Annotated in this window: 36 protein-coding genes, 1 pseudogene and 1 riboswitch; of the genes and pseudogenes, 26 read left to right on the top strand and 11 right to left on the bottom strand. The window is 75.1% G+C overall.

What is annotated here, in order from left to right; translation table 11 throughout:
• Positions 1–55 precede the first annotated feature (55 nt).
• The gene (locus tag VE546_RS21075) at positions 56–970 is read right to left on the bottom strand and encodes a sterol desaturase family protein (protein ID WP_324924678.1); all 915 of its coding nucleotides are present in this window, start codon (positions 968–970) and stop codon (positions 56–58) included.
• Positions 971–1,113: 143 nt separating this feature from the next.
• Between VE546_RS21075 and VE546_RS21070 the strand changes: the two genes are divergently transcribed.
• Genes VE546_RS21070 through VE546_RS21060 form a run of 3 tightly spaced genes read left to right on the top strand, consistent with a single transcriptional unit; the run spans position 1,114 to position 3,833 of the window.
• Positions 1,114–2,121 (top strand): DEDDh family exonuclease, encoded by a 1,008-nt coding sequence (locus VE546_RS21070; protein ID WP_324924676.1) that lies wholly within the window; start codon positions 1,114–1,116, stop codon positions 2,119–2,121.
• Between the two features lie 25 nt (positions 2,122–2,146).
• Positions 2,147–3,073: an SURF1 family protein gene (locus VE546_RS21065; protein WP_324924674.1), complete on the top strand. Its 927-nt coding sequence runs from the start codon at positions 2,147–2,149 to the stop codon at positions 3,071–3,073.
• Positions 3,074–3,077: 4 nt separating this feature from the next.
• Positions 3,078–3,833: an SDR family oxidoreductase gene (locus VE546_RS21060; RefSeq protein WP_324924672.1), complete on the top strand. Its 756-nt coding sequence runs from the start codon at positions 3,078–3,080 to the stop codon at positions 3,831–3,833.
• 66 nt (positions 3,834–3,899) lie between these two features.
• Here the strand turns inward: VE546_RS21060 and VE546_RS21055 are convergent, their stop codons facing one another.
• The 6 genes from VE546_RS21055 to VE546_RS21030 all read right to left on the bottom strand — a co-directional run bounded on the left by VE546_RS21055 (position 3,900) and on the right by VE546_RS21030 (position 10,618).
• Positions 3,900–4,679 (bottom strand): enoyl-CoA hydratase/isomerase family protein, encoded by a 780-nt coding sequence (locus VE546_RS21055; protein WP_324924670.1) that lies wholly within the window; start codon positions 4,677–4,679, stop codon positions 3,900–3,902.
• A gap of 100 nt (positions 4,680–4,779) precedes the next feature.
• Complete coding sequence (locus VE546_RS21050; RefSeq protein WP_324924668.1) at positions 4,780–5,001, bottom strand: helix-turn-helix domain-containing protein; 222 nt, start codon at positions 4,999–5,001, stop codon at positions 4,780–4,782.
• 361 nt (positions 5,002–5,362) lie between these two features.
• Positions 5,363–6,961 carry an ABC-F family ATP-binding cassette domain-containing protein gene (locus tag VE546_RS21045; protein ID WP_324924666.1) on the bottom strand — a complete coding sequence of 533 codons (1,599 nt, stop codon included), beginning with the start codon at positions 6,959–6,961 and terminating at the stop codon, positions 5,363–5,365.
• A gap of 206 nt (positions 6,962–7,167) precedes the next feature.
• On the bottom strand, positions 7,168–8,619 hold the full coding sequence (locus VE546_RS21040) for a hypothetical protein (protein ID WP_324924664.1): 1,452 nt from the start codon (positions 8,617–8,619) through the stop codon (positions 7,168–7,170).
• A gap of 100 nt (positions 8,620–8,719) precedes the next feature.
• On the bottom strand, positions 8,720–9,853 hold the full coding sequence (locus VE546_RS21035) for an alpha/beta hydrolase (protein WP_324924663.1): 1,134 nt from the start codon (positions 9,851–9,853) through the stop codon (positions 8,720–8,722).
• 87 nt (positions 9,854–9,940) lie between these two features.
• On the bottom strand, positions 9,941–10,618 hold the full coding sequence (locus tag VE546_RS21030) for a class II aldolase/adducin family protein (RefSeq protein WP_324924661.1): 678 nt from the start codon (positions 10,616–10,618) through the stop codon (positions 9,941–9,943).
• Between the two features lie 208 nt (positions 10,619–10,826).
• On the opposite strand from VE546_RS21030, the gene VE546_RS21025 reads away from it, so the two are divergent.
• The 17 genes from VE546_RS21025 (at position 10,827) to cobC (ending at position 32,145) form a co-directional block, all read left to right on the top strand.
• Positions 10,827–12,062 (top strand): inorganic phosphate transporter, encoded by a 1,236-nt coding sequence (locus VE546_RS21025; RefSeq protein WP_324924659.1) that lies wholly within the window; start codon positions 10,827–10,829, stop codon positions 12,060–12,062.
• Between the two features lie 72 nt (positions 12,063–12,134).
• Positions 12,135–12,350, top strand: coding sequence for a hypothetical protein (locus VE546_RS21020; protein WP_324924657.1), 216 nt, complete (start codon positions 12,135–12,137; stop codon positions 12,348–12,350).
• 194 nt (positions 12,351–12,544) lie between these two features.
• Positions 12,545–12,672, top strand: a riboswitch (cobalamin riboswitch).
• 146 nt (positions 12,673–12,818) lie between these two features.
• The gene (locus VE546_RS21015; RefSeq protein ID WP_324924655.1) at positions 12,819–13,829 is read left to right on the top strand and encodes a cobalamin biosynthesis protein; all 1,011 of its coding nucleotides are present in this window, start codon (positions 12,819–12,821) and stop codon (positions 13,827–13,829) included.
• Complete coding sequence (locus tag VE546_RS21010) at positions 13,826–15,337, top strand: cobyric acid synthase (RefSeq protein WP_324924653.1); 1,512 nt, start codon at positions 13,826–13,828, stop codon at positions 15,335–15,337. Before VE546_RS21015 ends, VE546_RS21010 begins: the two co-directional genes overlap by 4 nt.
• Before the next feature lie 125 nt (positions 15,338–15,462).
• Positions 15,463–19,149, top strand: coding sequence for a cobaltochelatase subunit CobN (cobN, locus tag VE546_RS21005; RefSeq protein WP_324924651.1), 3,687 nt, complete (start codon positions 15,463–15,465; stop codon positions 19,147–19,149).
• A complete protein-coding gene (locus VE546_RS21000; RefSeq protein WP_324924649.1) occupies positions 19,146–21,236 on the top strand; it encodes a putative cobaltochelatase in 2,091 nt (696 codons plus the stop codon). The genes cobN and VE546_RS21000 overlap by 4 nt, the downstream gene beginning before the upstream one ends.
• Positions 21,236–21,832, top strand: coding sequence for a cob(I)yrinic acid a,c-diamide adenosyltransferase (gene cobO / locus VE546_RS20995; protein WP_324924646.1), 597 nt, complete (start codon positions 21,236–21,238; stop codon positions 21,830–21,832). Before VE546_RS21000 ends, cobO begins: the two co-directional genes overlap by 1 nt.
• A 16-nt stretch (positions 21,833–21,848) precedes the next feature.
• Positions 21,849–23,261: a cobyrinate a,c-diamide synthase gene (locus VE546_RS20990; protein ID WP_324924644.1), complete on the top strand. Its 1,413-nt coding sequence runs from the start codon at positions 21,849–21,851 to the stop codon at positions 23,259–23,261.
• Positions 23,258–24,016 carry a precorrin-2 C(20)-methyltransferase gene (gene cobI, locus VE546_RS20985; RefSeq protein WP_324924642.1) on the top strand — a complete coding sequence of 253 codons (759 nt, stop codon included), beginning with the start codon at positions 23,258–23,260 and terminating at the stop codon, positions 24,014–24,016. The genes VE546_RS20990 and cobI overlap by 4 nt, the downstream gene beginning before the upstream one ends.
• A gap of 83 nt (positions 24,017–24,099) precedes the next feature.
• The gene (gene cobM / locus VE546_RS20980) at positions 24,100–24,921 is read left to right on the top strand and encodes a precorrin-4 C(11)-methyltransferase (RefSeq protein ID WP_324924682.1); all 822 of its coding nucleotides are present in this window, start codon (positions 24,100–24,102) and stop codon (positions 24,919–24,921) included.
• Positions 24,914–26,125: a cobalt-precorrin-5B (C(1))-methyltransferase gene (locus VE546_RS20975; protein WP_324924640.1), complete on the top strand. Its 1,212-nt coding sequence runs from the start codon at positions 24,914–24,916 to the stop codon at positions 26,123–26,125. Before cobM ends, VE546_RS20975 begins: the two co-directional genes overlap by 8 nt.
• Positions 26,122–27,390 (top strand): precorrin-6y C5,15-methyltransferase (decarboxylating) subunit CbiE, encoded by a 1,269-nt coding sequence (gene cbiE / locus VE546_RS20970; RefSeq protein WP_414720538.1) that lies wholly within the window; start codon positions 26,122–26,124, stop codon positions 27,388–27,390. The genes VE546_RS20975 and cbiE overlap by 4 nt, the downstream gene beginning before the upstream one ends.
• Before the next feature lie 14 nt (positions 27,391–27,404).
• Positions 27,405–29,174: a precorrin-3B C(17)-methyltransferase gene (gene cobJ / locus VE546_RS20965; protein ID WP_324924680.1), complete on the top strand. Its 1,770-nt coding sequence runs from the start codon at positions 27,405–27,407 to the stop codon at positions 29,172–29,174.
• The gene (locus VE546_RS20960; RefSeq protein WP_324924635.1) at positions 29,171–29,428 is read left to right on the top strand and encodes a DUF362 domain-containing protein; all 258 of its coding nucleotides are present in this window, start codon (positions 29,171–29,173) and stop codon (positions 29,426–29,428) included. The genes cobJ and VE546_RS20960 overlap by 4 nt, the downstream gene beginning before the upstream one ends.
• Positions 29,425–30,111: a precorrin-8X methylmutase gene (locus VE546_RS20955; protein WP_324924633.1), complete on the top strand. Its 687-nt coding sequence runs from the start codon at positions 29,425–29,427 to the stop codon at positions 30,109–30,111. The genes VE546_RS20960 and VE546_RS20955 overlap by 4 nt, the downstream gene beginning before the upstream one ends.
• The gene (locus VE546_RS20950; RefSeq protein WP_324924631.1) at positions 30,108–31,034 is read left to right on the top strand and encodes a sirohydrochlorin chelatase; all 927 of its coding nucleotides are present in this window, start codon (positions 30,108–30,110) and stop codon (positions 31,032–31,034) included. The genes VE546_RS20955 and VE546_RS20950 overlap by 4 nt, the downstream gene beginning before the upstream one ends.
• Entirely contained in the window at positions 31,018–32,145 is a 1,128-nt protein-coding gene (gene cobC / locus VE546_RS20945; RefSeq protein ID WP_324924629.1) for an Rv2231c family pyridoxal phosphate-dependent protein CobC, read from the top strand. The genes VE546_RS20950 and cobC overlap by 17 nt, the downstream gene beginning before the upstream one ends.
• A gap of 94 nt (positions 32,146–32,239) precedes the next feature.
• Here cobC and VE546_RS20940 read toward each other — a convergent pair whose 3' ends face one another.
• Positions 32,240–33,289, bottom strand: a complete 1,050-nt coding sequence (locus VE546_RS20940) for an SCO1860 family LAETG-anchored protein (protein ID WP_324924627.1) — start codon at positions 33,287–33,289, stop codon at positions 32,240–32,242.
• Positions 33,290–33,476: 187 nt separating this feature from the next.
• Positions 33,477–34,577, bottom strand: coding sequence for an amidohydrolase family protein (locus tag VE546_RS20935; RefSeq protein ID WP_324924625.1), 1,101 nt, complete (start codon positions 34,575–34,577; stop codon positions 33,477–33,479).
• A 95-nt stretch (positions 34,578–34,672) separates the two neighbouring features.
• On the opposite strand from VE546_RS20935, the gene VE546_RS20930 reads away from it, so the two are divergent.
• The 6 genes from VE546_RS20930 to thpD all read left to right on the top strand — a co-directional run bounded on the left by VE546_RS20930 (position 34,673) and on the right by thpD (position 39,890).
• The gene (locus tag VE546_RS20930) at positions 34,673–35,236 is read left to right on the top strand and encodes a SigE family RNA polymerase sigma factor (RefSeq protein WP_324924623.1); all 564 of its coding nucleotides are present in this window, start codon (positions 34,673–34,675) and stop codon (positions 35,234–35,236) included.
• Positions 35,233–36,039: a hypothetical protein gene (locus tag VE546_RS20925; RefSeq protein WP_324924621.1), complete on the top strand. Its 807-nt coding sequence runs from the start codon at positions 35,233–35,235 to the stop codon at positions 36,037–36,039. The genes VE546_RS20930 and VE546_RS20925 overlap by 4 nt, the downstream gene beginning before the upstream one ends.
• 398 nt (positions 36,040–36,437) lie before the next feature.
• The gene (ectA, locus tag VE546_RS20920; RefSeq protein ID WP_324924619.1) at positions 36,438–36,956 is read left to right on the top strand and encodes a diaminobutyrate acetyltransferase; all 519 of its coding nucleotides are present in this window, start codon (positions 36,438–36,440) and stop codon (positions 36,954–36,956) included.
• 92 nt (positions 36,957–37,048) lie between these two features.
• Complete coding sequence (ectB, locus tag VE546_RS20915; RefSeq protein ID WP_324924617.1) at positions 37,049–38,317, top strand: diaminobutyrate--2-oxoglutarate transaminase; 1,269 nt, start codon at positions 37,049–37,051, stop codon at positions 38,315–38,317.
• A 125-nt stretch (positions 38,318–38,442) separates the two neighbouring features.
• Complete coding sequence (locus tag VE546_RS20910; RefSeq protein WP_324924615.1) at positions 38,443–38,847, top strand: ectoine synthase; 405 nt, start codon at positions 38,443–38,445, stop codon at positions 38,845–38,847.
• 143 nt (positions 38,848–38,990) lie between these two features.
• Positions 38,991–39,890 carry an ectoine hydroxylase gene (thpD, locus tag VE546_RS20905; protein WP_324924613.1) on the top strand — a complete coding sequence of 300 codons (900 nt, stop codon included), beginning with the start codon at positions 38,991–38,993 and terminating at the stop codon, positions 39,888–39,890.
• 117 nt (positions 39,891–40,007) lie between these two features.
• On the opposite strand, the gene VE546_RS20900 is transcribed toward thpD, so the two are convergent.
• Together VE546_RS20900 and VE546_RS20895 are read right to left on the bottom strand one after the other, a co-directional pair.
• Positions 40,008–41,057 (bottom strand): aminotransferase class V-fold PLP-dependent enzyme, encoded by a 1,050-nt coding sequence (locus VE546_RS20900; protein WP_324924611.1) that lies wholly within the window; start codon positions 41,055–41,057, stop codon positions 40,008–40,010.
• 150 nt (positions 41,058–41,207) lie between these two features.
• Positions 41,208–41,997, bottom strand: a pseudogene (locus tag VE546_RS20895) (aldehyde dehydrogenase (NADP(+))); the annotation flags it as partial.

Below are 41,997 nucleotides of genomic sequence, written 5' to 3'. Positions count from 1 at the left end.
GGTCGGGCGTCCCGAGGCGGCCCGGGGTTCCGGGCCGCCTCGGGGTGACGTTCCGTCAGGCCGCGGAGGGGCCGGGCCCGGTGGGCCCGGCCCCTCCGCCCGCCGTCCGCGCCGCGCCGGCGGGGGCGGGCTGCCAGCCGGGCCCGCGGAAGAGGCGCCCGGCGCGCTCGCGCCAGTCGCGGGCCGCCCGCAGGTCGCGGGCGATGGCCACGTACTCGTGGGTGGCCACGCGCAGCGGGTTGTAGGTGTCGATGTTCTTGGTGAGCCCGTAGACGCACGGCTCCGCCTCCGGCGCGAAGGAGCCGAAGAGCCGGTCCCACACGATGAGGATGCCGCCGAAGTTGCGGTCCAGGTAACCGCCCTGGGAGGCGTGGTGGACCCGGTGGTGCGAGGGCGTGTTGAAGACGTGCTCCACCGGCCTCGGCAGCTTCCCGATGCGCTCGGTGTGGATCCAGAACTGGTAGACCAGGTTGGCCGAGGAGCAGAAGGCGACCGCCGCCGGGTGCACGCCGCAGGCGACGAGCGGTAGGTAGAACGGCCAGGAGGTCACGGACGTCCAGGGCTGGCGCAGCGCGGTGGTGAGGTTGAACTTCCGGCTGGAGTGGTGCACCACGTGGCAGGCCCACAGGATGCGGATCACGTGGTGTCCGCGGTGGGACCAGTAGTAGAGGAAGTCCTGGGCGAGCAGCATCAGCGGCAGCGTCCACCACTCCACGGGCACCCGCAGCGGGGTCAGTTCGTAGACCGCCGCGTAGACGGCCACGACCGGGACCTTCCACAGGGCGTCGAAGAAGAGGCTGCCCAGGCCCATGGTGACGCTGGTGGCGGCGTCCTTGGCCTCGTACCCGGCGACGGGACTGCCGGGTTCCTCGGGATGGAGGCGGTAGCTGACCATCTCCAGGACCGTCAGCAGGACGAAGGCGGGGATCGACCACAGCACGACATCGGGGAGATCAGGCACGCTCGGCATGCGAGCACCGTAGGGCCGGGAACGGGCCACGGCCAGAGTCTGTTACCGACAAGTATGCGAGATGAGCCGTCAGCAGGCCCGGTGTTCCGGAGCGACCTGCGGTGATGCGGAGGTGTCAGTGGCGCCCCGTATTCTCTGGGACCATGCTCGAAGACCAGTCGGCGGCCCACGCGCGGCCCGCAGCGCAGTCCACCACCCCGGCCTGGCCCCGTGAGTACCCGGAGGCCTACGCCGTGGTGGACGTGGAGACCACGGGGCTCGCCCGCGACGACCGCATCGTCTCGGCGGCCGTCTACCGGCTGGACGCGCGGGGGGACGTGGTGGACCACTGGTACACCCCCGTCAATCCGCAGCGCGACCCGGGACCGACCTGGATCCACGGCCTGACGAGCGAGATGCTGGCCGACGCCCCCCTCTTCCCGGAGATCGCCGAGGAGTTCGCCGAGCGGCTGCGGGGCCGGGTGCTGGTCGCGCACAACGCCGTCTTCGACTGGTCGATGATCGCCCGCGAGTACGCCCGCGCCAGGATGGTCGCCCCCGTGCGGCAGCGGCTGTGCACCATCGCCCTGTCCAAGGAGCTGGGCCTGCCCCTGGCCAACCACCGGCTGGAGACCCTCGCCGCGCACTACGGCGTCGTGCAGCGCCGGGCGCACCACGCGCTGGACGACGCCCGGGTGCTGGCCGAGGCGTTCCGGCCGAGCCTGCACCTGGCCGCCCGGGACGGCATACGGCTGCCCCTGCTGGCCTGCCAGCCGCTGACCGAGTGGAGCGACAGCATCACCTCGGGGGGCGCCTCCGCCGGGCGGGGGCCGCGCTCCTACGCGGCGAGCTGGCGTCCCTCGCGCAAGCGCCCCGCCTGCCCCTACCCCAACCCCGGGCGGTACGAGCCGGGCAAGCCCCTCGTCCAGGGCATGCGGGTGGCGATCTCCGGGGACACCTCCACCGACCGGGAGCTGCTGGAGGACCGGGCGATCGAGGCGGGGCTCCACATCACGACCAGTGTGTCGCGGCTCACCAGCCTCCTGGTCACCAACGACCCCGACTCCGGCACCTCCAAGGTCGTCAAGGCGCGCGCCTACGGCACCCCGGTGATCGACGAGGCGGCCTTCACCCAGCTCCTGCAGGACGTGGCCCCCGCTCCGGAGGAGTGACGGCCGGCGGGGTACCGTCGAGACCGTGCCGTCCTCGTACCGCTTCCTGTTGTCCCGGCAGTGGGTGATCATCACCCTCGTCGCGCTCCTGCTGATCCCGGTGATGGTCAGACTGGGCTTCTGGCAGTTCCACCGGCATGAGGACAGGGTGGCCCGCAACGAGCTGATCGCCGCGAGCCTGAGCGCCGCGCCGGTGCCCGTGGAGAGGCTGGCCGCCCCGGGCCGCGGCCCGGCCGACGACGACCGGTACCGCCCGGTGACGGCGACCGGCACCTATGACCCCCGGCACGAGACGGTCGTGCGCCAGCGGACCGCCGCCGACGGCCGGCGGATCGGCTACCACGTCCTCACCCCGCTGGTCCGCGAGGACGGCACGGCCGTGCTGGTCAACCGCGGCTGGGTCCCGGCGGGCGGGGACCTGACGAAGTTCCCCGACGTGCCGCCGGCCCCCTCCGGCGAGGTCACCGTCACCGGACGGCTGATGGCGGACGAGACGGCCGGCGGCGGCGTCCGGGAGAAGCGGGGGCTGCCGCCCCGCCAGGTGATGCTGATCGACAGCGAGCGGATGGCGCGGGAGCTGGACCGGCCGGTCCTCGGCGGCTACGTGGCGCTGGAGAAGACCTCCCCCGAGCCCTCCGGCGAGCAGCCCGAGCCCCTGCCCGAGCCGGACCACAGCGGCATCGGCCCGCATCTGGCGTACGCGTTCCAGTGGTGGCTGTTCGCCGCGGCGGTCCCCGTCGGCTGGCTGGTCCTGGTCCGCCGCGAGCGCCGGGACCGCGCGGCGGCGCGGCCCGGGCAGGAGGCGCCGGACACCGGGGGCCCGGAGACCAAGGGATCGGAGGCCGGAGGCCCGGAGACCGGGGACGCCCGGGACGCGGGCGGAGGGCACGCGGCCGGACGGCCCTCCCCCACCCCCGCCGCTCCCGGGCCTCCTGACCGCCCGGCAGACTGAGCCCATGGATCTCGGACTGCAGGACAGGGTGTACCTCGTCACCGGCGCCACCCGCGGGCTGGGCTTCGCCGCCGCCCGCGAGCTGGTCGCCGAGGGCGCGCGGGTGATCGTCACCGGCCGGACCGGGCAGGCGGCGGCCGAGGCCGCGGAACGGCTGGGCGAAGGCGCCACCGGCATCGCGGCGGACAACGCCGACCCGGCCGCCGCCGACCGCCTCGTGGCCGCCGCGCACGACCGGCACGGCCGTCTCGACGGGGTGCTGATCAGTGTGGGCGGGCCCCCGGCCGGCTCCTTCGAGTCGATCACCGACGAGCAGTGGCGGTCGTCGTTCGAGTCGGTCTTCCTCGGCGCGGTGCGGCTGGCCCGCACGGCGGCCGGGCGGCTGACGGAGGGCGGGGTGATCGGCTTCGTGCTGTCCGGCTCGGTGCACGAGCCGATCGCCGGCCTGACGGTCTCCAACGGGCTGCGGCCGGGGCTGGCGGGCTTCGCCAAGTCGCTCGCCAACGAACTGGGGCCGCGCGGCGTCCGCGTCGTCGGACTGCTGCCGGGCCGCATCGACACCGACCGGGTGCGCGAGCTGGACGCGCTCACCGGGGACGCCGAGGCCGCCCGCCGGCGCAGCGCGGCCGCGATCCCGCTGGGCCGCTACGGCGCCCCGGAGGAGTTCGGCAGGACGGCGGCCTTCCTGCTCTCCCCCGCCGCCTCGTACGTCACCGGGGTGATGCTCCCGGTGGACGGCGGCGCCCGGCACGGCTTTTAGGGGCCGCTCCGCCCGCCCGGCGTGTGCCCTCCGCACGGAGGGCACACGCCGGACCGCCGGCGCGGGTCACTCGCCGAGGCCGGCCAGGTCGCGCAGCCTGCGGGTCTGGGCCTCGCGCTCGGCCGCGCGCTGCTCGTCGTAGGTGCGCTCCACCGCGCCGCGCAGCAGCGCCTTGGTCTCGATCACCGCGTCGCGCGGGGCCGCGAGGAGCGCCGCCGTCAGGTCGGCGGTGGCCGCCTCCAGTTCGGCGCGGGGCACCACCAGGTTGGCCAGCCCGATCCGTTCGGCCTCCTCGGCGTGGACGAAGCGCCCGGTGACGCAGATCTCCAGCGCGCGGGCGTATCCGACGAGCCCGACCAGCGGATGGGTGCCGGTGAGGTCGGGGACCAGCCCGAGGCTGGTCTCGCGCATCGCGAACTGCACGTCGTCGGCGCACACCCGCAGGTCGCAGGCGAGCGCGAGCTGGAAGCCCGCGCCGATGGCGTGCCCCTGGACGGCGGCGATGCTCACCACGTCGTTCCGCCGCCACCAGGCGAAGGCCTCCTGGTAGCCGGCGATGACCTCGTCGATCTCGGTGTCCGAACCGCGCGCCAGGTCGGTGAAGGAGGGCTCGCCGGCGAAGCCCTCGGGGGTGAAGGCCTGCCGGTCCAGCCCGGCGGAGAAGGACTGTCCCTCGCCGCGCAGGACGACGACGCGCACCTCGCCGGGCAGCAGTCGTCCGGCTTCGGCCAGCGCGCGCCACATCGCGAAGGTCTGGGCGTTGCGCTTGGCCGGGCGGTCGAGCGTGACCGTGGCCACGTCGCCGTCGACGACGAGCCGTACGCCGTCCTTGTCGAGCAGGATCATGAGGGTCTCCCGGGGCTCTCCGCAGTCAAGTGACTGAAGAGTAACCACCCAGCCGGTCAGGTGGCCGACCGGGTGGCGTCCCTCGGGACGGCCCTGGGTCTCAGGTCGTCGTGGTCTTCTTGCCTCGTGTCGCACCGCCGCGACCGCGGAGGGTCACGCCGGACTCGCTGAGCATCCGGTGCACGAATCCGTAGGAACGGCCGGTCTCCTCGGCCAGCGCCCGGATGCTCGCACCGGAGTCGTACTTCTTCTTGAGATCAGCCGCGAGCTTCTCGCGCGCGGCGCCGGTCACCCGGCTGCCCTTCTTCAGAGTCTCGGCCACCCGTGCCTCCTCATGGGAAGTGCGCTCTGGACTCTCATGATCACCCCTAGCCGGTCTTCTGGCCACCCATTCGACAAGGTCCGTACGACGACCTTGGCGCCCGGGCAAGGGCCGGAAGCCACCGGAATGCAGCATTCCGCAACCGCTCCACCGGGTGCGGGACCGCACTGCGGGAGGAAGGTGCAGGTCAGAGCCGTGCGCAGGGGCCAAACCTCCGCGGCGGGAGGTCTATGCCACACCACCTGCGCTCTCGACGCCCGACCGCGCCGGGATACCAGCCGATCTCACTCAGATGACGGATCACGCGTCGGCCGAATGATCCAGAACGAATGATCCAGAACGGTGCGGTCACCGTGCGCGGTCAGGCGAGCGCGACGAGGTCCGCGTACTCCTCGCCCCACAGGTCCTCCACGCCGTCGGGCAGCAGGACGATCCGCTCCGGCTGGAGCGCGTCCACCGCACCCTCGTCGTGCGTGACCAGCACCACCGCGCCGGTGAAGGCGCGCAGCGCGCCGAGGATCTCCTCGCGGCTGGCGGGGTCGAGGTTGTTGGTCGGCTCGTCCAGCAGCAGCACGTTGGCCGAGGAGACCACCAGCGTGGCCAGCGCCAGCCTGGTCTTCTCCCCACCGGAGAGCACCCGCGCGGGCTTGTCCACGTCGTCGCCGGAGAACAGGAACGACCCCAGCGTCTTGCGGATGTCGACCATGTCCATGTCGGGTGCGGCCGAGCGCATGTTCTCCAGCACCGTGCGGTCCGGGTCCAGGGTCTCGTGCTCCTGCGCGTAGTAGCCGAGCTTGAGCCCGTGGCCGTGGACGACCCGCCCGGTGTCGGGCTTCTCCACCCCGGCCAGCAGCCGCAGCAGGGTGGTCTTGCCCGCGCCGTTGAGGCCGAGGATGACCACCCTGGAGCCCCTGTCGATGGCCAGCGAGAGGTCGGTGAAGATCTCCAGGGAGCCGTAGGACTTGGACAGCCCCTCCGCCGTCAGCGGGGTCTTGCCGCACGGCGCGGGGTCGGGGAAGCGCAGCTTGGCGACCTTGTCGGCCCGGCGCTCCTCCTCCAGCCCGGCCAGCAGCCGCTCGGCGCGCCGGGCCATGTTCTGCGCGGCGACGGCCTTGGTGGCCTTGGCGCGCATCTTGTCGGCCTGGGCGGCGAGGGCGGCGGCCTTCTTCTCGGCGTTGGCCCGCTCGCGCCTGCGCCGCTTCTCGTCCGCCTCGCGCTGGACCAGGTACTGCTTCCAGCCCATGTTGTAGATGTCGATGCAGGCGCGGTTGGCGTCCAGGTAGAAGACCTTGTTGACGACCGTCTCCACGAGGCTGACGTCGTGGGAGATGACGACGAAGCCGCCGCGGTAGGTCTTGAGGAAGTCGCGCAGCCAGACGATGGAGTCGGCGTCGAGGTGGTTGGTCGGCTCGTCCAGCAGGAGGGTGTCGGCGTCCGAGAACAGGATGCGGGCCAGCTCCACCCGGCGCCGCTGGCCGCCGGAGAGGGTGCCCAGCGGCTGGCCGAGCACGCGGTCGGGCAGCCCGAGGCTGGCGGCGATCGTGGCGGCCTCGGCCTCGGCGGCGTAGCCGCCCTTGGTGAGGAACTCCGTCTCCAGCCGCTCGTACTTCTTCATCGCCCGCTCGCGGGTGGCGCCCTTGCCGCCCGCCATCCGCTCCTCGTTCTCGCGCATCCCGCGCAGCACGGTGTCCAGGCCCCGGGCGGAGAGGATGCGGTCGCGGGCGAGGGCGTCGAGGTCGCCGGTGCGCGGGTCCTGGGGGAGGTAGCCGACCTCACCGGTGCGGGTGATGGTGCCGGCGGCGGGCGTGCCCTCCCCGGCCAGGCAGCGGGTGAGGGTGGTCTTGCCCGCGCCGTTGCGGCCGACCAGGCCGATGCGGTCGCCCTTGGCGATGCGGAAGGAAGCGGACTCCAGGAGGACCCGGGCGCCGGCGCGCAGCTCGAGTCCGGTGGCGGTGATCACGGAAGGGCTCCAAGGCAGGGTGGACGGACGTACGTCGGGGTCGGGGGCGGGGAGACGGCGTACGCCGGCCTAATGCACGAGGAGAGTCGCCATGCGTTTCAGTCTAACGGCGGCGCGCAACCGGATTTCCGACCCGCCGACCCGCCGACCCACCGACCCGCGCCGGGTCCGCGGCCCCGGCGCGGGGCCGCGGACCCCGGGGGCCGTCACGCCTCGCCGGTGTGGACCTGGAAGGCCGCCCGGCGCACGGCCTTGGCCAGCACGGGGTCGGGGTGGGCGGCGGCGAGCGCGACCAGGACCTGGACCGTACGGGGGTGGCCGGTGGCGCGGACCTCCTCCAGCAGTTCCGGGACGCTGTCCTGCACGGCCGACTCCAGGTGCTCCACCAGCAGCCGCCCGTCGCCGTGGTCGGCGACGGCCGCGGCGGTGTCCACCCACAGCCAGGTGGCCTCCTCGCGGGTCAGGACACCCGGGGCACCCCCCGTCAGGTCCGAGGGGTCGGCGCCCTCCTGCTCGGCGAGCCAGAGCAGGGCGTAGGGACGCAGGGTGGGCTCGTCGGCGGCCGCCCGTACGGCGGACTCCGCGGGAGCGCCTACGGCGCGCAGCGCCTCGAAGGCCAGGCCGCGGATGAGGGCGTCCTCGCCGCGGGCGGCGTCGAGGAGTTCGGCGACGGCCGGGCCGGTGGGCCGCGCGGCGAGCCAGGCGCGGTACTCGGCGCGGGCCTCCCCGGGGGAGAGCCGGGCGCAGCCGCGCAGCATGTCCTCGGCGGGGTGCTCGATGTTCCCGGCGGGGCTCTGGGCGGCGACGCAGATCTGTTCGAGCTTCACCCACACGGCCCAGTTGCCCAGCGGGGTGAGCACCGCCTGTCCCGGGCGGCCCTCGCCGTCCTCGGGGCAGCGGGTGAGGGCGCCGACGGAGGCGAGGCCGTCGAGCGCCCAGTCGAGCAGCGCGGGCAGGTCCAGGGCGGTGGTGTCCCCGGCGCCCTCCTCCGCCGGGGCGGCGCCGGAGGCGCCGTCGCGCTCCTCGGAGTCCTTTCCGCGCTCCGCAAGGTCCTTCCCGCGCTCCGCGAAGTCCTTTCCGCGCTCCGCGCGGAGCTCCGCGATGCGCTGCCGCAGCAGGTCGAGCAGGACCGGCACCGTCACCGGGCCGGAGGACAGGTGCATCACCGCCAGGAACTGCGGGGCCGCCACGACGACCTCGCCGACCGCCGCCGGGTCGGCGTCGGCGGGCGCCGGATGGGCGAGCGACCAGGCGTCGAAGAGGGCCACCCAGCCGCGCAGCACCGCGGAGTCGTCGCGGTCCCAGGCGCGCAGCCGCCAGCCGGGCAGGGCGGTGCCGTCGTGCAGTTCGATGAGGCCGGCCAGCCGGGCGCGGTCCCAGTGGACGGGCACCTGGTCCACCGGTATCCGCAGTTCGGCCGCCGCCCGTTCGGCCTCCGCCACCGGCGACAGCCCGGTGCCCTCCGCCCAACGGGCCAGGCGTACGGCGTCACTGAGACAGGCCCGCGCCTGCCGGGCCAGTTGGTCACGGGGAGGCACCCCCTCGGGGGGCCGGGGCGCGCTCCGCCGGCGGCGCGCGCTCACGGCTCGGCGCGCGGCGGTGAGCGGCTGACGGGAAACAAGGCGCAGCCGGGTGTCTCGCGGGGTACGGGACGTCACGGAAGCAGTGTTGTTGATGAGGGCCCGAAAGCCCAAACGTCCGTGCACAGACCTCACATGAGCACCCCGCACAAACCCCCCACAAGGTTCACACCGAACCTCACATCAGCGGGGTCAGGAAGCGCCGCAGCGCCTCCTCGTAGCCCTGCGGGTCGGCGTTCCACATGGCCGCGTGCGGGGCCTGTCGGACGACGTGCAGCGAGACCAGGTCCGGGCGCCGCTCGGCCAGTTCGCGGGACGGCTCCCACGGGGCGATGCCGTCGTCGGGGCCGTGCAGGACCAGCGCGGGCAGCTCCAGCGTCGCGGGGTCGCTCAGCTCCGCGAGGGGTTCGGGGCGCATCCGGGCGCGGCCCTGCGCGGCGCGCACGGCCAGCGGCAGCAGCGGGCGGGGGACGTGGCGGGTGGCGGCCAGGGCCCGGAGGGTCGCCCGCCAGTCGAGCACGGGCGAGTCCAGCACCAGCCCGCCGACGCGGTCGCGGACCGGGGAGCGCGCCGCGGCGCGCAGCGCCATGGTGGCCCCGGTGGACCAGCCGTACAGCACGACGCTGCGGGCGCCGTTGTCCACGGCGTGACGGATCGCCGCGTCCAGGTCGCGCCACTCGGAGTCGCCCAGGTGGGCGGTGCGGTCGGGCGGGCGGGGCGCGCCGGGGTCGCCGCGGTAGGCGAGGACGAGCACCGGGATGCCCCTCTCGTGGAGGAAGGGCAGCAGGTTCATGGGGTGCTCGCGCGTGGTGCCCAGACCGTGCACGGCGATCACCCAGACGTCACGGAGGGCGGGCAGGTACCAGGCGGGCAACGGGCCCAGTTCGCCGGGCACCGTCACGTCCCGGTACTCGAGGCCCAGGGCGTCGCGCGGGTTGCCGGTGTAGAGCTGCGGGGTCAGCCGCACCCGGTCGCCGGGGGCGAGACGGCCGCGGTCGACGCGCTCCAGGCGCCGTACGACGGTGTCGGGGGAGGAGGGGACGTCGAGCACGGGGCCGACGACGGCGTGCCGCCCGGGACCGGTGAGCGCATAGGTGCCGGGCAGCTCGGAGACGAGCGAGCGGGTCAGGGTGATCTGCCCCGCGGCGGTGGCGTGGACCGTCAGCGGCGGCCCCTGGAAACCGGCGGGCTGGGAGCGGCCGGTGGGCTGCCTGAGGGCGGCGTGGGCCGCGTACCGCCCGGCGGCGACCGCGGCCGCCCCGGCGCCGAGCATGGTGGTGGCGGCCAGGGCCGCCGTTCTGCGCAGGCTCATTCCCTCCAGGATGGCGGTGCGGCGCCGCGGGGGCCAGTGGGCCGGGTCCGGCGGGTGAGCGGGGAGGCGGCGCGGGCGGGGGCCGCGTCAGTCCCGCCCGCCGTCGTCGCGCCGGCCGTCGTCGCGCTGGCCGTAGTCGCGCAGCCGCGCGGCGACCCGGTCCAGTTCCTCGGGCGGCAGCAGTGTGGGGGTGCGGCCGGGCACGGAGGCGGCGGCGAGCCAGACCCGGCACATCCACTCCAACTGCGCGGTGTTGTCGTACGCCTGGCGGAGGCTGTCGCCGTACACGATCGTGCCGTGGTTGCGCAGCAGGCAGCCGCTGCGGTCGCGCAGGGCCGCCAGCGCGTGGGCGGCCAGTTCCTCGCTGCCGTAGGTGGCGTACGGGGCGACGCGCACCGGGCCGCCCAGGGCCGCGGTCATGTAGTGGACGGCCGGGAGCTCGTCGACGAGGGTGGAGACGGCGGTGGCGTGCACGGCGTGGGTGTGGACGACGGCCGCGGCGCCGGTGGCCCGGTAGACCGCCAGGTGCAGCGGCAGCTCGCTGGTGGGCCTCAGCTCCCCGGCCACCTGCCGCCCGTCGAGGTCGACGGCGCACAGCTCGTCCGGCCCCAGCCGGTCGTAGGCCACGCCGCTGGGGGTGACCAGCACGGTGTCGCCGACCCGCACCGAGACGTTGCCGGAGGTGCCCACGACCAGTCCGTCGGCCACCGTCCGGCGGGCCGTGTCCACCAGTTCGCGCCAGGCCTCCGCCCGGGTCCGCCCCATCCGCCCCACCTCCGGGGGCACTGTAGCGCGGGGGATACCAGCGCACGGGGGACATGGGAGCGCCGGGGACGCATTCGGGCGCGCCGGTGTGCGACCCTGCTTGCACAGGCTCCGTGAGACACCGTGAAGCCGCCCCCAGTTCACCTTGCGTTCACCCGGAGTCCCTACGTTCCCCGCGTACCTCCCCTTCGACTGATTGCCTGGGTGAATGGAAAACATCACGCTTCTCATCGGGATCGTGATCGTCACGGCCTTGGTGTTCGACTTCACGAACGGCTTCCACGACACGGCCAACGCCATGGCCACCACCATTTCCACCGGGGCACTCAAGCCCAAGACCGCGGTGGCGATGTCGGCGGTCCTCAACCTCGTCGGCGCCTTCGTATCGGTGGAGGTGGCCGCCACCATCTCCAAGGGACTGATCAACGAGGACTCCGGCATCGATCCCGCGGTGGTCTTCGCGGGACTGGTCGGTGCGATCATCTGGAACCTGCTGACCTGGCTGGCCGGACTTCCCTCCAGCTCCTCCCACGCCCTGATGGGCGGTCTCATCGGCGCGACCATCGCCTCCGTGGGCGTCGGCGCCGTCTCCATGAGCGCGGTCGTCATGAAGGTGCTGATCCCGGCCGTCGCCGCGCCCCTGGTCGCCGGGGTGGCGGCACTGCTCGCGACCCGGCTCACGTACCGGATCAGCCGCGGCACCGATGAGGGGGACGTCGCCAAGGGCTACCGCGCCGGGCAGATCGCCTCGGCCGCCCTGGTCTCCCTGGCCCACGGCACCAACGACGCGCAGAAGACGATGGGCGTCATCACCCTCGCCCTGATCTCCGGCGGTGCGCTGGGCGCCGACGCCGACCCGCCGATGTGGGTCATCGCCTCGGCGGGCATCGCCATCGCCCTGGGCACCTACCTGGGCGGCTGGCGGATCATCCGCACCATGGGCAAGGGCCTCACCGACATCCAGCCGGCGCAGGGCTTCTCCGCCCAGACCAGCTCGGCCGTCACCATCCTGGCCTCCTCCCACCTGGGCTTCGCGCTCTCCACCACCCAGGTCTGCTCCGGCTCGATCATGGGCGCCGGCCTGGGCCGCAAGGGCGGCGTGGTGCGCTGGAACACCGCGGGCCGCATGGTCGCCGCCTGGGGCCTGACCCTCCCGGCCGCCGGTCTGGTGGCCGCGGCCGCCTCCGTGCTGACGACCCGGGGCGACTGGGGCGTCACCACGGTCACGGTCCTCACCGTGGCGGCCTGCGCCGCGATCTGGCTCGTCTCGCGCCGGGAGCCGGTGAACCACACCAACGTCAACGACGTCGAGCCGGACGCGACCGGGGAGCCGGACGTGGTCACCACCGCCGTCCAGGCCGTCGCCCCGCCCCCGACCGTCGCCGTCGAGGAGGCCGAGAAGGCCGAGAAGGCCGAGAAGGCGCCCGTCTCCTCCGCCTCGTAACGTCTCGCGGCGCCTCACGGCTCCCGCACAGCTCCCCGCAGCTCTCGCAGCTCTCGCAAAGGAAACAGCGTCATGGACATCGACTGGGCCGCTCTCGGCCAGGTCTTCGGGGTCAGCCTCGTGATGACGGTCGGCCTGGTGGGCGTGTTCACCTTCGGCATCGTCGGCTCCCGCACCGACCACGGCGCGGGGGGCGGTCCCGCCCTCCTGACCCGCGTCGGCGCCTACGCCTGCTTCGCCCTGTGCGCGGCGGCCGTGGTGTACGGCATCTACATCATCGCGGCCTGAGCCGCACCTCCCCCGGGCGCCCGGCGACCGCCGCCGGGCGCCCGGCGCATGCCCGGACACGCCTCCCACCGGGGAGGTTCCGGCCCGCGGCGGCGCCGTGTGCCCTTCCGCACACTGCGCCGCCGCAGGTCATCGCCGAGTTGACGCCTCCTGCCGGGCGTGGTGGACTTCCGGTTGCCCAACGGCGGCAGGAGAGGAAGCCGGTGCGAATCCGGCGCGGTCCCGCCACTGTCACCGGGGAGCGCTCCCCCACCCAGGGGTCACGGCCCGCACACCGGGGCTGGAAGGCCGGGGGAAGCGCCGATCCGGGAGCCAGGAGACTCTCACCGCCGGTCACGTCGAGCCAGGGCGAGGACCCTGAGTGAGGACATACCGCCATGCCAGGCACCCTGCCTTCCCTTCCCCCTGCCGCCCTTCCGGGACCTCCCGGCACGCCGACCGTACGAGGCGCGACGGCCCGCTGACGCCATGCGCGCCGACCACGCCGACACCACCGCTCCCGCCACCGCCGTTCCGGTTCCGGGCCATGTCCCGGGCTATGCCTGCGGAGCGGTGCTGGGGTACCTGTTCGACCTGATCGCCGGCGATCCCCGCCGTGCCCACCCCGTCGCCGCCTTCGGCCGCTTCGCCGCGGCCGCCGAGCGCCTGCTGTGGCGCGACCACCGCGGCGCGGGCGCGCTGCACACCGGCGTGTGCGCGGGCGGTGCGGTGGCCGCCGCGGCGGCGCTGAGCCGCGCCGCGCGCCGCTCCCCCGCCGCCCGTACCGCCCTCGCGGCCGCCGCGACCTGGACCGTGGTCGGCGGCAGCAGCCTGGCGCGCGAGGCCCGGGCGATCGCCGCCGCGCTGGAGGCGGGCGACCTCGCCGCGGCACGCGCCCGGCTGCCCCACCTGTGCGGACGGGACCCGCAGGCGCTGGACGCCGACGGCATCGCCCGGGCGGTCGTGGAGTCCGTCGCCGAGAACACCTCCGACGCCGTGGTGGGCGCCCTGGTGTGGGGCGCGGCCTGCGGCGTGCCGGGGCTGGCGGGCTTCCGGGCCGTCAACACCCTGGACGCGATGGTCGGTCACCGCTCGCCGCGCCACCGCCGCTTCGGCTGGGCCGCGGCCCGGCTGGACGACCTGGCGGGCCTGCCCGGCGCCCGGCTGACCGCGCTGCTCGCGGTGCTCGCCGGCCCGGACCCGCGCGGCGCCCTCCGCGCCTGGCGCGCGGACGCCGGCCGCCACCCCAGCCCCAACGCCGGGGTGGTCGAGGCGGCGTTCGCGGGCGCCCTGGGCGTACGGCTGGGCGGGACGCTGTCGTACGGCGGCCGCGTCGAGCACCGCCCACAGCTCAACGCCGCCGGCCGTCCGGTGCGCGTGGCGGACATCGAGCGGGCGGTACGGCTGTCGCGCCGGGTGGGCGCGCTGGCGCTGGCGGCGTGCGCCGCCGCCGGGGCACTGCGGGAGAGGAAGCGGACCGTGCGGAGGGGGAAGCGGTGACGGGCGGCGGACTGCTGATCGCGGGGACGACCTCGGACGCGGGCAAGAGCGTGGTCACGGCAGGCGTCTGCCGCTGGCTGGCCCGCAAGGGCGTCAAGGTGGCGCCGTTCAAGGCGCAGAACATGTCCCTCAACTCCTTCGTGACGCGCGACGGCGCCGAGATCGGCCGGGCCCAGGCCATGCAGGCCGCCGCGGCCCGCGTGGAGCCGACCGCGCTGATGAACCCGGTGCTGCTCAAGCCGGGCGGCGACCGCACCAGTCAGGTGGTGCTGCTGGGGAAGCCGGTGGGCGAGCTGAGCGCACGCGGCTACCACGCGGGACGGCAGGAGAAGCTGCTGGGGACGGTCACCGACTGCCTGGCCGAGCTGCGGCGCACCCACGACGCGGTGATCTGCGAGGGCGCCGGCAGCCCGGCCGAGATCAACCTGCGGCACAGCGACATCGTCAACATGGGCCTGGCGCGCGCCGCCCGGCTGCCGGTGGTGGTGGTCGGCGACATCGACCGCGGTGGCGTCTTCGCCTCCCTCTTCGGCACCACCGCGCTGCTGTCGGCCGAGGACCAGGCGCTGGTGGCGGGCTATGTCGTCAACAAGTTCCGCGGCGACGTGTCGCTGCTGGAGCCGGGCCTGGAGATGCTGCGGGGCCTGACCGGACGCCCGGTGCTGGGCGTCCTGCCGTACGCGCACGGGCTCGGCATCGACGAGGAGGACGGGCTGCGGCTGTCGCTGCGCGGCACCGTGCGCGAGACGGCCGTCGCGCCGCCGCACGGCCGCGACGTGCTGCGGGTCGCGGTGGTGCCCGTGCCGCTGATGTCCAACTTCACGGACGTGGACGCGCTGGCGGCCGAGCCGGGCGTGGTCGTGCGGTTCACCGACCGGCCCGAGGAGCTGGCCGACGCCGACCTGGCGATCGTGCCCGGCACCCGCGGCACCGTGAAGGCCCTCGCCTGGCTGCGCGAGCGCGGCCTGGCCGGGGCGCTGGCCCGCCGGGCCGCCGAGGGCCGCCCGGTGCTGGGCATCTGCGGCGGCTTCCAGATGCTGGGCGAGCGGATCGAGGACGAGGTGGAGTCGCGCGCCGGAACGGTCGCGGGCCTGGGCCTGCTGCCGGTGCGGGTGCGCTTCGCGCCGGAGAAGACCCTGGCCCGGCCGGTCGGCGAGGCGCTGGGCGAGCGCGTGGAGGGTTACGAGATCCACCACGGCGTGGCCGAGGTGACCGGCGGGGACGAACCGTTCCTGGACGGCTGCCGGGCCGGCTCGGTGTGGGGCACGCACTGGCACGGGTCGCTGGAGAGCGACGGCTTCCGGCGCGCCTTCCTGCGGCGCGTGGCGGCGGACGCGGGACGCGCCTTCGTCCCCGCCCCCGACACGTCCTTCGCCGCCCTGCGCGAGGAGCAGCTCGACCGCCTGGGCGACCTGGTGGAGGAGCACGCCGACACGGACGCGCTGCTGCGGCTGATCGAGGACGGCGCCCCCGGGGGGCTGCCGTTCGTACCGCCGGGAGCCCCGTGACCGACGCGACCGACATGACCGGCACGACCGGTATGACCGACATGAGTAATGTCACCGGCACGACAGGCACGGCCGGCGCGGCCGGCGTGCCCGACGCGAAGGACGTACGGACCGATGGGGGTTCCATGAGCACGGTACTGCTGCTGTCCACCGCCGACACCGACCTGCTGGCGGCCCGTGCCTCCGGCGCCCCGTACCGCATCGCCAACCCCGTGCGCGTCGACGTCGCCGGGGAGCTGCCCGGCCTGGTCGAGGGCGCGGACGTCGCCGTCGTACGGCTGCTGGGCGGCCGGCGCGCCTGGGAGGACGGGCTCGCGGCGCTGGCGGACTCCGGCGTCCCGACGGTGCTGCTGGGCGGTGAGAGCGTCCCGGACGCCGAGCTGATGGCCGCCTCCAGCGTCCCGGCGGGCGTGGTCGCCGAGGCGCTGAAGTACCTGGTCGCCGGCGGCCCGGAGAACCTGGCCGAGCTGGCCCGCTTCCTGTCCGACACCGTGCTGCTGACCGGCCACGGCTTCGCCCCGCCGCGCCCGATGCCCGAGTACGGCGTGCACGGCGACCGGGCGCACGACCCCTCCCGGCCCACCGTCGGCGTGCTGTTCTACCGGGCCCACGAGCTGTCGGGGAACACCGCCTTCGTCGACGTGCTGTGCGACGCGATCGAGGAGCGCGGCGCCAACGCGCTGCCGGTCTACTGCGGCTCGCTCCGGGGCGCCGACCCGGAGCTGTACGAGCTGCTGGGCAGGGCGGACGCGCTGGTGGCCACCGTGCTGGCCGCGGGCGGCACCCGCGCGGCGGACGCGAGCGCCGGCGGCGACGACGAGGCGTGGGACGTCGGCGCCCTGGCCGCGCTGGACGTTCCCGTGATCCAGGGCCTGTGCCTGACCGGTCCCCGCGCCGCCTGGGAGTCCTCGGACGCGGCGCTGTCGCCGATGGACGCCGCGATGCAGGTGGCGATCCCGGAGTTCGACGGGCGGCTGATCACCGTGCCGTTCTCCTTCAAGGAGGACGGCCCGGACGGGGTGCCCGTCTACGTCGCCGACCCCGAGCGGGCCCGGCGCGTCGCCGGGATCGCGGCGCGGCACGCCGCCCTGCGCCACAGGCCGAACGCCGACAAGCGGATCGCCCTGGTCTTCACCGCCTACCCCACCAAGCACTCGCGGGTCGGCAACGCCGTCGGCCTGGACACCCCCGCCTCGGCGGTGCAGCTGCTGCGGGCCCTGCGGGACGCCGGCTACGACACCGGCGAACTCCCCGCGACCGGAGACGAGCTGATCCACCGTCTGATCGCCGCCGGCGGCCACGACGTGGAGTGGCTGACGGAGGAGCAGCTCGCCGCCGCCCCGGCCCGGGTGCCGCTTCAGGACTACCGCCGGTGGTTCGCTGCGCTCGACCCCGCACTGCGCGAGGCCATGCGCGAGCACTGGGGCGAGCCACCGGGCTCGCTGTACGTGGACGGCGAGGGTGAGGACGCCGAGATCGTGCTGGCCTCGCTGCGGTTCGGCAACGTGGTGGTGATGATCCAGCCGCCGCGCGGCTTCGGCGAGAACCCCATCGCCATCTACCACGACCCCGACCTGCCGCCCTCCCACCACTACCTGGCGGCCTACCGCTGGCTGGAGCACACCTTCGGCGCCGACGCGGTGGTCCACATGGGCAAGCACGGCACGATGGAGTGGCTGCCGGGCAAGGGACTGGGCCTGTCGGCCGGCTGCGCGCCGGACGCGGTCCTCGGCGACCTGCCGCTGGTCTACCCGTTCATCGTCAACGACCCCGGCGAGGGCACCCAGGCCAAGCGCCGCGGCCACGCCACCGTCGTCGATCACCTGGTGCCGCCGATGGCGCGGGCCGACTCCTACGGCGACCTGGCCAGGCTGGAACAGCTCCTGGACGAGTACGCGCTGGTGTCCGACCTGGACCCGGCCAAGGCCCCGGCGGTGCGCAGCCAGATCTGGACGCTGGTGCGGGCCGCCGAACTCCACCACGACCTGCAGGTGGAGGAGCAGCCGGACGAGGACGAGTTCGACGAGTTCGTCATGCACATCGACGGCTGGCTGTGCGAGATCAAGGACGTGCAGATCCGCGACGGCCTGCACGTCCTGGGCGGCGGCCCGACGGGCGAGCCCCGCGTCAACCTGGTGCTGGCAGTGCTGCGTTCGGCGCAGGTGTGGGGCGGTGTCGGCGGCGCGCTGCCGGGGCTGCGGGCGGTGCTGGCCGAGCACGTCGGGCTGGTGGAGTCCGAGTTGCTGGCCGAGCCGGGCGCCCGCATCGAGGTGCCCAAGGCGCTCACGTCCCTGGCGGACGGGCCCTCGCGAACCGCCTCCGACGCGATCGACCTGCTGGAGCACCTGGCGCGGCGGCTGGTGGAGGGCATGGAGGCCCGCGGCTGGGCGCGCGGGGCGGCCCGGGAGGTGACCGCCGAGGTGCTGGGCACCGAACTGCCCGGCGCGGTACGGGCGCTGGAGTTCGCCGCGGACGAGGTCGTGCCCCGGCTGGAGCGCACCACCGACGAGATCGGCAACGTCCTGCACGCGCTGGACGGCGGCTACGTCCCGGCGGGCCCCTCCGGGTCGCCGACCCGCGGTCTGGTCAACGTCCTGCCGACGGGGCGCAACTTCTACTCCGTGGACCCCAAGGCGATCCCCTCCAGGCTGTCGTGGGACGTCGGCAGCGCCCTGGCGGACTCGCTGCTGGCCCGGCACCTGGCGGACCACGGCGCGTACCCGAGGTCGGTGGGCCTGACGGTGTGGGGCACGTCCTGCATGCGCACGCAGGGCGACGACATCGCGGAGATCCTGGCGCTGCTGGGCTGCCGCCCGGTGTGGGACGACGCCTCGCGGCGCGTGACGGGCTTCGAGATCGTGCCCCTGGAGGAGCTGGGCCGTCCCCGCATCGACGTCACCGTCCGCATCTCCGGCTTCTTCCGCGACGCCTTCCCGCACGTGGTGGGCCTGGTGGACGACGCGGTACGGGCGGTGGCCGAGCTGGACGAGCCCGCCGAGTCCAACTACGTGAAGGCGCACGCCGACCAGGACACGGCCGCGCACGGCGACCGGCGCCGGGCCACGGCGCGGATCTTCGGCTCCAAGCCGGGCGCGTACGGAGCCGGGCTGCTGCCGCTGATCGACGCCCGCAACTGGCGCTCGGACGCGGACCTGGCCGAGGTGTACGCGGTGTGGGGCGGCTACGCCTACGGGCGCGGGCTGGACGGCCGCCCGGCGCGCGGCGACATGGAGACGGCGTTCCGCCGCATCCAGGTGGCCGCCAAGAACGTCGACACCCGCGAGCACGACATCGCCGACGCCGACGACTACTTCCAGTACCACGGCGGCATGGTCGCCATGGTGCGCCACCTGACGGGCGCCTCCCCCGAGGCGTACGTCGGCGACTCCGCCGTCCCCGACCAGGTGAAGACCCGGACGCTGGGCGAGGAGACGCACCGCGTGTTCCGGGCGCGGGTGGTCAACCCGCGCTGGATGAGCGCGATGAGGAGGCACGGCTACAAGGGCGCTTTCGAGATGGCCGCGACCGTGGACTACCTCTTCGGCTACGACGCCACGGCCGGGGTCGTGGACGACTGGATGTACGAGAAGCTGGCCGCCGAGTACGTCTTCGACGAGACCAACCAGGAGTTCATGAGGCGCTCCAACCCCTGGGCGCTGCGCGGCATCACCGAGCGGCTGCTGGAGGCCGCCGACCGCGAGCTGTGGGCGGAGCCGGAGCAGGAGACCCTGGACCGGCTCCGGGAGGTCTACCTCGACCTCGAGGGCGATCTCGAAGGCGGCTCCGAGGACGATCCGGAGGGCGACGCATGACCACCACTGCCACCTACCCGTTCACCGCGATCGTCGGCATGGACGACCTGCGGCTGGCGCTGCTGCTGAACGCGGTCTCGCCGGCCGTCGGCGGCGTGCTGGTGCGCGGCGAGAAGGGCACGGCGAAGTCCACGGCCGTGCGCGCGCTGGCCGCACTGCTGCCCGAGATCGAGACCGTTCCCGGCTGCCGCTTCTCCTGCGACCCGCACCGGCCCGACCCCGCCTGCCCGGACGGACCGCACGAGGCGGGCCCCGGCGAGAGGCGGCCCGCGCGGATGGTGGAGCTGCCCGTGGGCGCCTCGGAGGACCGGCTCGTGGGGTCGCTGGACATCGAGCGCGCCCTGTCCGAGGGGGTCAAGGCGTTCGAGCCGGGGCTGCTGGCCCGGGCCCACCGGGGCGTCCTCTACGTGGACGAGGTCAACCTCCTCCAGGACTTCCTCATCGACTCGCTCCTGGACGCCGCCGCGATGGGCGCCTCCCACGTCGAGCGCGAGGGCGTCTCGGTGCGGCACGCCGCCCGCTTCCTGCTGGTGGGAACGATGAACCCCGAGGAGGGCGAGCTGCGTCCACAGCTCCTGGACCGCTTCGGGCTGACCGTGGAGGTCGCCGCCTCCCGGGACACCGACGAGCGGATGGAGGTCGTCCGGCGGCGGCTGGCGTACGAGGAGGACCCGGCCGCCTTCGCCGCCCGCTGGGCCGGCGAGGAGGACGCGCTGCGGAAGCGGATCGCGGCGGCGCGGGCGCTGCTGCCCACGGTGCGGCTGGGCGACGCCGCGCTGCGGCAGATCACCGCGACCTGCGCGGCCTTCGAGGTGGACGGCATGCGGGCCGACATCGTGATGGCCCGCACCGCCTGCGCCCTGGCGGCCTGGGCGGGACGCACCGACGTGGCGGCCGAGGACGTACGGCAGGCCGCGCTGCTGGCGCTGCCGCACCGCAGGCGCCGGAACCCCTTCGACGCGCCCGGCCTGGACGAGGAGAAGCTCGACGAGACGCTGCGGCGCAGCGGCGGCGGGGACGGCGGGGAGGACGACGAGCCGGACCCGGACGGGCCGGACGGCGGTCCCGGCGGTGGCGGCGGGCAGCCCCCGCAGGACGGCCCCGAGGAGCCGTCCGACGCCTCCGGACCGTCCGTTCCGGAGCAGTCCCGGGGCGAGGAGGGCGCCGGACGGGGCCGGGACGCCGGGGAGCAGGCCCCCGCCCGGGCGGGCGAGCCGTTCCGGACCCGGGCCCTGTCCGTGCCCGGCGTGGGCGAGGGCGCCGCCGGACGGCGCTCGCGGGCCCGCACCGCGCAGGGCCGCACCACCGGCGCGCGCCGCCCGCGGGGCACGCTGTCCGGGCTGCACCTGGCCGCGACCGTCCGGGCCGCCGCACCGCACCAGCGGGCGCGGGGCCGCAGCGGACCGGGCCTGGTGGTCCGCCGCGACGACCTGCGCGAGGCCGTGCGCGAGGGCCGGGAGTCCAACCTCGTGCTGTTCGTCGTGGACGCCTCCGGCTCGATGGCCGCCCGGAAGCGGATGGAGGCCGTCAAGGGAGCGGTGCTGTCGCTGCTGCTGGACGCCTACCAGCGCCGCGACAAGGTCGGCCTGGTCACCTTCCGCGGGACGGGCGCCGAGGTGGTCCTGCCGCCGACCTCGTCGGTGGACGCCGCCGCCGCGCGTCTGGAGTCGCTGCCCACCGGTGGCCGCACCCCGCTGGCCGCCGGGCTGCTGAGGGCCCGCGAGGTGCTGCGGGTGGAGCGGCTGCGCGACCCCGCGCGGCGCCCGCTGCTGGTCGCCGTCACCGACGGGCGGGCCACGGAAGGAGGGGCGGCGCGAAGCGCCTCGACCAGGGGCGGCGGCCGGGTGACGGGTGGGCCCGAGCCGATGGCGCGGGCCCGGCAGGCGGCGCGGCTGCTGGCCGCCGACGGCACGGCGTCGGTGGTGATCGACTGCGAGTCGGGGCCGGTGCGGCTGGGGCTGGCGGGCGCGCTCGCCCGCGAGCTGGGCGGCCCGGCGGTGACGCTGGAGGAGCTGCGGGCCGACGCCGTCACCTCGCTCGTCCGTTCCGTCCGGAATCCGCACCACAACCACAGGAGGGCCGCGTAGTGCCGAAGGGACAGCCGAGCGTCGTACCCGACGACGGGCTCACCACGCGTCAGCGCCGCAACCGTCCGCTGCTGGCGGTGCACACGGGCGTCGGCAAGGGCAAGTCGACGGCCGCCTTCGGGCTGGCGCTGCGCGCCTGGAACCAGGGCTGGCCGATCGGGGTGTTCCAGTTCGTGAAGTCCGCCAAGTGGCGGGTCGGCGAGGAGCGGGCGCTGCGCGTGCTGGGCGCCAGCGGCGAGGGCGGGACCGTCGCCTGGCACAAGATGGGCGAGGGCTGGTCCTGGGTCCAGCGCGACATCGGCGCCGGCGAGGAGGCGGCGCGCGAGGGCTGGGAGCAGGTCAAGCGCGACCTGGCGGCCGAGACGTACCGGCTGTACGTGCTGGACGAGTTCACCTACCCGATGCACTGGGGCTGGGTGGACACCGACGAGGTCGTGGCGGTGCTGCGGGAGCGCCCCGGCACCCAGCACGTGGTGATCACAGGGCGGAACGCGCCCCCGGCGCTGCTCGACGCCGCCGACCTGGTGACGGAGATGACCAAGGTCAAGCACCCGATGGACGCCGGCCAGAAGGGCCAGCGGGGCATCGAGTGGTGAGCCGGACGGTTACCCCATGACAGGCACGGACATCCCCCGGCTGGTCGTCGCCGCGCCCGCCTCGGGCAGCGGCAAGACCACCGTCGCCACCGGTCTGATGGCCGCCTTCGCGGCGGCCGGGCTCGCCGTCTCCCCGCACAAGGTGGGCCCGGACTACATCGACCCGGGCTACCACGCGCTGGCCACCGGCCGTCCCGGCCGCAACCTCGACGCGTACCTGTGCGGCCCGGAGCTGATCGCGCCGCTGTTCCTGCACGGGGCGGCCGGGGCGGACGTGGCCGTGGTCGAGGGCGTGATGGGGCTGTACGACGGGGCGGCCGGACGAGGAGAGCTCGGCTCGACCGCGCAGGTGGCGAAGCTGCTGCGGGCACCGGTGGTGCTGGTGGTGGACGCCTCCTCGCAGTCGCGTTCGGTGGCCGCGCTGGTGCACGGCTTCGCGTCCTGGGATCCCGGGGTGCGCGTCGCGGGGGTGATCCTCAACAAGGTGGGCTCCGACCGCCACGAGGAACTGCTGCGCGAGGCGCTGGACGTCTCGGGGGTGCCGGTGCTGGGCGTGCTGCGCCGCGCCCGCCAGGTGCGCACCCCCTCGCGGCACCTGGGGCTGGTGCCGGTGGCCGAGCGGCGCGCGGAGGCGGCCGGGGCGGTGGCCGCGCTGGCGGAGCAGGTGCGGTCCGGCTGCGACATGGAGGCGCTGCTCGCCCTGGCGCGCAGCGCGCCGCCGCTGCCCGAGCAGCCGTGGGAGCCCCCGGTGCCCGCGCCGTCGGCCGCCCGCGGGCGGCGGCCGGTGGTGGCGGTCGCGGGCGGGGCCGCGTTCACCTTCTCCTACGCCGAGCACACCGAGCTGCTCCGGGCGGCGGGGGCGGAGGTGGTCGCCTTCGACCCGCTGCGGGACACCGAGCTGCCGCCGGAGACGGCCGGGCTGGTCATCGGCGGGGGCTTCCCGGAGGTGTACGCGCCGGAGCTGTCGGCGAACGAGCCGCTGCGCGCGGCCGTGGCGCGGCTGGCCGCCTCGGGGGCGCCGATCGCCGCCGAGTGCGCCGGACTGCTGTACCTGGCCCGGGAGCTGGACGGCGCGCCGATGTGCGGGGTGCTGGACGCCGCCGCCCGGATGACGGAGCGGCTCACCCTCGGCTACCGCGAGGCGGTCGCCGTGGGCGACAGCGTCCTGGCCGCCGCCGGGACGCGGGTGCGCGGCCACGAGTTCCACCGCACGGCGGTGGAGCCGGGGTCGGGGGAGCCGGGATCGGGCGTCGCGCCGGCGTGGGGGCTGTCCTGGGGGACCTCCCGGGACGGGCGGCGGCCCGAGCGGCGCGTCGAGGGTTTTGTGCAGGGCGGCGTGCACGCCTCGTACCTGCACGTGCACTGGGCCGCCGAGCCGTCCGTCGCCCGGCGTTTCGTCGATGGGTGTGTCGAGAGGTGTGCCGCATGAACAGCACCGGCAGTGAACCGCGTCTGGTGGGCGTCGGGGTGGGGCCCGGCGATCCGGAGCTGGTGACCGTCAAGGGCGTGAACGCGCTGCGCGCGGCGCGCGTGGTGGTCGTGCCCGTGATGGAGGACGCCGGTACGGGACGGGCCGAGGCCACCGTGCTGCACTACGTGCCGCGGTCGAAGGTCGTCCGGGTGGTCTTCGCGCTCAACGAGCGCGAGGACCGGTCCCGCCGGGAGGCGGCGTGGGACGCGGCGGGCGAGCGCGTCGCCGAACTGCTGCGCGCCCACGGCACGGTGGCCTTCGCCACGATCGGCGACCCCAACGTCTACTCCACCTTCACCTACCTCGCCCAGACCGTCGGCGAGCTGGTGCCCGAGGCCGTGGTGGAGACCGTGCCCGGCATCACCGCGATGCAGGACCTGGCCGCGCGCGGCGGGGCGGTGCTCACCGAGGGGACGGAGCCGCTGACGCTGGTGCCGGTGACGGCGGGCTCGGCGGTGCTGAGGAAGGCCCTGGAGGGGCCGGGCACGGTGGTGGCGTACAAGTTCGGGCGGCTGGCCGGCGAGGTCGCCGCCGCGCTGCGCGCCACGGGCCGCACCGAGGGCGCGGTGTGGGGCTCCTCGCTGGGGCTGCCGGAGGAGTCGATCCGCCCGGCGGCCGAGCTGGAGGCGGAGCCGGCCGCCGGCGCCGGGCTCCCCTACCTGTCCACGCTCATCGCTCCCGCCCGCCGCGACCGCCGAGGAGGCAAGCTGTGACCCCCGCACCCCGCACCGGCCCGTCCGGCACCGATACCCCCGGCACCGGTACGTCCCGCGCCGGTACGTCCCGCGCCGGCAAGGTGACGATCGTGGGCGCCGGCCCCGGCGCCGCCGACCTGCTCACCTTCCGCGCCGCCCGCGCCATCGCCGAGGCCGACATCGTGATCTGGGCGGCCAGCCTGGTGCGCGAGGAGGTGCTCGAGCACGCCCGCGAGGACGCGGAGGTCCTGGATTCCGCCTCGATGTCCCTGGAGGACGTCACCGCCGTCTACGAGCGGGCCGCCCGGGAGGGCCTGCGGGTGGCGCGCGTCCACTCCGGCGACCCGGCGCTGTGGGGCGGCACCCAGGAGCAGGTGGACCGCTGCGCGGAGCTGGGCATCGAGGTGGAGATCGTCCCCGGGGTCTCGTCGTTCTCGGCGGTGGCGGCCATCGCGGGGCGGGAGCTGACGATCCCGGAGGTCGCCCAGTCGGTGATCCTCACCCGGCTCGGCGGCGGCAAGACGCCGATGCCGCCCGGCGAGGAGGTGCGGGAGTTTGCCCGGCACGGCACGACCATGGCGATCTTCCTGTCGGCGGCGCGCTCGGGACAGCTGGCGGTGGAACTGCTGGAGGGCGGCTACCCGACCGACACCCCGGTGGTGATCGCCCACCAGGCGACCTGGCCGGACGAGCTGGTGCTGCGCTGCACGGTGGGCACGCTGGAGGAGACCGTCAAGGAGCACAAGCTGTGGAAGCACACGCTGTTCCTGGTCGGCCCGGCGCTGTCCGCCTCCGGCACGCGCTCGCACCTGTACCACCCGGGGCACTTCCACGGCTACCGCCGTGCGGAGCCGGCCGCGCGGCGGGCGCTGCGGGCGGCCCGGCGGCCCGGCCGGGAGGCGGAGGGAGCCGGCCGTGAGTGAACGGCCGGAGCCGGAACAGGAGCCGGAACCCGCGCCGGAGCCCGGGCCGGAATCCGCGCCGGGGCCGGTGCTGCGGGAGCCGGACCTGCCGCGCACCGCCAAGCAGCGGCCGAAGGCGCTGCGCACCGGCTGGACGACCGGCACCTGCGCGTCGGCGGCGGCCCGCGCCGCCGCGCTGCACCTGGTCACGGGCGAGCCCCAGCCCTGGGTGGAGGTCGCGCTGCCGTCGGGACGGCGGGTGACGTTCGCGGTGGAGCGCTCGACCGAGCTGCGGCCGGGCCGCACCGAGGCGGTGGTGGTCAAGGACGCCGGAGACGACCCGGACGTCACCCACGGCTCGCACCTGACCGCCACGGTGAGCTGGCGGGACGAGCCGGGCATCGAGCTGCACGGCGGGGTGGGCGTCGGCGTCGTCACCAAGCCGGGGCTCGGTCTGGAGGTGGGCGGACCGGCGATCAACCCGGTGCCCCGCGCCATGATCAGCCAGGCGGTGGGCGAGGTCGTCGACGTCGCGGCGCGCGGCGTGGACGTCACCATCAGCGTGCCGGACGGCGAGAAGCGCGCCCGGAAGACCACCAACGCCCGGCTCGGCATCCTCGGCGGCATCTCCATCCTGGGGACCACCGGGATCGTGCGGCCGTTCTCGACGGCCTCGTGGCGGGCCAGCGTCGAGCAGGCGGTGTCGGTGGCCGCCGCGCAGGGCGCCCCGGCCGTCGTGCTGTGCACCGGCGGACGCACCGAGAAGGGCGCCATGGAGCTGCTGCCGCACCTGCCGGAGGTGTCCTTCATCGAGGTCGGCGACTTCACGGGCGCCGCGCTGCGGCGGGCCGTGGAGCACGGTGTGGGCCGCGTGGTGTTCGTCGGCATGGTGGGCAAGCTGACCAAACTGGCCTCCGGGGTGCTGATGACGCACTACACGCGGTCGAAGGTGGACACCACCGTGCTGGCCGGCATCACCCGTGCGGTGGGCGGGGCAGAGCCGGTGGCGGCCGAGGTCGCGGCGGCGAACACCGCCCGCCACGCCTACGAGCTGTGGGAGGCCGCCGGTCTGCTGCCGGTGGCGGGCCGGGAGCTGTGCCGCCGGGTCGCGGAGGTGCTGGAGCGCTTCACGGACCGCCGGATCGCCGCGGAGGCGGCCCTGGTGGACTTCACGGGCCGCGCGGTGATCGCGCGGCACTCCGGCCGCGGGGGGCTGCTGTCGTGATCACGGTCATGGGTACGGGCACGGGGACCGCCCCGGCCGGCCGGGCCGCGGAGCGGGGGCCGGACTGGCGCGGGGTGACCCTGGCCGTGGGCGCCCGCCGCCACCTGGACGCGGCCGGGGTGCCGCCCGGGGTGCGGCGCGTGGTGCTGGGCCCGCTGGCCCCCGCCCTGGACGCGGTGGAGGAGCACCTCGCGGAGGCGCGCGCCGGGGACGGCGGGCGGGTGGTCGTGCTCGCCTCCGGCGATCCCGGGTTCTTCGGGATCGTCCGGGCGCTCGCCGAACGCTTCGGTCCGCGCGCCCTGGACGTGCGGCCCAGCGTGCCGTCCGTCGCCCTCGCCTTCGCCCGCGCCGGGCTGCCGTGGGACGACGCGGCCGTGGTCAGCGCGCACGGACGCGATCCGCGCACCGCCGTCAACGTCTGCCGCGCCCACCCCAAGACCGCCGTGCTCACCGGGCCGGGCGCGGGCCCCGCCGAGCTGGGCGCCGCCCTCGCCGGCACCGGCCTGCCGCGCACCCTGGTGGTGGCGAGCGCGCTCGGCACGGCCGGCGAGCGCGTCGAGCGGCTCTCCCCCGCCGAGGCCGCCGGACGCGCCTGGCCCGACGAGGTGAGCGTGGTGCTGTGCCTGGACGAGGAGCGCCTCCTGTCCCCCGCCCCGCGCACGCTCGCCGGACCGCGGCGCCCGCCCGCCGGGTGGGCGCTGCCGGAGGACGCCTTCGCGCACCGCGACTCGATGATCACCAAGTACGAGGTGCGGGCCCTGGCCCTGGCCCGGCTCGGGCCGCGCCCGGGCGACCTGGTCTGGGACGTCGGCGCGGGCTCCGGCTCGGTCGCGGTGGAGTGCGCGCGCCTGGGCGCGGCGGCGATCGCCGTGGAGCGCGCCGCCGACGGTGTCGAACGCTGCCGGGCCAACGCCGCCGCCCACGGCGTGGACGTCCAGACCGTGCACGGCGCCGCGCCCGGCGTGCTGGCCGAACTCCCCGATCCTGACGCGGTGTTCGTCGGCGGCGGGGGCCGCGAGCTGGAGGCGATCGTCTCCCTGTGCGCCCGCCGCGCCCGCCGCACCGTCGTCGTCACGCTCGCCGCGCTGGACCGGGTGCCCGCCGTACGGGCCGCGCTCGGCGCCGCCGGGCTCGCCCCCGACGGCGTGCTGCTGCAGTCCTCCCGGCTCTCCCCCCTGCCCGGCGAGGTGGTACGGCTCGCCGCCGGCAATCCCGTCTTCGTCCTGTGGGGCACCCGCCCCGCCACCGAAGGAGCACCCTCGTGAACGCCCCTAACGGCCTGATCGGTCTCGTCTCCGCCACCGCCGCGGGGCGGCGCGCCCGCGACCGGCTGGCCGCCGCCTGGCCGGAGGCGACCCGCGTCTACGACACCGGCGACGGGAACGGCGGAGGCACCGTCCGCGACGCGGTCGCCCGCGCCTTCGCCGAGTGCGACCGCCTCGTGTGCTTCCTGGCCACCGGCGCGACCGTACGGCTGATCGCCCCGCTGCTCGGCGACAAGGCGAGCGACCCGGGCGTGGTGTGCGTGGACGAGGCGCAGCAGTACGCGGTGGCCCTGCTGGGCGGCCACGCGGGCGGCGCGAACGACCTGGCGCACGCGGTGGCCGAGGCCCTGCCCGGCTGCCGTCCCGTCGTCACCACCGCCACGGACGCCGCCGGCGTCCCCGGGCTGGACACCCTCGGCCTGCCCGTCGAGGGCGCCGTCGCGGCGGTGTCGCGGGCGATCCTGGACGGTGAACCCGTCCGTCTGGTGCAGCATGCCGTCCTCCCCCTTCCGGCGTTGCCACCCAACGTAACCGAGGCCACTGACAACGACGCGGAGAGTGACGACGGCGGGTACACCCTGCTGGTCACCGACCGCGCCCTGCCGCCCGGCGGGCCCGGCGGACGGGCCGGGCGCACGGCCGTGCTGCGCCCGCCGACGCTCGTCGTCGGGGTCGGGGCCAGCCGGGGCGCCCCCGCCGACGAGATCACCGGGCTGGTGGAGCAGGCCCTCGCCGACGCCGGGCTGTCGCCCCGCAGCGTCGCCGAACTGGCCACCGTGGAGGCCAAGGCGGACGAGCCCGGCATCGTCGAGGCGGCCCGGCGCCTGGGCGTACCGGTGCGGACGCACTCCGCCGACGCCCTGGCGGCCGTGCCCGTCCCCCACCCCTCCGACGCCCCGCTGGCCGCCGTGGGCACCCCGAGCGTGGCGGAGGCCGCCGCGCTGCTCTCCTGCGGCGAGGGCGCCGAACTGGTCGTCCCCAAGCGGAAGTCCGCTCCCGGGGGGCGCCCCGCGATGGCGACCTGCGCCGTGGCGCGGCGCCGGCCGCGCGGGCGGCTGGCGCTCGTCGGGCTCGGCCCCGGCGCCCGTGACCTGCTCACCCCGCGCGCCCGCGAGGAGCTGCGCCGGGCCTCGGTGGTCGTCGGCCTCGACCAGTACGTGGACCAGGTCCGCGACCTGCTGCGCCCGGGCACCCGCGTGCTGGAGTCGGGGCTGGGCGCCGAGGAGGAGCGCGCCCGCACCGCCGTGGCCGAGGCCCGGGCGGGCCGGGCCGTGGCGCTGATCGGCAGCGGTGACGCGGGGGTGTACGCGATGGCCTCCCCCGCCCTGGCCGAGGCGTCCGGGGACATCGACGTGGTGGGCGTGCCCGGGGTCACCGCCGCGCTCGCCGCCGCCGCGCTGCTGGGCGCGCCGCTGGGCCACGACCACGTCTCGATCAGCCTGTCGGACCTCCACACGCCCTGGGAGGTGATCGAGCGCCGGGTGCGGGCGGCGGCCGAGTCCGACCTGGTGGTGACGTTCTACAACCCGCGCAGCCGGGGCCGTCACTGGCAGCTTCCCAAGGCGCTCGCCCTGCTGGCGGAGCACCGTGCCCCGGGCACTCCCGTCGGCGTGGTGCGCAACGCCTCGCGGCCCGGTGAGCGCGTCACCGTGACCACGCTCGGCGAACTCGACCCGGAGGCGGTGGACATGATGACCGTGGTGACCGTCGGCAACACCGCCACCCGCACCGTCGCCGGACGCATGGTCACCCCGCGCGGCTACCGCTGGCAGGAGGGGCCGTGACGCCGCCCGTGGCACCGCCCGCCGCCGGTACGGCGCCCGTGACCGTCACCGCGCGCTGCGCGGGCTGCGGTGCCTGCCTGCTGACCTGCCCGGTCCACGCGATACGTCCGCTGGGCGGCGCGCTGCTGGTGCGGGCCGGGCTGTGCACCGGCTGTCTGGAGTGCGTCGAGGTGTGCCCCGTCGACGCCATCGAGGAGACCACCGTGGAAACGCCCGGAACCCCCGTGGGGGAGAGCACCGAGGAGGAGCCGTGACGGCCCCGACGCCCCGCATCGTCCATCCCATCGAGGAGGAGTCGTACCGCATCCTGCGCTCCCGGCTCGACACCTCCCACCTGCCGCCGCTGACGCGGGCCGTGGTGGAGCGGGTGATCCACTCCAGCGCCGACCTGGCGTACGCCGACGACCTGGTCACCGACGAGGGCGCGCTGCGCGCGGCGCACACCGCTTTGCACACCGGCGCGCCGGTCGTCGTCGACGTCGAGATGGTCGCCGCCGGCATCACCCGCCGGAAGGCGGTGTGCCGCCTCGCCGACGCCTCGGGCGGCCCCGGCCTGACCCGGTCGGCACACGCGGTCCGGCTGGCCTACGAGGAGGTGGGGCCCGGCGCGGTGTGGGTGATCGGCTGCGCGCCCACCGCCCTGTTCGAACTGCTTGCGCTGGACGCGGACCCCGCCCTGGTCATCGGCCTGCCCGTCGGTTTCGTCGGCGCCGCCGAGAGCAAGGCCGCCCTGCGCGCCAGCGGGTTGCCGGCCGTCAGCAACGTCTCGGAGAAGGGCGGCAGCGCGGTGGCCGCCGCCGCCCTCAACGCCCTCCTGTACGCGCCTCCGGAGGCGGCGCGGCCGGACACCGGCACGGACACCAACGCGGACACCGCCCCGGACGCCGCACCCCTCACCACAGCACGATCCCTCAGCCCCGCCAAGGAGGCCCCGTGACCACTCCGCCCGCCCTGCTCCTCGTCGGCCACGGCACCCGTGACGACGCCGGTGCCGAGGCTTTCCGCTCCTTCGTGCGCGACCTCGGCGACCTCAGGCCCGACGTCCCCGTCGGGGGAGGGTTCATCGAACTGTCCCCGCCGCCGCTGGCGGACGCCGTGGCCGACCTGACCGCCCGCGGCGTGCGGAACTTCGCCGCCGTCCCGCTGATGCTGGTCTCGGCCGGGCACGCCAAGGGCGACGTCCCGGCCGCCCTGGCCCGCGAGAAGCTCCGCCACCCGGGCACCTCCTACGCGTACGGCCGCCCCCTCGGCCCGCACCCGGCGCTGCTGAGCGTGCTGGAGCGCCGGCTGGACGAGGCCCTGAGCGGCGGACGGAACGGGGCGGGACGCACGCCCGAGGACCGGGCCGACACCACGGTGCTGCTGGTGGGCCGCGGTTCCACCGACCCGGACGCCAACGCCGAGGTGCACAAGGCGGCCCGGCTGCTGTGGGAGGGACGCGGCTACGCGGGGGTGGAGACGGCGTTCGTCTCGCTCGCCGCGCCCGACGTCCCCTCCGGCCTGGAGCGCTGCCGGAAGCTGGGCGCCCGCCGGATCGTGGTGCTGCCGTACTTCCTGTTCACCGGCGTCCTGCCGGACCGGGTGCGGATGCAGGCCGAGGGCTGGGCGGCGGCCCACCCGGAGACCGAGGTGCTGACCGCCGACGTCATAGGGCCCACCAAGGAGCTGGCGGAGCTGGTCTGGGAGCGGTACGCGGAGGCCATCGAGGGCGATCTGCGGATGAACTGCGACTCCTGCGTCTACCGCGTCGCGCTGCCCGGCTTCGAGGACAAGGTCGGCATGCCGCAGCAGCCGCACCACCACCCGGACGACGACGGGCACCACCATCACCACCACGGCGGCCATGCCCACGCGCACTGAACCGACGGCCAGGCCGGCGGGCGCTCCGGACCGGTGGCACCGGTCGGACGCGCCGCACGACCTGCGCCACCACGGTGACGCGGAGGTGCGGGACGCGGGGGCGGGCCTGGTGGACCTCGCGGTCAACGTCCGGGCCGGCACGCCCCCGGCCTGGCTGAAGGAGCGGATCGCCGCCTCGCTCGACTCGCTGGCCGCCTACCCGGACGGGCGGGCGGCACGGCGGGCGGTGGCGGCCCGGCACGGGCTGCCGGAGGAGTGCGTGCTGCTGACGGCGGGCGCGGCGGAGGCGTTCGTCCTGCTCGCCCGGGCCCTGTGCGCGGACGGGGCGGACCGTGGCCGCCCGGTCGTGGTGCACCCGCAGTTCACCGAGCCGGAGGCCGCCCTGCGCGACGCGGGCCACGAGGTGGAGCGCGTCGTCCTCGCCGAGCGGGACGGTTTCCGGCTCGATCCCGGCCTCGTCCCCGCCGGGGCCCGGGTGGTGGTGGTCGGCAATCCGACCAACCCCACGTCCGTGCTGCACCCCGCCTCCGTGCTGGAGGCGCTGGCGCGCCCGGACCGGACGCTGGTGGTGGACGAGGCGTTCATCGACGCGGTGCCGGGCGAGCGCGAGTCCCTGGCCTCCCGGGTCACCGAACTCCCGGGCCGCACCGTGGTGTTGCGCAGCCTGACCAAGACCTGGGGGCTGGCCGGGCTGCGCGTCGGCTATGTGCTCTCCGACCGGGAGACCATCGCCCGCCTCGCGCGGCACCAGCCGCTGTGGCCCGTCTCCTCCCCCGCGCTCGCCGCGGCGGAGGCGTGCTGTGCCCCGGCCGCGCTGGCGGAGGCCGAGCGGGCGGCGCGGCAGTGCGCCCGGGACCGGGCGTACCTGCTCGACCGGCTCGCGGGCTTCGGCGGACTGCGTCCGGCGACACCCGACCCGCAGGCCCCCTTCGTGCTGGTCCGGCACCCCGAGGCCGCGGCGCTGCGGGAGCGGCTGCGCGCGGCGGGCATCGCGGTGCGCCGCGGGGACACCTTCCCCGGTCTGGACCGGCGGTGGCTCCGGCTGGCGGTGCGGGACCGGGCCACGACGGACCGGTTGGTGCGGACGCTGGCCGAACTCGGAGTGCGCTGAAGCGGTGCGGCGGGGTCCGGGGCGGGGTCCACCGCCGCACCGCGGCTCCAGCGGTCACCGGCTACCGGTCAGCGGAAGCCGGTCGGCCGGGCGGTCAGGCCGAGTGACGGCGCCGCCGCAGGAACACCAGCGTGCCGCCGACGGCCAGGAACGCCAGGGCCCCGCCGGCGATGTACGGGGTGCGCGAGTCGCCGCCGGTCTCGGCGAGGTTGCCGCCCGGCTTCTCCCCGGACTGGTCGGCGCCGGTCTGCGGCCGCGGCCCGTTGCCGTCGTCGCCCGCGGTCGCCCCGCCCTTGTCGGTGCCGCCGGTCACGCCCCGGTCGGCCCCGCCGGAGCCGTCGGACCCGCCGTTGCCGCCGGTCGCCCCGCCGTCTCCCGCGGTGGAGCCGCCGTTGCCGCCGGTGGACCCGCCGCTGTTGCCGCCGCCGTTGCCGCCGGTGGCACCGCCGTTGTCGTGGCCGGACCCGCCCGGGGTCTCGCAGGCGGCCTCCACCAGGGTCACCCGGCCCCTGACCTCGGCCACGCCCCGCTTGCCCGGGTCCACCGCCACGTCCAGCGCGAGCGCGGTGGCGGCGGCCGTGCCGGAGTCGATGACGGTCTCGGCCATCCGCAGCCGGACCGTGCCCACCCCCTCCGCCTCGACCTCGGCGGTGCCTCCGGCCTTCACCTCGACCACCTGGCCGAGGACCTTGACCGTCCCGACGAACTTCGACTCGGCGACCGGCTCGGCGCCGGCCTCGCACACCGCCCGGGAGGTGACCGCCTCGACCTCGGCCAGGGGCCGCAGCAGTCCGGGCACATGGACCTTGGCCTTGGCGAGGTTGGAGTAGCCCTCGGCCCTCCCCTTCTCCGCCGTGCCCCTGGCGGTGGCGGCACTGGCGCTCAGCACGGTGAACGGCTTGTCCTGGTGGACGCCGTCCAGCCGGGCCTTCAACAGGGTCCTGCCGGCGCTCTCGGGTGCCCGGACCGCGTTGAGCTCGGTGTCCAGCGCGGCGGTACCCCCCTTGAGCAGGGAGACGTCCAGCTTCGCCCTGAGCACAGCCGCGCTCGCCGCGCCCCTGTCGCCGCCGGTGGCGTGCGCGGGTACGGCCGCGACCCCCACCAGGGCGGCAGCGGCGAGCAGACTGTAGACAGACTTGTTCACAGGTGAACCCCCACGAATTGCATGGCGTCACCGGCGGCCGATGGGGGACATCGCTCACACCAGTGACTGAGACCACGCCATTGTTGACGCACGATCCGCGAAGAGGCCGCCACCGAGCGTAATTTCACCCGTACGAGTCACAGTAACCGCAGTTTTCGATTATGGATTCTTGGGTATCACCGCGCCCTTATCGCACAATGCGCCCCCTGAGCACCACTCTGCGCGGTGCGGCCAGCACCCGTACGTCGGCCCGCGGGTCCGCCTCGTAGACCACCAGGTCCGCCGGGGCGCCCTCTTCCAGCCCGGGGCGTCCCAGCCAGGCGCGGGCCGCCCAGCTCGCCGCCGACAGGGCGGCCACCGGCGGGATGCCCGCCGCCACCAGCTCGGCGACCTCCTCGGCGACCAGCCCGTGCGGCAGGGAGCCGCCCGCGTCCGTGCCGACGAAGACCGGGATGCCCGCGTCGTACGCCGCGCGCACGGTGTCGTAACGGCGTTCGTGGAGCCGCCGCATGTGGTCCGCCCAGCGCGGGAACTTGGCCTCGCCGCTCTCGGCGAGCTTCGGGAAGGTCGCGATGTTGACCAGGGTGGGGACGATGGCGACGCCGCGCTCGGCGAACAGCGGGATGGTCTCCTCGGTCAGCCCGGTGGCGTGCTCGATGCAGTCGATCCCGGCCTCCACCAGGTCGCGCAGCGAGTCCTCGGCGAAGCAGTGGGCGGTGACCCGCGCGCCCTCCTCGTGGGCGGCGGCGATGGCGGCCCGGACGGTCTCGGGCGGCCAGCAGGGGGCCAGGTCGCCCTGCGCGCGGTCTATCCAGTCGCCGACGAGCTTGACCCAGCCGTCGCCGCGCCGCGCCTCGCGCCGCACGTACGCCACCAGGTCCTCCGGCTCGATCTCGTGGGCGAAGTTGCGGATGTAGCGCCGGGTCCGGGCGATGTGGCGGCCCGCGCGGATGATGCGCGGCAGGTCCTCGCGGTCGTCGATCCAGCGGGTGTCGGCCGGGGAGCCGGCGTCCCGGATCAGCAGCGTCCCGGCCTCGCGGTCGGCGAGCGCCTGCTCCTCGCTGGTGGACGCGTCGACGGGGCCGTGGGTGTCGAGTCCGACGTGGCAGTGGGCGTCCACCAGGCCGGGCAGCGCCCAGCCCTCGACGGTGGTGATCTCCCGTACGCCCCGGGGCCGTTCGTAGGTGATCCGGCCGTCCACCACCCACAGTTCGTCCCGGACGTCCGCCTCGGGGTCCGGTCCGGTCAGCACCCGTCCCTTGATGTGCAGGTTCCCGCGCTCGCTCATATGCCGCACTGTACGAGTCCCCTGCTACTCTCACGCAGCCACAGGGGGTCGTGGTGGTGTACGGCACAGGATCCATCGAGCCCTGAGGAGGCCGCGTGGACGCCCCCGTCGAAGAGTTCCACGCCTTCTTCGACCGTCACTACGCCGACCTGTCCCGCTTCGCCCACCTCCTGCTGGGGGACGCCGAGGGAGCGGACGACCTCGCCGCCGACGCGCTGGTCGCGGTGTGGCGCCGCTGGGACCGGGTGCGCGCCGGCGGGGAGCCCGTCGCGTACGCGCGCGGCGTGGTCGCCGGTCTGGCCCGCACCCGCGTGCGCAGTCTGCTGCGCGAACGCCGCCGGATCGCCCTGTTCTGGTCCCAGCGGCCCGACCGCGTCAACGACCCGGACGTGCCCGCGGTGCTGGACGTGCGGCAGGCCCTCGCCCGGCTGCCGCTGCGCAAGCGGGCGTGCGTGGTGCTGCGGCACGCCTTCGACCTGTCGGAGAAGGAGACCGCCCGCGCCCTGGGCATCTCGGTCGGCACCGTGAAGAGCCAGACCTCGCGCGGTCTCGCCGAACTGGAGCGGCTGCTGTCCCCGGGGCGCCCCGGGGCCGACCGCGGGTACGAGGCCGTGCGGGCGCTGCGCGCCGGGCCCGCCGCAGGACGGAGCACCTGGTGACCGACCGCGCCGATGTGATCGCACGGCTGAGGACGGCCGCCGCGGCGCACCAGCCGGACCGGGCCCGGATGTGGGCCCGGGTGGTCGAACGCGCCGGCGCCGGGCCGGGCCGGGAGGCGCCCGGCGGGGCCGCGGAGTTCGCGGACCTGGGCGGCGCGGACCGCTCCGGCGGCGGCGCGCGGGCCCGGGGCCGGCTGCGGACGGCCGGGGCCGTGGCCGGTCTGGTGGGCACGCTCGCCGTCGGCGGGCTGGTGGTCGAGCGGGTGACGGGCGGCGACGGGACGCCGGGAGCCGCGCGCACCTCCCCGGGGGCGGAGGCCGCCGTCCCGGGCGGGAGCCCCGCACCGTCCGCCGGCACCGCCGACGACACCGGCGGCACCGCGGCGCGGCGGCCGCGGGAGGGCTACCTGCGTGCCGAGGGCCTGCTCGGCCCCGGCGGCAACGCGCACTGGGCCCAGAGCGACGTCGTGCTGCGGACCACCAGGCCGCTGACCTCCCTCACCGTCGAGCTGCGCATCGCGCTGACCGGCCGGGTGCGGCACACCGGCTCCTGGTGCTCCCGGCCGGTCGACGACTTCGACGTGACCGTGCGCGAGGAGGGCGGCGCGCTGGTGTACCGCTGGGTGCTGCGGGAGGGCCGCACGGTGCCGCCGGGCGAGTACAGGTTCGCCGGCCAGTACGAGCACGCCGAGGGCCACCGGGACGCGGGAGGGGACCGCTACGCCGCCACCGCGGCGGGGCCGGGAGGCCCGGCGTCGGTGGGCGGCGGTTTCCGCCAGGACTCCGGCGTCTCTCCGAAATAACCTTACGATGCGATATCACGGGTATTCCGTCCGTAATTCCGAGCGAATTCACGGGCGCTTATCGAGAATAGGATCCCATATCCTCCTGCCCGGACTCCCGGGCCTCTAAACACACAAGATCAAGTACCGACGAACCACGTATTCCGGACAGGTTCCGGCTCCGTTATCGATCTGTGACGGATTCAACACCGCTTCCCCTTTGCCGGGAAAGTACTCGGACAAAACGTCCATATCACCTGCCCATCGCGCGCGTGCGCGCCCTCGCGTGATAGCACAACACCCCTTTCCCACGTAACCCCCGACCTCAATGTGATTTGTGATCTCGCTGGGTAAATTGGATTTGCATGACCGCCGCACAAGTCGCAGAACACGCACCTGCCCGCAACAAAGCCATCGAAATGCCGGAGGGACTGACGCTCGACGTGCCCCGCGTGGCGGACGGAGCCGCGATCTGGCGCATCGCCCGCGACTCCCGGACGCTCGATCTGAACTCCTCCTACAGCTACCTCCTGTGGTGCCGCGACTTCGCCGCCACCTCCGTGGTGGCGCGGGACGGCGACGGCGAGCCGGTCGGGTTCATCACCGGCTACATCCGCCCCCGGCGCCCGCGGACCCTGGTGGTCTGGCAGGTCGCCGTCGACCACGCCCAGCGAGGCCGCGGCCTCGCCGCGGCGATGCTCGACGGGCTGACCGCACGCGTCGCCCAGGAGCTGGGCATCGACGGGATCGAGACCACGATCACCCCCGACAACACCGCCTCCAACCGGCTGTTCACCTCCTACGCCAGACGGCACGGCGCGCCGGTGCGGCGCGAGGTCCTCTTCGACGGCGTGCTCTTCCCCGACAGCGGGCACGAGCCGGAGGTGCTGTACCGGATCGGGCCGATACCCGCCCTCCGCGCCGCCGCCGGCACCTGAGCGGTGCCCGCTCCGGCCGCCGCCCGCACGGCGCGGCGCCCCGACGACCTCACTCCTCCCGCATCCCGCAATCCGTCTCCCAGGAGATCGCTGTGACCATCACCCAGCCGGACCTGAGCATCTTCCAGACCCTGGAATCGGAGGTGCGCAGCTACTGCCGCGGCTGGCCCACCGTCTTCGACCGTGCGCAGGGCAGCCGCATGTACGACGAGGACGGCCACGCCTACCTCGACTTCTTCGCCGGTGCCGGGTCACTCAACTACGGCCACAACAACCCGGTCCTCAAGCGCGCCCTGCTGGACTACCTGGAGCGCGACGGCGTCGTCCACGGCCTGGACATGTCCACCACCGCCAAGCGGGCCTTCCTGGAGACCTTCCAGGAGGTCGTCCTCCGCCCGCGCGGCCTGGACCACAAGGTGATGTTCCCGGGCCCGACCGGCGCCAACGCCGTGGAGGCCGCGCTGAAACTGGCCCGCAAGGTCAAGGGGCGGGAGGCGATCGTCTCCTTCACCAACGCCTTCCACGGCATGACGCTGGGCGCGCTGGCGGTCACCGGCAACGCCTTCAAGCGGGCGGGCGCGGGCGTCCCCCTGGTCCACGGCACCCCGATGCCCTTCGACAACTACCTGGACGGCAAGGTCGAGGACTTCCTGTGGTTCGAGCGGCTGCTGCAGGACGCCGGCTCCGGACTGAACCGGCCGGCCGCCGTGATCGTGGAGACCGTGCAGGGCGAGGGCGGCATCAACGTCGCCCGCCCCGAGTGGCTGCGCGCCCTGGCCGACCTGTGCCGCCGCCAGGACATGCTGCTGATCGTCGACGACATCCAGATGGGCTGCGGACGCACCGGCGCCTTCTTCTCCTTCGAGGAGGCCGGCATCACGCCCGACATCATCACCGTCTCCAAGTCCATCAGCGGCTACGGGCTGCCGATGTCGCTGACCCTGTTCCGGCCGGAGCTGGACATATGGGAGCCGGGTGAGCACAACGGCACCTTCCGCGGCAACAACCCGGCCTTCGTCACCGCCGCCGCCGCGCTGAACACCTACTGGACCGACGGCCAGATGGAGAAGCAGACCCTGGCCCGCGGCGAACAGGTCGAGGCCGCCCTGCGCGCGATCGCCGCCGAGCACCGGGCCGAGGTGGCCGACGTCCGGGGCCGGGGCCTGGTGTGGGGCCTGGAGTTCCACGACAGGTCCCGCGCGGGCGCCGTCGCCTCGCGCGCCTTCGAACTCGGCCTGCTGATCGAGACCTCCGGACCCGAGAGCGAGGTCGTCAAGCTGCTCCCGGCGCTGACCATCTCGCCCGAGGAACTGGACGAGGGCCTGCGCATCCTGGCCCGCGCGGTCCGCGAGACCGCGTAAGGCGGCGCCGCGCGGCCTTCCGGTCCCTGAAAGGAGCCGCCCGGTCACCGCGACGCACCACCCACAACGGCCCGCCCCCGGTCCTCCCGGGGCGGGCCACCGACAGGAAAGGCACCGAGAACACCGTGATCGTCCGATCCCTGCGGGACATCGAAGGCACCGACCGCGACGTCAAGGCGGCGTCCGGCACCTGGCGCAGCAAGCGCCTGATCCTGGCGAAGGAGCGCGTGGGCTTCTCCCTGCACGAGACCGTGCTCTACGCCGGCACGGAGACCTCGATGTGGTACGCCAACCACGTGGAGGCCGTCTACTGCGTGGAGGGCGAGGCCGAGCTCACCAACGACGAGACGGGCGAGAAGCACTGGATCACCCCCGGCACGGTCTACCTCCTGGACGGGCACGAGAGGCACACCCTCCGTCCCAAGACCGACTTCCGCTGCGTCTGCGTCTTCAACCCGCCGCTCACCGGCCGCGAGGACCACGACGAGAACGGCGTCTACCCGCTGCTCACCGAACCGGAGGAGGCCTGACGGCCCCCGCGGGTGAGCCATCCGGGTCGCAACGGGAAACACGGCACGAACCGGAACACCACGGGAGGTCCCCGGCAGCAGACTCCACACCACACGACCACGGCGAGAGACAGGGCCGTACGAGAGGAGAGGAAGACAACACCATGACCACCGCACCCGAGCGCACCGCCGACCTGTACCCGACGCGTGGGGCCACCGAGGTGATCACCCCGCGCCAGGACCCGGTGGTGTGGTCCGAGCCCGGGGCGCCGGGGCCGATCGACGCCGCGGACCTCGAAGCCTACGAGCGGGACGGCTTCCTGGCGATCGACCAGCTCATCACCCCCGAGGAGGTGGAGGTCTACAGCCGGGAGCTGGAGCGGCTGATCTCGGACCCGGCGATCCGCGCGGACGAGCGCTCGATCGTCGAGCCGAGGTCGCAGGAGATCCGCTCCGTCTTCGAGGTGCACAGGATCAGCGAGGTCTTCGCCGGCCTGGTGCGGGATCCGCGCGTGGTGGGCCGCGCACGGCAGATCCTGGGCTCGGACGTGTACGTCCACCAGAGCCGGATCAACGTCAAGCCGGGCTTCGGCGCCTCGGGGTTCTACTGGCACTCCGACTTCGAGACCTGGCACGCGGAGGACGGCCTGCCGCGCATGCGGACGGTGTCCGTCTCGATCGCCCTGACCGAGAACTACCCCACCAACGGCAGCCTGATGATCATGCCGGGGTCGCACAGGACGTTCCTCGGGTGCGCGGGGGCCACGCCGAAGGACAACTACAAGAAGTCGCTGCAGATGCAGGAGGCGGGCACGCCGTCGAACGAGGCGCTCACGAAGCTGGCCGAGGAGCACGGCATCCGGCTGTTCACCGGCAGGCCGGGCTCGGCGACCTGGTTCGACTGCAACTGCATGCACGGCTCCGGGGACAACATCACCCCGTATCCGCGCAGCAACGTCTTCATCGTCTTCAACAGCGTGGAGAACGCCGCGCAGGAGCCGTTCGCGGCGCCCGTGAGGCGTCCGGAGTTCATCGGCGCGCGGGACTTCACCCCCGTGCGGTGAGGTGACGCGGGGTGAGGGGCGGGGCCGCGGGTGCGGCCCCGCCCCTCGTCGTACGGGGTGTACGGGGTGAGCCGGGGCGGCCGGATCTCCTCCCGGACTCCCCGGACTCCGGCCGGCTCAGGCCCGCGCCAGCACCGCCAGCAGCCGGTCCACGTCCTCGGCCGTGTTGTACAGGTGGAACGCGGCGCGCAGGTTCCCCGCCCGCACCGAGACCTCCACGCCCGCCTCCCCCAGCGCCGCCGCGGCCTCGCCCAGTCCGGGCACGGCGACGATCGCCGAGTCGCCGGGCACCGGCCGGTGGCCCAGCTCCGCCACGCCCGTGCGGAAGCGGTCGGCCAGCGCGCGGTTGTGGGCGCCGATCGCCTCCGGACCGGTCTCCTCGATCAGCGCCAGGGAGGGCTCGGCACCGAGGTACGGCAGGAAGGCCGGGGCGATGTCGAACCGGCGGGCGGAGCGGGCGAGTTCCCCCACGGTGCCGTAACAGCTCTCCCAGGGCCTCTCCCCCGCGACCCACCCGGCCTGGACCGGCACCAGGCCGCCGCCGTCCTCGGGCACGGTGAGGAAGGAGACCCCGCGCGGGGCCAGCAGCCACTTGTAGGCGCCGCACACCGTGTAGTCGAAGGCGCCGTGGTCCAGCGGCAGCCAGCCGGTGGCCTGGGTGGTGTCGACGAGGGTGCGGGCACCGTGCGCCCGGGCCGCCGCGGCGACGGCCGCGAGGTCCGCGACGCGGCCGTCCGCCGACTGCACGGCGCTGACCGCGACCAGGGCGGTGCCGGGGCGGACGGCGTCCGGCAGCTCCTCCAGGGGCGCGGTGCGCAGCTTGAGGTCGGCGCGCATCGCGAAGGGGTTCACCAGGGAGCTGAAGTCGCCGTCGGCGACCAGCACCTCGGCGCCGGGCGGCAGCGAGCCCGCGACCAGCGAGACCTGCGCGGCGACGGCCGAACCGGTCGCCACCCGGTCCGGGGACACTCCGGCGAGCCGGGCGAAGCGGGCCCGGGCCTCCTCGATGGTGGCGAACCAGTCCATCATGTCGATCCGCCCGTCGGCCATGTCCTGGACCGCCGCCCGCAGCACGTCGGCGGTACGGGCGGGCAGCAGGCCGTGCGAGGCGGTGTTGAGGTAGGTGGTGCGCGGCGCGAACTCGGCGCCCGACAGGTAGTTCTCCATGAACGCCACTGTCCCGCCCCGGTTCCCCCCTGTCCATGGCGAATTGTCTTGGAGCAAGGCCAAGCCGTCCTTATGCTCCCCGCTCCGGGCCCCGGCCCTCCCCCGGGCGGGACCCGGGAACCCGGACGGTCTCCCTCCCCGGCGGGGCCCTCAGCCCTCGCGCCGGCCGTCCACCCGGCGCGGCAGGCCGAGCGGGTTGTCCTCGCGCAGCTCCCGCGGCAGCAGCGCCTGCGGGGTGTCCTGGTAGGTGACCGGGCGCAGCCAGCGCTCGATGGCCGTGGCACCGACCGAGGTGGAGGTGGAGGTGGTGGCCGGGTAGGGGCCGCCGTGGTGCTGGGCGGGGGCGACGGCCACGCCGGTGGGCCAGCCGTTGACCAGGACCCGCCCGGCCAGCGCGGTCAGCTCGGCCAGCAGCCGGGCGGCGGCGCCGCCCTCGTCCCCGGCCTCCTCCTCGCCGAGGTGGAGGGTGGCGGTGAGGTTGCCGGGCAGCCTGGCGAGCACGGCGCCGACCTCGTCGGTGCCGCGGTAGCGGGCCACCACGGTGACCGGGCCGAAGCACTCCTCCAGCAGCAGGTCGTGCTCGCCCTCCTCGGCCAGCCGGCCCGCCGGCACGGTCAGGAAGCCGGGGCTGACGGTGTGCTCGTCGCCCGCGCCCGGGGCCACCGGCGCCTCGACGTCGGGGAGCTGGGCGCGCTCGGCGACACCGGCGACGAAGTTGTCCCGCATGCGGTGGTCGAGCAGGACACCGGCTCCGGTGCCGCCGACGGTGTCGGTGAGGGACTTCACCAGGCGGTCGCCCGCGTCGCCGGAGGGCGCGAAGACCAGGCCCGGCTTCACGCAGAACTGGCCGACGCCCAGCGTCATGGAACCGGCGAGGCCCTGCCCGATGGCCTCCGCGCGCTCGGCGGCGGCGGCCTCGGTGACGACGACGGGGTTCAGG

The sequence above is a fragment of the Streptomyces sp. genome, from assembly GCF_035644915.1.
Classification (GTDB): domain Bacteria; phylum Actinomycetota; class Actinomycetes; order Streptomycetales; family Streptomycetaceae; genus Streptomyces.
Note: the sequence above shows the minus strand (reverse complement) of the source record. Positions and strands in the feature narration are given on the sequence as shown.

Coding starts and splice junctions, on each gene's coding strand:
- VE546_RS21075 (WP_324924678.1), bottom strand. CDS start 970: ATGCCGAGCGTGCCTGATCTCCCCGATGTCGTGCTGTGGTCGATCCCC.
- VE546_RS21070 (WP_324924676.1), top strand. CDS start 1,114: ATGCTCGAAGACCAGTCGGCGGCCCACGCGCGGCCCGCAGCGCAGTCC.
- VE546_RS21060 (WP_324924672.1), top strand. CDS start 3,078: ATGGATCTCGGACTGCAGGACAGGGTGTACCTCGTCACCGGCGCCACC.
- VE546_RS21055 (WP_324924670.1), bottom strand. CDS start 4,679: ATGATCCTGCTCGACAAGGACGGCGTACGGCTCGTCGTCGACGGCGAC.
- VE546_RS21035 (WP_324924663.1), bottom strand. CDS start 9,853: ATGAGCCTGCGCAGAACGGCGGCCCTGGCCGCCACCACCATGCTCGGC.
- VE546_RS21030 (WP_324924661.1), bottom strand. CDS start 10,618: ATGGGGCGGACCCGGGCGGAGGCCTGGCGCGAACTGGTGGACACGGCC.
- VE546_RS21025 (WP_324924659.1), top strand. CDS start 10,827: ATGGAAAACATCACGCTTCTCATCGGGATCGTGATCGTCACGGCCTTG.
- VE546_RS21020 (WP_324924657.1), top strand. CDS start 12,135: ATGGACATCGACTGGGCCGCTCTCGGCCAGGTCTTCGGGGTCAGCCTC.
- VE546_RS21015 (WP_324924655.1), top strand. CDS start 12,819: ATGCGCGCCGACCACGCCGACACCACCGCTCCCGCCACCGCCGTTCCG.
- cobN (WP_324924651.1), top strand. CDS start 15,463: ATGAGCACGGTACTGCTGCTGTCCACCGCCGACACCGACCTGCTGGCG.
- VE546_RS21000 (WP_324924649.1), top strand. CDS start 19,146: ATGACCACCACTGCCACCTACCCGTTCACCGCGATCGTCGGCATGGAC.
- VE546_RS20990 (WP_324924644.1), top strand. CDS start 21,849: ATGACAGGCACGGACATCCCCCGGCTGGTCGTCGCCGCGCCCGCCTCG.
- cobI (WP_324924642.1), top strand. CDS start 23,258: ATGAACAGCACCGGCAGTGAACCGCGTCTGGTGGGCGTCGGGGTGGGG.
- cobC (WP_324924629.1), top strand. CDS start 31,018: ATGCCCACGCGCACTGAACCGACGGCCAGGCCGGCGGGCGCTCCGGAC.
- VE546_RS20935 (WP_324924625.1), bottom strand. CDS start 34,577: ATGAGCGAGCGCGGGAACCTGCACATCAAGGGACGGGTGCTGACCGGA.
- ectA (WP_324924619.1), top strand. CDS start 36,438: ATGCCGGAGGGACTGACGCTCGACGTGCCCCGCGTGGCGGACGGAGCC.
- thpD (WP_324924613.1), top strand. CDS start 38,991: ATGACCACCGCACCCGAGCGCACCGCCGACCTGTACCCGACGCGTGGG.
- VE546_RS20900 (WP_324924611.1), bottom strand. CDS start 41,057: ATGGAGAACTACCTGTCGGGCGCCGAGTTCGCGCCGCGCACCACCTAC.